Annotated in this window: 41 protein-coding genes (1 of these 41 running past the window's edge); 19 read left to right on the top strand and 22 right to left on the bottom strand. The window is 45.4% G+C overall.

The annotated features are described in order from the left end of the window. Positions 1-3: 3 nt before the first annotated feature. A complete protein-coding gene (locus tag JUB14_RS28175; protein WP_207508533.1) occupies positions 4-147 on the top strand; it encodes an SDR family oxidoreductase in 144 nt (47 codons plus the stop codon). A gap of 45 nt (positions 148-192) precedes the next feature. On the opposite strand, the gene JUB14_RS19580 is transcribed toward JUB14_RS28175, so the two are convergent. The 3 genes from JUB14_RS19580 to JUB14_RS28245 form a co-directional block, all read right to left on the bottom strand. Further along, entirely contained in the window at positions 193-783 is a 591-nt protein-coding gene (locus tag JUB14_RS19580) for an OmpA family protein (RefSeq protein WP_207508504.1), read from the bottom strand. A gap of 210 nt (positions 784-993) precedes the next feature. After that, on the bottom strand, positions 994-1329 hold the full coding sequence (locus tag JUB14_RS19575) for a hypothetical protein (protein WP_207508503.1): 336 nt from the start codon (positions 1327-1329) through the stop codon (positions 994-996). A 144-nt stretch (positions 1330-1473) separates the two neighbouring features. Then, positions 1474-1638: a phage tail-like protein gene (locus JUB14_RS28245; RefSeq protein ID WP_510187065.1), complete on the bottom strand. Its 165-nt coding sequence runs from the start codon at positions 1636-1638 to the stop codon at positions 1474-1476. Positions 1639-2096: 458 nt separating this feature from the next. Here JUB14_RS28245 and JUB14_RS19570 point away from each other — a divergent pair, with 458 nt between their 5' ends. Beyond that, positions 2097-3464 (top strand): SBBP repeat-containing protein, encoded by a 1368-nt coding sequence (locus tag JUB14_RS19570; RefSeq protein ID WP_207508502.1) that lies wholly within the window; start codon positions 2097-2099, stop codon positions 3462-3464. 296 nt (positions 3465-3760) lie between these two features. On the opposite strand, the gene JUB14_RS19565 is transcribed toward JUB14_RS19570, so the two are convergent. Beyond that, complete coding sequence (locus JUB14_RS19565) at positions 3761-6454, bottom strand: ABC transporter permease (protein ID WP_207508501.1); 2694 nt, start codon at positions 6452-6454, stop codon at positions 3761-3763. A gap of 6 nt (positions 6455-6460) precedes the next feature. Beyond that, the gene (locus tag JUB14_RS19560; protein WP_207508500.1) at positions 6461-6793 is read right to left on the bottom strand and encodes a PadR family transcriptional regulator; all 333 of its coding nucleotides are present in this window, start codon (positions 6791-6793) and stop codon (positions 6461-6463) included. A gap of 924 nt (positions 6794-7717) precedes the next feature. Here JUB14_RS19560 and JUB14_RS19555 point away from each other — a divergent pair. The 4 genes from JUB14_RS19555 (at position 7718) to JUB14_RS19540 (ending at position 14428) form a co-directional block, all read left to right on the top strand. Next, positions 7718-10051, top strand: a complete 2334-nt coding sequence (locus tag JUB14_RS19555; protein ID WP_207508499.1) for an ABC transporter permease — start codon at positions 7718-7720, stop codon at positions 10049-10051. A 322-nt stretch (positions 10052-10373) separates the two neighbouring features. Continuing rightward, a complete protein-coding gene (locus JUB14_RS19550; protein ID WP_207508498.1) occupies positions 10374-11465 on the top strand; it encodes an ATP-grasp domain-containing protein in 1092 nt (363 codons plus the stop codon). 325 nt (positions 11466-11790) lie between these two features. After that, positions 11791-12624, top strand: a complete 834-nt coding sequence (locus JUB14_RS19545; protein WP_207508497.1) for a helix-turn-helix domain-containing protein — start codon at positions 11791-11793, stop codon at positions 12622-12624. Between the two features lie 55 nt (positions 12625-12679). Further along, entirely contained in the window at positions 12680-14428 is a 1749-nt protein-coding gene (locus JUB14_RS19540) for an erythromycin esterase family protein (RefSeq protein WP_207508496.1), read from the top strand. A gap of 692 nt (positions 14429-15120) precedes the next feature. Here JUB14_RS19540 and JUB14_RS19535 read toward each other — a convergent pair. Beyond that, on the bottom strand, positions 15121-15729 hold the full coding sequence (locus JUB14_RS19535; protein WP_207508495.1) for a tetratricopeptide repeat protein: 609 nt from the start codon (positions 15727-15729) through the stop codon (positions 15121-15123). A gap of 1003 nt (positions 15730-16732) precedes the next feature. Between JUB14_RS19535 and JUB14_RS19530 the strand changes: the two genes are divergently transcribed. Beyond that, entirely contained in the window at positions 16733-17191 is a 459-nt protein-coding gene (locus JUB14_RS19530; protein WP_207508494.1) for a response regulator, read from the top strand. Between the two features lie 389 nt (positions 17192-17580). Then, positions 17581-17712 carry a twin-arginine translocase TatA/TatE family subunit gene (locus JUB14_RS28170; protein WP_374757825.1) on the top strand — a complete coding sequence of 44 codons (132 nt, stop codon included), beginning with the start codon at positions 17581-17583 and terminating at the stop codon, positions 17710-17712. Positions 17713-18109: 397 nt separating this feature from the next. Here JUB14_RS28170 and JUB14_RS19520 read toward each other — a convergent pair whose 3' ends face one another. The 6 genes from JUB14_RS19520 to glgP form a co-directional block, all read right to left on the bottom strand. Beyond that, positions 18110-18523 (bottom strand): response regulator, encoded by a 414-nt coding sequence (locus JUB14_RS19520; RefSeq protein WP_207508492.1) that lies wholly within the window; start codon positions 18521-18523, stop codon positions 18110-18112. 178 nt (positions 18524-18701) lie between these two features. Then, positions 18702-19451: an SDR family NAD(P)-dependent oxidoreductase gene (locus JUB14_RS19515; protein ID WP_207508491.1), complete on the bottom strand. Its 750-nt coding sequence runs from the start codon at positions 19449-19451 to the stop codon at positions 18702-18704. Between the two features lie 384 nt (positions 19452-19835). Next, positions 19836-20663: a PAS domain-containing protein gene (locus JUB14_RS19510; protein ID WP_207508490.1), complete on the bottom strand. Its 828-nt coding sequence runs from the start codon at positions 20661-20663 to the stop codon at positions 19836-19838. Further along, positions 20626-21024, bottom strand: a complete 399-nt coding sequence (locus JUB14_RS19505; protein ID WP_310586169.1) for a PAS domain-containing protein — start codon at positions 21022-21024, stop codon at positions 20626-20628. The genes JUB14_RS19510 and JUB14_RS19505 overlap by 38 nt, the downstream gene beginning before the upstream one ends. A 262-nt stretch (positions 21025-21286) precedes the next feature. After that, on the bottom strand, positions 21287-21733 hold the full coding sequence (locus JUB14_RS19500) for a PAS domain-containing protein (RefSeq protein WP_207508488.1): 447 nt from the start codon (positions 21731-21733) through the stop codon (positions 21287-21289). A 784-nt stretch (positions 21734-22517) separates the two neighbouring features. After that, complete coding sequence (gene glgP / locus JUB14_RS19495) at positions 22518-24203, bottom strand: alpha-glucan family phosphorylase (RefSeq protein WP_207508487.1); 1686 nt, start codon at positions 24201-24203, stop codon at positions 22518-22520. Positions 24204-24485: 282 nt separating this feature from the next. Here glgP and JUB14_RS19490 point away from each other — a divergent pair, with 282 nt between their 5' ends. From JUB14_RS19490 to JUB14_RS19480, 3 genes are all read left to right on the top strand, one after another. After that, positions 24486-25316 (top strand): universal stress protein, encoded by an 831-nt coding sequence (locus JUB14_RS19490; RefSeq protein WP_207508486.1) that lies wholly within the window; start codon positions 24486-24488, stop codon positions 25314-25316. A gap of 132 nt (positions 25317-25448) precedes the next feature. Further along, on the top strand, positions 25449-26363 hold the full coding sequence (locus JUB14_RS19485) for a universal stress protein (RefSeq protein WP_207508485.1): 915 nt from the start codon (positions 25449-25451) through the stop codon (positions 26361-26363). Positions 26364-26637: 274 nt separating this feature from the next. Beyond that, positions 26638-28824, top strand: a complete 2187-nt coding sequence (locus JUB14_RS19480; protein ID WP_207508484.1) for an LruC domain-containing protein — start codon at positions 26638-26640, stop codon at positions 28822-28824. A 511-nt stretch (positions 28825-29335) separates the two neighbouring features. On the opposite strand, the gene JUB14_RS19475 is transcribed toward JUB14_RS19480, so the two are convergent. From JUB14_RS19475 to JUB14_RS28235, 6 genes are all read right to left on the bottom strand, one after another. Continuing rightward, positions 29336-29746, bottom strand: coding sequence for a response regulator (locus JUB14_RS19475; RefSeq protein WP_207508483.1), 411 nt, complete (start codon positions 29744-29746; stop codon positions 29336-29338). Positions 29747-30243: 497 nt separating this feature from the next. Further along, positions 30244-31866 (bottom strand): capsule assembly Wzi family protein, encoded by a 1623-nt coding sequence (locus JUB14_RS19470; RefSeq protein ID WP_207508482.1) that lies wholly within the window; start codon positions 31864-31866, stop codon positions 30244-30246. A 1140-nt stretch (positions 31867-33006) separates the two neighbouring features. Continuing rightward, positions 33007-36486, bottom strand: coding sequence for an ABC transporter permease/M1 family aminopeptidase (locus JUB14_RS19465; RefSeq protein WP_207508481.1), 3480 nt, complete (start codon positions 36484-36486; stop codon positions 33007-33009). 95 nt (positions 36487-36581) lie between these two features. Then, positions 36582-37481, bottom strand: coding sequence for an ABC transporter ATP-binding protein (locus tag JUB14_RS19460; protein ID WP_207508480.1), 900 nt, complete (start codon positions 37479-37481; stop codon positions 36582-36584). Between the two features lie 873 nt (positions 37482-38354). Next, positions 38355-38663 (bottom strand): hypothetical protein, encoded by a 309-nt coding sequence (locus JUB14_RS19455; RefSeq protein WP_207508479.1) that lies wholly within the window; start codon positions 38661-38663, stop codon positions 38355-38357. A 323-nt stretch (positions 38664-38986) separates the two neighbouring features. Next, positions 38987-39247, bottom strand: a complete 261-nt coding sequence (locus JUB14_RS28235) for a CBU_0592 family membrane protein (RefSeq protein WP_207508478.1) — start codon at positions 39245-39247, stop codon at positions 38987-38989. Between the two features lie 90 nt (positions 39248-39337). On the opposite strand from JUB14_RS28235, the gene JUB14_RS19445 reads away from it, so the two are divergent. From JUB14_RS19445 to JUB14_RS19430, 4 genes are all read left to right on the top strand, one after another. Further along, positions 39338-40225: a LysR family transcriptional regulator gene (locus JUB14_RS19445; RefSeq protein WP_207508477.1), complete on the top strand. Its 888-nt coding sequence runs from the start codon at positions 39338-39340 to the stop codon at positions 40223-40225. 135 nt (positions 40226-40360) lie between these two features. Then, entirely contained in the window at positions 40361-40927 is a 567-nt protein-coding gene (locus tag JUB14_RS19440; RefSeq protein WP_310586168.1) for a nitrilase-related carbon-nitrogen hydrolase, read from the top strand. Positions 40928-41380: 453 nt separating this feature from the next. After that, positions 41381-42463, top strand: coding sequence for a spore photoproduct lyase family protein (locus JUB14_RS19435; protein WP_229368031.1), 1083 nt, complete (start codon positions 41381-41383; stop codon positions 42461-42463). A 156-nt stretch (positions 42464-42619) separates the two neighbouring features. Next, on the top strand, positions 42620-43690 hold the full coding sequence (locus JUB14_RS19430) for an NADH:flavin oxidoreductase/NADH oxidase (protein WP_207508476.1): 1071 nt from the start codon (positions 42620-42622) through the stop codon (positions 43688-43690). Positions 43691-44040: 350 nt separating this feature from the next. On the opposite strand, the gene JUB14_RS19425 is transcribed toward JUB14_RS19430, so the two are convergent. Further along, positions 44041-45543 (bottom strand): choice-of-anchor I family protein, encoded by a 1503-nt coding sequence (locus tag JUB14_RS19425; RefSeq protein ID WP_207508475.1) that lies wholly within the window; start codon positions 45541-45543, stop codon positions 44041-44043. Positions 45544-45750: 207 nt separating this feature from the next. Between JUB14_RS19425 and JUB14_RS19420 the strand changes: the two genes are divergently transcribed. From JUB14_RS19420 to JUB14_RS19405, 4 genes are all read left to right on the top strand, one after another. Next, positions 45751-47007: an alkaline phosphatase family protein gene (locus JUB14_RS19420; RefSeq protein ID WP_207508474.1), complete on the top strand. Its 1257-nt coding sequence runs from the start codon at positions 45751-45753 to the stop codon at positions 47005-47007. A gap of 213 nt (positions 47008-47220) precedes the next feature. After that, positions 47221-49878 (top strand): S41 family peptidase, encoded by a 2658-nt coding sequence (locus JUB14_RS19415; protein ID WP_207508473.1) that lies wholly within the window; start codon positions 47221-47223, stop codon positions 49876-49878. A 211-nt stretch (positions 49879-50089) separates the two neighbouring features. After that, positions 50090-51517, top strand: coding sequence for an aldehyde dehydrogenase family protein (locus JUB14_RS19410; protein WP_207508472.1), 1428 nt, complete (start codon positions 50090-50092; stop codon positions 51515-51517). A 69-nt stretch (positions 51518-51586) separates the two neighbouring features. Next, on the top strand, positions 51587-52396 hold the full coding sequence (locus tag JUB14_RS19405; protein WP_207508471.1) for a helix-turn-helix domain-containing protein: 810 nt from the start codon (positions 51587-51589) through the stop codon (positions 52394-52396). A gap of 82 nt (positions 52397-52478) precedes the next feature. Here the strand turns inward: JUB14_RS19405 and JUB14_RS19400 are convergent, their stop codons facing one another. The 3 genes in view from JUB14_RS19400 to JUB14_RS19390 are tightly spaced (at most 55 nt apart) and all read right to left on the bottom strand, a layout consistent with a single transcriptional unit that may run on beyond the window. Then, positions 52479-54758 carry an FAD-dependent oxidoreductase gene (locus tag JUB14_RS19400; protein WP_207508470.1) on the bottom strand — a complete coding sequence of 760 codons (2280 nt, stop codon included), beginning with the start codon at positions 54756-54758 and terminating at the stop codon, positions 52479-52481. A 55-nt stretch (positions 54759-54813) separates the two neighbouring features. Further along, entirely contained in the window at positions 54814-56835 is a 2022-nt protein-coding gene (locus JUB14_RS19395) for a glycoside hydrolase family 2 protein (protein WP_207508469.1), read from the bottom strand. 11 nt (positions 56836-56846) lie between these two features. After that, positions 56847-57671 carry the 3' end of a sodium:solute symporter family protein gene (locus JUB14_RS19390; protein WP_207508468.1) on the bottom strand. The gene runs 918 nt beyond the window's last position, so 825 of the gene's 1743 nt are visible here — the last part of the coding sequence; its start codon lies beyond the right edge, outside the window; its stop codon occupies positions 56847-56849.

Raw genomic sequence — 57671 nt, 5'->3', positions numbered from 1 at the left:
AAAATCCGAAATCGAAGAAGTAGACCAAGCCAACGTCGGGAACCGGCAGATGTAGCCGCCACCATTGCTTACCTGGCCTCCGATGATGCGGCCTTTGTGCAAGGCGCGATGATCCAAGTAGATGGCGGACGGTCAGACCAACTATAATTTTAAACTAAATATTTAAGATAAACCAAATAAACCGAAGTAAAATTAGCTTTTAACGACTACAATTTCTACCCGCCGGTTTTGTTGACGTCCCGCTGCGGTTTCATTTGTCGCTTCCGGTAATTTCTCACCCAGAGAAATAACTTGAATGCGGCTGGCATCAAACCCTGCCTGGCTGGATAACCAAGCTTCCACAGCCTTGGCACGCTCCTTACCGAGTTCCAGGTTAAATTCCTTACCCGCCCGGGAATCAGTGAAACCATATACCCTTATCATAGCCTTACTATCGCCGATACGTTTGCGGATACTATCGGCTATCTTCTGTAGCTTTTCTTCCCCCGCCGGTAGTATTTGGGCTTTAGCAGTATTAAACATGATATCCTGTTCCAAAGAGTAGATGCTTAGTGTATCTGTACCCCGCAGCGTAATATCTGTATCTTGTAGGTCTGGTTCAACTATTACAGGAACATCAAAATCAATATTCGCCCAAACAGCATCGTTTTGGAAAGCCACTGCTGTATCCTCCGTGGCCACTTCCGAAACCGAATCAGCATCCTCAATCCGGTTACCAGTATTGTTACAAGCACTTATAATTAGTGCCAATATGCAAATAGTTAATCCTAGTAATTTTTTCATAGTAGTTACATAAAGGTTACCAAATATTGTACGCTTTCCGAAACCTTATGTTTATCAACACAAAATTAGGACAATGACCCTGGACGGAATTCTGATTAATTTATAAAGGGTTAAACCTACCTTATAAAAATAACAGTTGTTATTTTTACAACAATGCAACAATGATAAAGGTTTTATATCCAGCTTCTTTGGTAGTTATAACAGCCCTAATCATTTGTATATATGGAGTGCATCAAAAGGTATGACGGTCCGCCGTTCCGAGGCAATTGATTCTTCGATGCACTCCAAATCGCTACTCGCCCCTCCTGCTTTCTGCGCCCACTGAACGATACAGCTGCTGTTATACTTGACTACAAACATATCTGCCCCACCACTGGTGGTAAGGGTCGTACTGCCAAAGGTAATGCTGCCCCCAAAGTAGCCGATTACATACACACTGCCACTACCGTCCACAGCAATGTTTTCCCCTAGATCAGTACTTGTTCCGCCTGCTTTCCACGCGGTGGCATCGGGAGAAGGATCACCCGCAGGTTTGTTGCTGCACACCCACTTGCTGCCATAATAAAGGCGCAGGCAATGAAAAGTCGTGTCGCTTGCTAGATCTCCAGTCTGTGTAGAAGGCAAAGCCAGAATCTGATCATAAGTCAGGCGAGGCGGATAGACTGACGGGCTGCTGCTTCCCAGACAGCCCTAGCTACCCGAGCTGTACAGTTGCAGGCAGTTCATCGTCGTGTTAAAGATGACTATGCCGCTGGCAGGGTTAGCGATGGAATCGCGCTGGGCCGAGCTCATGCGCGGGGGCAAAAATGCCTTGTTGGTGCTTTCCAGCTCCAGCACGGCCGAAGGATTGGGCATCCCGGCTCCATCGCGTATCTTGATCTGAGCCCGGGCTACCTCAAAACGGTCATTATTCTTAAGCTAGGACATACTTGTACTTTCTAAATCTCTCTAATCTAAAAAAGCTGACATAGAGGTACTGAGAGAACAAAGTCACCATAGTACCCTTAGATAAAATACTATAAAGTTGTTATACATCTTTTGTTATTGAAAGTATAAGTCACCTTATTTACAGCTTATTAGCTAGACACACATGTGAAATATGTAAAGAAATATTCAGCTCTCCTTACGCCCCTCCTCTCTTACATCATTGATCTTAAAGCAGAGCAGACTGTTTTGATGCAGCCACAGGCTGTTTTGAAAGGAGTGTCTATGCCAGAAAGCATGAACCGGACTTTCTCCTCAAAATGATAATTGCATACAAGCCGTACTAGCAGCAGGAACATAATTAACTATTCACACATAATTACTACATCATGAAAAAAGTAGCCATTCTACTGACCTCACTACTTATGGCCTTTGTATCAGGCTGTCAGGATCATAATCTGGAACCTCACCCTAATGAGGATGTCGCGGCCTGGCGGGCAGGCGGTCCTGCCGGGGATGTAGGCAGAAGTATCGCCGTGGATCAGAGCGGCAACCTATATGTCACAGGAGCCTTCGCCGGTACTGCTACTTTCGGCTCTACTACCCTTACCTCTAGCGGCGAATTAGATATATTCATTGTCAAATACAACGACAAGGGGGATGTCATGTGGGCTAAACAAGCCGGAGGACTTCTCTCTGACCAGGGGTCTTCTATTGCGTTGGATGAACAGGGTAACTTCTTCGTCACAGGGTACTTCTCAGGTACAGCCACTTTTGGTACCCAATCGCTTACCTCCAATGGAAACTTGGACATATTCATGAGTAAGTACAATACCAACGGAGAGGTACAATGGGTAAGGGGCGCAGGAGGTACTGGTGGTGATGGAGGATCTGGCATTGCCGTTGACAAGAGCGGGAACCCGTATATCACAGGCAGCTTTCGGGAAACCACTACTTTTGGCTCCACCTCCTTTACCTCCCGAGGTGAGAATGATGTATTTGTAGCCAAGTACAGTAGCAATGGGGAGGTACTATGGGCCCAGCAGGCTGGAGGAGCAAGTTATGATGGAGGAAATAGTATTGCCATAGATGATAGCGGAAACGCCTATATCATAGGTGACTATGACTTGGATGCCATATTTGGTACTTTTACCCTCACTAGTGTGATATCGAGAATAAGTATTGATCAATTCATTGCTAAATACAGCAGCACCGGTGAGGTGCTTTGGGCCCGTAGAGGTAGTATCGGATACGGAACCGGTATTGCAGTAGATAGGAGTGGAAATATCTATGCTACTGGATCTGTATATATAGGTGCGTTCAATCCAGAGATAGACCTGGTTAAATACAATACAAACGGAGATGTGCAGTGGTCAAGATTCTTAGGCGCAATGGGTTTAAATGAAACTGGAGCAGATATAGCCGTAGATAATAGTGGAAATGTATATGTGATAGGTAAAACAGAGAGTTCACAAATCGGTATCGTCGAAAGAACGAGTACAGGATTGGTGGGTGTAACCATCAACCAGGTTCATTATGGTGGTGACGATATCTTTGTGGCGAAGCTTGATGGCAATGGAGATGTCCAATGGACCCGAAGTGCCGGTGGGGCTGGTAATGACTATGGACTAGGTATTGCCGTAGATGAACACGGTACGGCGTACTCAACAGGAAGCTTCGAAGGCACCGCTACGTTTGGTACCACTACCCTTACATCTGGTGGGGAAGGCGATATTTTTTTAGCAAAATTTAAGTAGCAATAAAAGTCCGGCAGCTATTTTAACCAGTAGCTGCCGGGCCATGTTTATGTTACCCGATTGGGCATACTTTATCATCCAGATATGATAAATGAATTTTGAAAGGTGTATATATCTTGCTTCTTGTTCTATCTTGAAATCCTACTTCCGATAAATCCATTTTAGCGTAAGATAGGATAATAAGGATCCGTCGGTTCTCTGGCTTTGGTTACCCCTTATCATCAATATTGAGCAGGTACGAAAGATCTTGTACCCTCTTAATGTTATATATACTTTATCTACCTTTTAAAGTCCTTTTACTGCGACTTGAGAGTCTTCACTGGAGTTACCATTGCGGCCTTGATGGCTTGGTAACTCACCGTGAGCAGGGCAATACCGGTTGCTATCACGCCAGCCAGTGCAAAGATCCACCACTCCACGTTGATGTGATAAGCATAGTCCTGAAGCCACCAGTTAGCGCCAAACCACGCAATAGGGAATGCAAAGCAGCAGGCGATTAAAACCAGTTTTACAAAATCCTTAGAGAGCAACGCCATAATGCTTACCAAGTTGGCACCCAAAACTTTTCTCACACCGATTTCCTTTAACCTTTGTTCGGCCGAATAGGTGGCCAGTCCGAAGAGGCCCAGGCATGCAATGACCACGCTGGCCAGGGCGACCCAACCCAAGATCGTTTGGCTGCGCTGATCTTCAATGTAAAACCGCGCCAGCTGCTCGTCGAGGAAGTGGTATTCGAAAGGCTCGCGTTCATCGTTTGCCACCATTACTGCTTTAAGCTTTTCGAGGGTAGTCTGAATGTTCTGCGGCTGAATCTTTACTGAGTAATAATCGATAGGATAAATCGGGTTGTCATGGTAGGCAATGACTAATGGCTCTATCTTCGCCCGTAGGGATTGAAAATGGAAATCCTTCACGATGCCTACCACACGCGGTTTAAACGAAGCGTTGATATCATCATATATCGGATTAAAAAAGGATCCACGGGCACTTTGCGGAATCTCAACACCTTCATTGGAAATTTGGGTAATACCGAGAATTTTCGCGGCCGCTTCGTTGATCAGGATGGCGGAGGTGTCATTCGCATTTCTGAAGTTCCTGCCTTTGAGCAACTCGATCCCATAGGTGGTCAGAAAATCCTTATCCGCACCAATCACATAGGCCGTGCGCAGCTGATCGCCACCGCCCTCCTTTTTGAGTTTGACTCTCACTAAAGTTTTCCATTCCCCAGGCACATGCGATGATACAGAAACTTGCTCTACAGCAGGAATCTTCGACATCTCGTTCTTCACCCAGTCAAAGTTGGAGCGGGCCTTGATCACATTCACGTCGATGACCACCATCAGGTCTTTGTTGAAGCCCAGGTTACTCTCGTTTAAAAAACGTACCTGCCTGAAGAGCACAATCGTTCCAATGATCATTACAGTCGAAATTGTAAACTGTAGGACGACCAACGCTTTGCGCACGGAGAAATCACTACCACTTTTGAGCGCCAGGCCTTTTAGTAATGAAACTGGTTTGAAACGGGAAAGCAACAGGGCTGCGTAGCCACCAGAAAGCAAAACCATCGCCAGGATCAGGCCTGCCGCAGCGGCCCAGAAACCTAAGCCCACAGAGGAGAAAAGCGAAAACTTTTTATTAACAAACTCATTGAATGAAGGCAGTAAAATCGCAACGATGAGCACAGCAACCCCGAAAGCGATCACAGTTGTGATGAGGGATTCAACCAGAAACTGCCCTATCAGATTGCTACGCACCGCTCCGATTACTTTCCGGACACCTATTTCCTTAAGTCGGCTTGAGGCCCGGGCAGTGGTCAGGTTCGAGTAGTTTATTCCTGCGATCAGCAAGACAAGAATGGCCGTAAATAGGAACACTGTTACGTATACAGGGTTTCCCTGCGGAATGGGATCAACATTTGAATTTTTTCCGCCATCGGTAATTCCGTCAGATTTCAAATGCACGTCCTTCAATGGCTGAAGACTATAGGAAAGTGTGGTGCCTGGTTCAAGCTGAACATTGGTGTGAGTCAGATGAGTGATTTTACCGGAAACAGAATCAGGATTCGCCCCAGCCCGTAATAAGGCGTAAACCGTAAAGTTAGCTGAAGTCCAATCAATCTCTGCTTCCCGTTTGGACTGCTCGTCGGTAAAGGTTGACTCCGACATGACACTCGTAAAATTAAAACTCGAATTCTGCGGATGATTTTTCAGGATCCCGGTGATCTTCAACGGCTTCTGCATTCGGTCGAACTGTAGATTTTTGTCGATTACGTCAGTTCTGCCAAAGATCCGCATGGCAAGATCTTCGGTGATAACAATCGTGTTAGGTTCCTTCAAAGCGCTACGTCTGTCGCCTTCAATGAATGGGAAATCAAATACCTGGAGGAAATACTCATCGGCGATGGTCATCGTTTCCTGCACGTTGACAGGATTCTGTGGATCGACAAGGTTTGCACGCCCAACGCGTTGCATGCGTGTTGTCTGTTCTACTTCCGGAAACGAGTGCCTGGGTTCTTCAGCGACCATATACCCGGCTGCGGCGACCGTTGTAGCTTCCTGGCTGGGACTTTTTTGGTGCATGATCACCCGATAGATTCTTTCCCCTTGCGTATGCTGGGTATCGAAGTTAAGTTCCTCATACACGTATAGGCCGATCAACAGGAAACAAACCATGCCGAATGTAAGGCCCAATACATTGATCGTCGTGTAGAGTTTATTTTTCCGGAGGTTTCTCCACCCCATAATAAAATAATTTTTGATCATACCGTTGGATGTTATAGGTTGGTGAATTTTAGCTGACCGGATAATTCCAGGTCTAAATAGTAACAGAACGTCTTTGGACAAACGTAAATTAGCCTTGAATTTCCCTTGGTCTGCTACTCTTCTATCGTAGAGTTCAAGCAGGTCTCCTTCGATGTCGGCATGATATTCCGGCTTGCAAAACCATTGCAGGAAACGCAAGATGAAACGAGGTGGCTCGGCGCTTTTCATAAAATGTTATTTAAGATTTAGCACCAGTTTGGGCAGTGCCTTCCAAAGCTCATCGCGAGATTCTTTGCAATAGTCCAGGGCTTTTTTTCCGTAAGCTGTGATTTCGAAGAAAAGCTTTGGTCGTCCACGCCGGCTTTCGGTTGAATCCCCGGGCGTTGACTTTAAGAAGCCTTTGGATTCCAGTCTCCGCAGTGTAATCTGCAAGGCTCCGATGGTTACTTCACGGCCAAGGCGTTGTTCGATCTCATCCTTGATAGTTACTCCGTATGCATTGCCGTGTAACACGCCTACCGTAAGAAGGACAATCTCCTCAAATTCACCGAGTTGAAGATGTTTCATAACTGAATAATACTATTATGTAGTAATAATAACTAAGTTTTTGTATAAATACTATTTTGTAGTAATAATTAATTCGGATGGGTGACTGAACTGAGTCCCGGTATAAAATCTCTCCTTAAATTTTGGTGGTATCTACTGCTTCACTATTGAGTGGGGAACCCCTAGCTTATCAACCACTTCAAAAGAGATCGCAGTCAGTAATCCTGTGATCAAGCTTGCATTACGATGAAACTCACGCTCAAAATAGGTATATCTAGTTGTATGGTATGATACACTAAACTGCGGCCTGGTCACTAGTTCTCAAATCCACTTCATGAACAATGTGCTTGTTCAACAACATTCCATACTAAGTGGCGAACCAACTTTTGATAGTAGTACTCGCTCCTGAACAGAAAACGAAACTCTCAGTGGGTGGTAGTGGATTTCAGTACTTCCTTGTTCAGGAGAATGCTTATATTTCTTAATACCGTTCATCAGTGTTTGATGCCATTTATATAAATTTATTGCCGCTTAAATTAATCTATACCTAGTACTATGTAATACATGGTACGTTTTTATAGATTTACTATCTTAGCCATTCGGAGATTTATTCCTCATAGCTCGCTTGAAGGGTTTTAAAACAAAACCTGGTAATTAAAGATCAGTAACATATCAGGATCCTAACCCAACGGAGTGGCTTTCATAAGGTATGAAACACTATATATTCCTAAGAAAAGGTATGGTCTGCCTAGGCTCAACTGGGCGGGCAAAACTACCCTGATGATGATCCTGGCAAAGCTGTAGCTCCCAGGAAGTGTACTGTGTACCAGGATGAGATTTAGAGGCTTAATAATAAGGTTGAAGTAGGAAAAACTCGGCTACCAGCGCAAGGGATTCCCCTTAGTATTTGATTTATTTTTCATAAAAAAAATAACACTTTAAGTTATGATAAAGAACAATCTGATAATCGCTATACGGGTACTCTGGAAAAACAAACTTTTTTCATTAGTCAATATCATGAGCTTGTCATTAAGTATGGCGGTTGGCGTTATTCTTTTTACAGGTCTAAAAGCCACTTTTGATACAGACCATTTTCATCCAGAACTCAATAAAATAGTAAGGGTACTCACGCAGGAAACAAAGGAGGGGGGGCAAACCAAATGGGCAACTGCTCCATTGCCATTGGTGTCTCAAATGGACAGTATCTCCTTTGTTGAAAATACGGTAAAAGTACGTCAGGCAGGAAAGTATAACTTACAAACTGACAAAGGTGATGTACCTATTGACATAAAGTTTTCTGAGCCTTCTTTTTTTAATGTTTTTGGATTTAAGTTGTTGTCTGGCAATGCACAAAGCCTTATACATAACTCCACTTCCCTTTTTTTAACTGAAAAAACAGCAGAAAAAATATTTGGCAACACCAATGCTTTAGGGCAAACTGTTCAATTTGAAAACTTAGGTTCTTACACCGTTGAAGGCATTATCCAGGACCCGCCTTTAGAAACCCATCTACCCATTGAGGCACTATTATCTTTTAGTTCTACTGAAATGCTTGAAAAAAAAGGTGCAATTAGTGATATTTCACAAGACTGGGGAAACTTCAAGAGTTCGGCCATTTACGTAAGTTTAAAATCAGAAGATAATGTAAAGCAGCTCAATAAAACGCTCCAGAATTATAATCGTAAAATAGATAAGAGTAGTCTTCAATTTCTGGCACAACCCATAGAAGATATTACTCCTCGAAACAATGACATTATAAATGACCGTAATGCGGGCGGAGATTGGACGAGTATACAAGTGCAGCTATTTATAATTCTAGCCTTAACCCTTTTAGCTGCTTTTAACTATATCAGTTTGGCATTGGCGCGTGCCTTCTCACGAGCTCAGGAAGTAGGGGTTCGCAAATCGGTAGGCGCAACAAGAGGGCAGGTTATGGGTCAATTTTTAGTAGAATCAACCATCGTTGCCCTATTTGCTTTGTTATTCACAGTTCCTTGTGTTACTGTTTTAGCCCACTATATACCCGATATGGATGATGTGACATTTTCCTGGGATATAATCTTAATTTTAAGCTTGTTAACTTACGCAGTTATCACGGGATTAGTCGCAGGAGCATTCCCGTCATGGCTACTGTCATCGTTTCAGCCCATACAGATTTTGCGTAAAATGAAGAATATAAAGCTGTTCCAGGGTGTTGCTGTTTACAAAGCTTTGATCGTTGTACAATTCTCAGTGACCATCATGTTTATGATACTGGTTGTCATAATAGCCGATTATGATAGAAAAAATAGGTCAATCATTAGCTCAACCGTGCCATCCAATGTTCTGACCCTTGATTTAAAAGGTGAACAGTATGAAGATCTACAAAATGAAATAAGCCAGTTAAGTCAGGTCGAAACGACCTTGGCGACTAACTGGTATCATGAACCTATCAAAATAGGCAATGATACAGTAATATTAAACAATAAAACGCTGGAAATAAACTACGTAAGTATTGATCCAAGAACAATTGAAATAGAAGGTATTAGGTTAAAATCAGGGCAAAATTTTCCTACAAATATGCCACAAAGTACTGAGCAGTATGTGTTGGTGAATGAAGCTGCCGCAAAACTACTGGAAATTAAATCGCAGACCATAGTAGGGCAAAATCTATTACTGGACTCTGCCTATGTTCAAGTCATTGGCATCATGCCCAATGAGGTTATTGGCCAGGCAGTCCCTTTAATCTATCGGTATCTGCCAAATGAAATAGCCTCATTGACTATAAAAATAAAGCCAAATACTGAATTGGAAGTAACCAAGGCCATTCAGTCCTTATGGAAAAACCATTTTCCTGAAAAAACTGCAAATCTCTATAACTTAAAAGAGTACCGTTATTCGGATGAAATCAGTGGAGAAATGGAGTTTTTTGGCGGCTCTGCCCTAATTGTCCTGATCATCGCTGCTTTAGGCATTTTAGGCATAGCAAGTTACTCCGTAGAAACAAGGACTAAAGAACTGGGTGTAAGAAAAGTAATGGGAGCAAGCAACGCAGAATTGGTGTGGACAGTTACCAAAAATTTCGGCTTTCTTATCTTGATTGCTGGCATTATTGGTGTTCCTGCAGGCTTGTTTGGCGGTGATTTACTAAAAAAGGAAATGGGTAACCATCTTGATTTAAGTTTTATAAATTTAAGCATAGGCTTTGGTTTGGTTGCTATACTCGGGCTACTGACTGTCTTATCCCAAACCATTCGAGCTGGTCAAGTTGAACCAGAAAAAGTTTTGAAAGCAGAGTAAAAAGGAAAAATCATTCATTAGCAGGTTATGACGATAGCGAGACAAAAGATTCTATTCCGCGACACTACGACCATAATATAACAACCAACTACATGGAGCAAGATGATGGGCATTTGTTGCTACCACCACATTCGGGTCTTTGACAATTTTGTGGTCATATATACTGTGCAAATCCACGTAGTCTGAGATGCTCGAAGTTGAGCAGACCTTAGCTGATTTGCTTAATATAATGAATGACATGAATGATAACCAAAATTGCCCTGTTGGGTCGGTACGTTATACATATCTTTATTGTAAAGCCCTACCAATGATTAAAAAGGCCATGTATCGACTCACACACTGGGAAGTCTGGGATTATCGTGTAAAATTAATTCCGTTGATTCCTATCTGGCTTTGGCACTGTGGTCGGTCGCGGTCGTGGTGGTTTTTCACGACTGCCAACCCAACGCTTACCTTTGGGGGATTCGAGGGAGAAACCAAACGGGAAATGTATGAGCAGCTACCGCCGGATCTATGTCCAAAGAGTATCTATATAGCGCCGACTATTTTGGCCGATGAGGCAGAGCAATTGGTTGCGACTCATTTTGATGCTTATCCAGTTGCGGTGAAACCTAATGTAGGCATGATGGGGCTGTTATTTCGGGTTATTTACACGGCGAATGAGTTACGCCTATACCACCAGCAGATGCCTGTAGAATACATCGTTCAGGATCTGATCACCTATCCCATAGAGGTAAGCGTATTCTACTACCGGTTTCCCGGCGACTCAACCGGCACGATCACTGGGTTTGTTAGAAAAGATTTCCTGGAGGTAATCGGCGACGGACACTCCACACTTTGGGAGCTGCTCCAACAATATCCGCCGGCCCGCTTCCGACTGGATGAGTTGCGGGCAAAACACGCCAACCGCCTGGATTACGTAGTACCCAACGGCGAAAGGTATCGCCTGAGTAATGCTCTCAACCAAACCAGGGGTGGCCGGTTAGTAAGTCTTGCCCACGAAAAAGACCAACGGCTGCTGAGCGTCTTTGATGCTCTGAGCCATTTTGCTGGGCACTTTTATTTCGGACGATATGACATCAAATGTGCGTCTATAGACGACCTCAAAGCGGGCCGTAATTTTTCAATTCTTGAATTTAACGGCGCGGGAGCAGCCCCGCACCACGTCTATGGAAACGGAAACTCACTTTGGCAGGCTTACCGAATCGTAATACACCACTGGTCTGTGCTGGCGCGCATTGCCCGGCAGAACCACGCGAGGGGGGTGCCCTACTGGTCGTTTCAGCGCGGCTGGAATCAATTAAAATCGGCACAGATTCACCTTCAACTCCTAAAAAAACTGGACAGAGCTTTTCTTCATAACGTGGAAAATGACCTGTCATCAACAGTAGCCCGGCAAGCCACCAGAGCATAAAGGGGGGGCTTTTGGTATTAGAGCAAAGAATAGCTTAAAGGAATTTTAATCTTCTTTGAAATTGATAATGTTACCTTTCAACTTCTCGCTGCTACCACAACCCACTCTGAGCTTGCTGCTATTGTCCTGTAGTTGTAGTAGATACTCTGGCTAGTTGGGTATTGAAATACGATTATTGTTGGTTCTCCTTCATTAGGCACCGGAGGGCGTATAGTGTAACCTCCTTACAAAATAGAGCTATAAATAGGAGGGTATGTTGTCTGAGAAATCAATATATTAAACATGTATTTTGTAGTTTGCCTATTCAAATCAGATTTATCTAAATATGGAGCGGCAGAGTGGCCAGTACTTTGGACAAGTAGATTTAAAAAAGCAAGTTGATAACTTCTATATAACGACTTCACAACATGCCCCTCAGACAATAATTCCCAATCATCATCATGTTAATCCCTACTTCACTCTAGTTTTAGAAGGTATATATAAAGAACGAGTAGGCTCAAAGGTCTATACTTTCCGGAAGGGTGACGTTGTCTTTCATCCAGCAGAGGCTGAACATAGCAACCAGTTTGATCAATCGCCAGCTCTTTGTTTTAATGTTGAAGTACCGCTAGCAACGACTAACCAATACGCTGATTTGTATCTACTACCAGTTGATGGGTATCAGGCTATTGACCTGCCTTCTGTTAAAAGTTATATGGTGTGCCTGCTGGAAGAAGTACAGCGCACTGATGCCTTCTCAGAGCTTATCATTGGTGGAATCGTGCGTCAGTTAATTGGCTTATTTCTACGCCAAAGCCAACTGGATCGGCGTGCTTCCAGATGGGTTGATCAAGTCAAAGCTTTTATAAATGAGACTCCTCAACAGAATCTCACGTTAGAACAACTAAGCCAGCTTACTGGTTTATCGGCCGATTATTTATGCAGGCACTTCAGCCGGACCCAAGGCATGACTTTAGGGCAATATATGCGTCAACAAAAGGTGGCTCGTGCTTGTAACTTACTTGAAGGAACCAGGATGACGACAGAAGAAATCGCTTTTGAACTAGGTTTTTCGGATGCCAGCCACTTTAACAAAGTATTCAAAAGAATAATGAGTTTGTCGCCTTCAACTTACCGACATACTATTTGCCGACAATCCCATACCATCATCCCAAGATAGTACAAGGACATTTGCAACAGGATGCCTTTTCTTTGCCAAAAATTGGCATCTAACAATGAAAGCTACAAGTGAAGATAAACCTCATTGGGTCCTGATACTAATCAGTAAATGGATGATTATTATTGGACTTATACTATGGTCCAGTAGACTACAGGCACAAAACTTCCTTAATCTGAGTTTTGAATATGCCTCTCCCCGCGGCTTTCCTCTTGCCTGGGAGGTTAATGAAGGAAAGGGAGCACCATCATCAATCAGAGTGGATTCAACTCAATCCTTTGATGGTCGTAAGAGTCTGATTTTCACAGCCCAGCAAGCTCCCATGTTGTTGGCTGGCCTTTTTTTTAGTGTTGAGCGTCTAAAAGGCCATACGCTGACTCTGACTGGTCAGATAAAGATTGATAGTTTACAAGATGGAGAAGCCCGTTGGTTTCATTATGATTATGGTCGTCGCTCGTTTGGGTTTTCTGACCAAGCTGTAACGAAAACAACCAATTGGCAACCTTTCCGGTATTCTTTTAACGTACCAGAGGATGCCCAAGGTGAAGGTATTGTGCCAGGCCTCAAGGTAAATGGCACCGGTAAAGTGTATCTGGATGCGGTTCGCGTTGAATTAGATGGTCAAGAGTTATTAGACACACCTCCCTCCTTAAAGCCCTTATCTACTAAACAACAAGCCTGGTTAAACCGAACAGTTGTGCCCTTACGTTCACTAGATCCGAATGATCCGGTAGATGACTTAACTGTTTTAAAACGGCATATCGGCCCAAGCCGATTGGTTGGCCTGGGAGAAAACTCCCATGGTTCAGGCTCTCTCTTTCAGGTAAAACACCGGTTGATTCAGTACCTGGTGGAAAAGATGGGTTTTACAGTTATTGCCATGGAAGCACCTGCGCCAGAAGCCGATCTGATCAATCGTTACGTGCAGGGAGGCGAAGGAAGTCCGGCCCAGGTGACGCAACTCCTTGGCTTTAAGAGCTGGCAAACCAAGGAAGTACTATCTATGATTGAATGGATGCGAGCTTACAATCAGAGCCATCCCGATAGCCCAGTTGAATTTCGGGGATTTGATTTACAAAGTCAGGAAATACCGCTGCAAAACCTGGCTCGTTATGGCGAAAAGAATGATTCTACCTTACTGGAGCTTGTAAATAAAGTAACCGCGACATTGAGGTCAAAGCCCTTGAATGACTCTTTGCGAACTGTAGCCTATCAACAGGTCCAGGTGATTATTGCACATTTGAAAGACCAAAAACAAAGTAGTGAAAATAAAGGTATATTGGAGCAGCTGCAACATGATGCCGATATACTCGCCCAATCAATAGCTTTACCCTTTCTCAAAAATCGCCGAGAATGGATGGCACAAAATATCCGTTGGCTGGTGGATCAGCATCCGAAGAATGTAAGGATGGTCATCTGGGCGGCAAATGGACACATTTCCAAACAGGGAGTCAATATGGGGCACTACCTCCATGATTGGTATGGGAAGGAATACTTCGCCATTGGCTCTACATTTAACCAAGGCACCTACTCAATATATGGCTCACCAGGATTTTTTGCTGTCGAAACGCCCTACCCCGGCACCTATGAGTATTTATTAAACCAGTGCCAGTATCCTGATTTTATACTAAATCTATCAGCCATACAAAAGCAGGATGAGGGGCATTGGATAAAGCAGCAATTAGGATTTCGCTTTTTAGAAACAGAGACCCAGCTTAATCAATTTAGATCCATGTCTATAACCGAACATTTTGATGCTCTTATTCATCTGAGAACAAGTATTCGCTCAACATACATTAATCCATAAGAGAGCTGAGGCCAGGGTAAACTGAGCCTTAATTATATTTATCCAGCTTACTGTATCTTATGAATTTTCAAAGTATCGGTTTGAACAAGTACCAACATTTTCGTCGCTTAGTACCTTCAACTACATCATCTTGAATTGTAAACTTCTTTAATAAAACTGATGACTTCCGAAAAGAATTGAGGTGGATGAGTTTACCAGGGATCATGACAACTGCTTGGTATTATTAATAATTCAGCCCGCGGAAGTACCTGAGCAAACTTTCTTCCCTAGTCGAAATCATATTTTGGTTCACTGGCAAATACAAGGGCAGGAATATTGATTTTGCTGAGGCTGTCTATCACGGGGAAATGACCTGATACTTGCTTTTGTTTCGGACAAGAGGTCGCCCGAGCTAAGCTCTATTTCATTTGTTACTAAGCTTGTACTAACTTGTCCTTCGGCTGTTGTGTCTATTTGAAGCCGAAATTCATCTTTTGCTTATGAGAAGGATTATGTATAAACCTGGACCGAAGGCTCTCCATGCAGTACGATAACAATAGGCTCCTTTTCTCCCACCTTCCAGGGGCAAGTGAAGGGCTGCCATTTAAATAATCATCCTACCCGTAGCTGAAAGGTGAAAACTTAATCAGGAGTACAAGAAGAGCCAGCCCTTCAAATCACATGACTGGTTCTAGTAGATCATACTGCGCTGTTTATTTACAATATTCTTCAATGATTGGATGGGCTTTTATTTCCCCCATTCTTGCGGCTACGCTGAGATCGCCGCATCCGTCACTAGTATTGCCCATGTGCATTCTGGCTATCCCTCTGTTCAAAAAAGCTTCTCCGGTAGAACTTCCTCGAACAATAGCCCTGGTTAAGTCTAAATCTGCACCACGGTAATCTTGAAGCATAATCTTTGAAATGCCCCGCCTTAAATACCCTACTGATTCACCATCTGAAGTTCTTGAAAGAAATTCGTTATAATCCTCAAGTGAGCCCATATAGTCTTCTTGTGCAGACCGTGAGAGCCCCCTAAGATACCATGCAATAAAGGAGCGGCTATCCAGCGTCAGAGCTTTGGTGCAGTCCTCAATGGCTCCTTTATAATCTTTAATCGCAACTCGTGAAGTTGCCCGGGCTATATAGGCATCTAGAAAGCCGGGGTCCACATCCAAAGCTTTGGTATAGAAGGCAATGGCTGATTTTTCATCGCCAAGCAAGGACTTTGATTCGGCGATACGATAATAATTGCTTGCCGTTTGTCCAAGTGCAGGAAGGGCCGAAACCAGTAGCAGCAAGCTGTATAGCAGTCTGATCATAGTGGTAGAAAGCTTAATGGGTATTACCCAAATTACTTATTCTACTATCCATCTCCAAAGCAATTTTATGTAACGGTCTATTAATTATAGGGTTCAGTCACCATAGGGGCTTGTCCTAGCGGCTTCTTAATATCATACTTCTGATAACATTCAATTATCAGAAGTAATAAATGATGTGATAAAAATAGAGCCGAACATAGAACAGTATATTAAAATCTTACAAACTCGAATAAAACAGCTTATTACACCTGCCTTTCTGGCTAAATGGACTGACACCCGATGGACCTAAGTTTGGACCTCCCGGCTACGAGATAAACCTATTGTACGTAGCAGGTTTAGTATAGTTACTGATAACGGGAGCGGGTAAGTATTCGATCGACTACCTGATAAAAAGCAGAAAACAAATAGATAGAAAAAGTTTGGTTGTACCGGCAAAGGTTAATTAGTACTGAAAAGGCTGTGGTGGGAAAAGCTATCGTGAAGCAATACCTGTTTATACATGTTGTAGTAAGCATCTGCTTTGTTAGCCTGGAGGTACTGCAGCCTTTTTAATATTGCTTTTAACGATTGTAGAGTACGGGTAGCTAAGCTACTGGTATGTAACATACAAGGCTTTATGTTTCACCCGCAATTTTGCCACAACATGACTCAGAAGGATAGGTATATATTTCGGTGAAGTGAAAGTACATATCAAAGGGCGACATTTGTAGCTTTAGTTAAAATCACTAATGCTACAAAAGGTAAAAATATAGGTGTGTATGTGTGAGCACTAAGCTAACAGATGCGGAACAAGTGGATATACGATTGTCGGAATGCCTACGCAAAAGTAGAGGATAGGTAGTACATGTGTCAATACTGTATTTACAGTATTTATGAGACTTTGATTGTGAATTTTACTAAATCATCATAATACCGGTTGAAAACTTATTTATTGTATTTAATGGCTATTTGGTATCGTTATTGCTAGTGGTAACGGAGTGTCTGTTTACCCACTTATATATATATGTTAAAGAAGGTTCTTATTATTGATGATGATGACCTAGCTCACCACCTACTTACGGTTACCTTGACAGATAGTAAATTTGTAGAACAGGTAGTGGTACTAACAAATGGCAGGGATGGATTAAACTATTTCGAAAAGTTAAGTATCAGCGGAGGTGCCGAAGCACCTGAACTTGTCTTGCTGGATCTGAAGCTGCCCACTATAAGTGGTTGGGAATTTCTGGATGAATTTGGCAGTAAGTACCAGCAGATGTATCCCACTACCCAATTTTGTATTCTTTCTAATTCAGTAAATCCAAAGGACCAATTTAAGTCCATGGACTACTCAAATGTCATTACCTTCCTGGACAAACCTCTTGTTCCGCAGGACCTGGATCGATTAAAAAATAGGGATGAACTAAAAATGTACTTTAGTGCGCCCTATCATTCAGATCAGAAAGAGTTGGTAGAGGTATCTTAGTCCTCTGCATTCCATATAAAATATATCAGTACCCCGATTCGTCGCTCGCCTTACGGAAGCGACTTCCTCCTTTTCAGAAACTTACCTACTAATCCTGATTAATAATTCAGGAGCCATAAGTACTATCTAAGGCGCCCGCCCAGTTTGCACCCAAATAAGATCGTAGCTTTGCTGACTCTTCGTTAAGGTCAACTACACACAATTCCTCGCCTCTTTTTCCTTCCTCTACTTAATTAGCAAGGCATTCACCGACACTGTTGGGCTGTTTATCTATATCCTCCGTTTTTCCTGCACATTCAACCCGTTTTGCAACGTTAGCAACATAAACAATCTATTTATAAAATGTAATACAGATAGGTTTGGGATTGAAGTAAAATTTTACTGGTCATGTGCTTTGTTCTGCTTTTTTGGTAATCCATAATCTTCCAGACACGGCACGTGCTCTTGGACATTGGGTACATGAATTTAAGAAGGCCACCGAGGACATAAAAGATGCTTTAAACGATGCTGTGCCATATTAGAAAACGAAAAATTGATTATGAGCAGGTTACATTTTCGATCCCACCAATAATATTTTATTAGTGCGCCAGGGCCTATAAGTAGGTGAGCATAATCAATGAATACCAGCGAAATAGCTGCCGCTTTGCCATGCCCTGGTATAAAAAAATGTAATCTGCTTCCTGTCAACTTGGGAGTAGAATCTAATAAGCAAAATGAATATTAATTGATTTGAAGAAAGGCTAAGCAGAAAGCTGGAAAGTATACAGCCTCAGTATCAGACAGAGGATTGGGAGAGAAGGCAGCAGTACATGATCCACCACACGTCACTTTTAGTCTTAAAGCTTCCTGAGTGGTGGTATGAGTTGCATCGGCAAATGAGCCAGCAGCAAAGCATTATCTGCAATCAAAATCTGATCTCTACTTAAAATAGTATCTTAACTTAGGGTGGCTTCTAAGCATAGCCATATTGTCCAATACAAATGGTTTACTCAGGAAAGCTATAACGCTGGGATAGTGGGAGGCTCTTTCCTGATCCTGTGGATCAAGAGAGGAGGTTAGCATGCAAATGCTGGTCTGTGGAAAGTACTTTTCAAACCGCTGGGTGTACTCTTCCAGAAATTCCCATCCATCCATTACGGGCATATTTATATCCAGAAATATCAGGGTTGGAGGGACTTTCTCTTTCAGGAGCACCTCATCCAGATAGCCAATACCCTCTTTACCATTCTTCAGAATGCTAATGCACTCCGCAAAATGATAACGTTTGACGGTAAGTGTTACAATTTTTAATGAGATATCATCATCATCTATCATTAATAAATTGTGGATCATCCGGTATAGGGGGAGTAGTTGTCGTTGCTATATAAATATATTTTAGTACACAAGTTAGATTCCTCTTATTAAAAATATGTAAAAATGCAGTTAAGACTTAGTGAATGGTAAAAAAATCCCACTCAGCGCAACTTCATCCTACTATAAGTAACACTGAGTGGGATTCTGGAAGTGACTTTTACTGGGCGAGGTATCCGCCATCTACCGGATAGTAGGAGCCATTGATAAAAGAAGCTTTATCAGAACTTAAAAATAGTACTAACTCGGCTACCTCTTCGGGTTGGCCCAGGCGGCCAATGGGGTGTTTTGACTCGAGCCATTTAAATGTGTCTTCATCAAAATCTTTCAGTAGAGGAGTCAGGATGAAGGCGGGACCTACCGCATTGGCGCGTATGTTTTGGGCGGCGTACTCAAGGGCTATGTTTTTAGTCATTCCCACTACTCCGTGTTTAGCGGCTACGTAGGCAGGACTCATCGCAAACCCTACGCTTCCCAGTATTGAAGCCATGTTTACGATGGCTCCACCTCCACTATTCAGCATAGCGGGGATCTGATATCGCATCCCAAAAAAAACACCCGAAAGATTTACGGCAATAACCTTATCCCAACCTTCTATGGGGTACTCTCCGGTAGGAGCTGCGGGGCCTCCTATGCCGGCGTTGTTACAGGCTATATGCAAGCCTCCGTACCTTTCTATTGTGGCTGCAACCAGCGCCTCGTTATCTTCTGGGCTGGAAGAATCTGCTTTAACAAAAAAAGCTTCCCCACCTGCCTCACGAATCAATTTTACAGTTTCCTCACCTTCCTGCACGTTGATATCAGAGACGGTAACATTGGCACCCTCGGATGCATAAAGCAGAGCGACACTTCTACCTATTCCTGATCCGGCACCGGTTACTATGGCTGTTTTTCCTTTAAGGCTATACATGCTATGACTATTAGTAGGGTTAATACTCTTTTCCTGGGCTTTGATCAAACACAAAAGTCCGGCTCATAGTCTGTTAAATGAATGACGCAGATCACTCTGATTTATGATTTGGATATACCAGCTGTGTGTCTATGGCTGGCAATTCTACAGCGGTAGAGTTTGTACATACGTACAGGTATATACGATTAAGCTTGATTAATTATATAAGAGTATGGTTCGGGCAGTATCGGCAGGTATATATTAAGCTATCAAAATGTAATGCTGAAGGTAGTCCCCACCTCTACCTGGCTCTCTACCTGGATCATACCACCCAGCGATTCGATCTGTGACTTGATCAGGTAAAGTCCTAACCCTTTGCTGTCTGGGCGATCATGGAAGCGTTGGTTAAGGCCAAAGAGATGATTGCAGTAGCGCTTCAGGTCCAACCCTATTCTTATCCTGAAAATGGAGCCATACTTTGTCCTCCTGCCTCTGGCTTATTATTGTTATCTGTAGCTTTCGGGAAGCGGAGCGGAATTTAAGCGAATTAGTCAACAGGTTCATAAATATACTCACTATGTACGTCCTATCCAATAGGACAAGAGGAGCCTCCTGATCGTTAAAATGTGTCCTGGCATCTGCCTCCTCGATAGGTATCCTGATCTGGTTGTAAACCTTGTTGAATACATCCCGCAGCTTTACATTCTCCCTGGTAATTGAAGGATTACCCTTAATGATCAGGATGTTGATAAGGTCATTGATCGTATCATTCAATGCAAGGGTGGATGTCCTGAATCCCTCAATGATTTCGATCAGAATGGGGTCGTTAAATGTATACCCATTCATCATGTTCAATAAGCCTATCAGGTTCGACAGAGGAGCACGGAAGTTATGGGTAGTTATGTAGGAAAATTGCCGTAGATCGTGGTTAGTTTTTGTCAGTTCACTGATTAGTTGTTCACTCTCCTCTTCCCTCGGTTTTTGCAGAGTAATATCCTGCATGGCACCAATCATTCGGATAGGTGATCCTTCCTGATTCCGAATTATAAAACCGCGACCAAGCACCGTGGCGTAGGTATCATCTGCTTTGAGGAAACGATATACAGCCTTCCACTGTTCTTCTTCCGGCGAATCGATCGCTTGTCTGATACTGAGGGTCAATGCCTCTTTATCTTCGGGATGTATTCGTACACAGTCATACCCGCCACTCATTATCGAGAATAAAGAAACCATCTGTTATACTTTCCAGGCTGTTAATGATCTTTTGGCTGTAAGCCAGTACCTGTTCTTCCGCTTGTTTCTTTTCGGTGGCATCGCGGGCTAAGCAAAACATAACGTTTTCATCCGGGTCCCATCTGGCTGACCACAGTATAGGTACCACACTACCATCTTTACACCTGTACCGGTTTTCGAAGTTCCGCATGGCTTCCCCGCTCATGATCCGTGAAGCAGCCTCTAAGGTCAGATCTTTATCATCTTCGTGAACCAGATCAATATACCTGGTTCCTGCTAATTCTTTGCGGTCATAGCCCCAAACATCCCGGCAGGCTCTGCTTACCTGGATAAACCTTCCCTCTACATCCAAAGCACAGATTATATCTAAGTATTTTCTGTTTCTCGCGCAGTGCCTTCTGTACTATTTTTTCGGCTATTTTCCGATTAGTGATGTCCAGATGAGTGACTACTACTTCCGTTATTTTTCCCTGTACATACACCGGGTTGACGTAAGCCCTGAACCAACGCTCTTCGGAAGGAGAGTGACATGGATAATCCATTCGGAACTCAGTGATGTGTCCGGCCAGGACCTCCTCGATACCATCGGCCAGCCGCAGAGCTTCTATTTCATAGGACTGACATCACACGTCCAGGTAGTTGGCACCGATATAACCGGTAATGGCTCCATTGTTTCCCAGACTAAAAGATAGCCATCGCTCATTACCTGAAATAATCTCTCCCTTTTTATCCAGGATAGCTATGTTGGCAGGCAGGCTGTCCAGTATCATTCTGTACCTTTGGTTGATGGCCTGTACGTTCTGGCTGCTTTCTGCGGTAAGGTTTATTTGTGTACTTTGTGTTAATTCAGTAAAGGTCACCACTACACCGGTAGCTATACCGTACTCATCATAGACTGGACTGTAGTTGAACATCCACCGTTGATGAGGTAGCGGTTGGTCAGACCATAGCGGTAGTACTACGTCGGTACTACTGGTAGCTTCACCACTAGCTAGTACCTGGTCAAGTAATGCTTTGAGCTGAGGCCATTCGTCGGGCCAACTAGATGCGGCTGAGGTACCTAGGGACACAGGTGAACGCTCATTTCCATCTGAGAAGGAATAGTACGAATCGTTATAGTATACTCTGTAGTTCTCCCCCAAAATAAAAGGGAGGGTACTTTGGAGTTCAAGAGATTAGAAAGTGCAATCAGCAGCCCCAGAGTCCAGGTATCATTACTACCCAGTGGCATTACCGATCAGTCAGATTCACGAATACTGGCACCTGATTTCCCACCGCCCTGCAGGAAATTAGTATGTAATGTTTTCAAAAAAGGAGGTAATGAAATATATCAAATTATAATATAATCTTGCAAAACAGGATTTCTGAAAATATGACTTTTGTCATAACTGGTAACTGACTGTCTATAAAGTTGCAGTTTAACGCAATGAATCAGCTTCTAAATATACCTGGATATGTCAGTTCAAAAGTAATGCTTTTGACTAAGTTGTAAGCTGTATATATTGAAGCGGATTGTCGCATACTATACACTTTATTGGCAAATGTTATATTTACGCAATGAAAGCATCTTTGGAGTACCCGGCACAGCAGATTGTTCCTAAGCAGTAATGATTATATGAATTTAAAAAAGTATTTACTGTTTCAGTTGGTACTGGGGGTAATGTGCTACCTGACCAGTTGCAGGTATATGTCTTATACCTCCAGTAAGGCCGGGGTATGGGGTGGAATAGTTATGCTGGTCGTTGTCATTATCATTACGGTGTACATAGTAGCCAAAACCCTGACTAAACGGGAGTAAGTCAGGGCTTTGAATATCAGGTTGTTTCTTCGCTCGTTTATTTATTTACATTCAGTTTATACGGATCGATGCTGCAAAGGCGGGTTCTGGACAACTTCCTGGTGGTACATTCGGTCGTAATAATCAGCTACCATACGCTCCGAATCAAAATAGGGAAGTACGTCATCCAGGCTGTTTCTCATCATGGTTGCCCACTTATCTGGTGTCTGGTAGTACATGGGTAGTACTATGTTTTCCAGCAGGTCATACAGATGAGTCGCATCGGCGGCATCCTGTTCAACGTAAGGGGACTGGTAGTTAGTTGTCGGAATGACAAACCCATTGATACCATTCCGAGCAAACTCAGGGAACCACCCATCCAGTGTCGACAAATTGATAGCTCCGTTCATAGCGGCCGTCATTCCACTGGTACCAGATGCTTCGCGGGTGACCCGTGGAGTATTAAGCCATACATCAGCACCCTGTTTGAGTTGCCTGGATAACCGCAGTTCGTATCCGGTCAGAATCGCACAGTTGGAGTACTGCTTACTGATTTCAACAATCCGGTCAAACGTTCCGATAGCGGTATAGTCGGTTGGATAGGGTTTACCGGCCCAGATAATCTGAATCGGAAACTGTATATTGGTAACCAGTCGGTGGAATCGTTCCATATCGTGCAGGAGCAACTCCGGACGCTTATACCCTGCAAACCGCCGCGCCCACACCAGCGTTAGTACATTGGGACTAAATATCTTACCGGTCTGATCGGAAACTTCTTCCAGCATGGGCTGTTTCATAGCCTGCTTGCGTTCCGCCAGCAGTGGTATCTGATGTTGTAACAGGTGCCGGTACAGCTCCTTATCTGCCCAGTAATGGTGGTCCTGAGCATTGGTAATAGCAATGGTAGGACAGAGCCCAGAATGTTGTTTGTAGGTACGTCTGACGGTTTCTACGTGCATTCTGGATACCCCATTGGCCATAGAAGCAAGCCTGAATGCAGCCAGGGTATGATCAAATACTGGCCCGGTTTGCTGGGTTACACGTAATACATCTTCAATAGGTACCTGCCCAAAAAAGCTCATTCGATCCAGTACATGGAGGTCTGTTTTCTGATTGCCTGCCTCCTCCGGTGTATGATTGGTAAATACAAGTTTACGCCGGACTACCTCCCAGTCGTTATGCTTTTCATAGAGGGCAAAGGCGGCTGGTAAGGCGTGGGATTCGTTAAGGTGGTATATTTCAGGAGTCAGCCCCAGTTCATCCAGTAGTTTTACACCCCCAATTCCTAGCAGCATTTGCTGGGCCAGCTTTGTTTCAGGATTAGCATCGTAGAGCCGGTGTGTGATGGTGCGCGCCAAATAATCATTTTCAGGAAGATCAGTAGATAACAGAAAGAGCGGTGTGGTACCGAAATGTTTTGGATCAAGGTAGTAGGCCGTAACCTGTACGGGAGCCCCGTGGACTATAATCTGAAATGTTACGTTGGTAGGTTCCAGAAACTCATAGTGTTTCTCTACAAACGAAGATCCCATGTGTTGATCCTGCTGGCGTGTCTGATCGTAGTAGCCATACTTCCATAGTATTCCAATTCCAATGGTGTTCTGAAGCAGGTGCGCTGCACTGCGCAAATGTGAACCAGCCAGGTACCCCAGTCCTCCTGCGTAAATCTTGAGAGGCTGATGTATCGCATACTCCATACTGAAATAGGCGACCCGCGTAGTATATTTAGGATCGGGTATATAGGGGTGTGCATAGTTCGTCATGGGGAAATGCTGCTTAAGAAGTGATTGTTTATATGTTGAATACCAAAATACTACGTAGTGCCTGCCAAAACTATCTGTTACCGGCTGGATCCGTTGGCAAAACTGCCCCTTTACGTGCAGAAGCAAACTGATCCCTATCAGTTCCAAAACTGACAGTTGTCCCTGCAATACAGTACTTACTGCTGTTTCATTTTGAATGACTAAGCTCATGTATTGGACCAAACGACCATCATAATTAGTCTTGGAGGGCACTACTACCTTTGCCTGAAACCAACTACTCCCATGGCACAAACAATTCTCGTAACTACTGATCTCTCTGCTAATTCAAGGGCAGGTATACGGTTTGCCATTCAGCTGGCATCGCAGACAGGAAGTCCACTGATATTTCTGAATATTATAGAAGAGCTGAAAAATCCGTGGCCCCCTCAGAGTTTTACCAGTAAAGCGGTACAAAAGCACCAGGAAAAGCTCAGCCAATTTGTGGAAAAGGTATACCAACAAGCTGGTGTTACACCAGGTCATTATGAGTGCGTGGTAAGAGGAGGGGCTCCTATCGACCGGTGTATAATAAATTATGCTCTGGAAGAAAAAGTAGATTTTATTTGCATGAGTACCCATGGAGCCGGTATAGTAAAGAGACTGATGGGTACTTTCACCTCTTCCATCCTGGCCAATTCACCCATTCCCGTCATTGTGGTTCCTGCCAGATACAGGAGAGTACCGGTATCTCGTCTGCTGTATGCAAGTGACCTTGAAGATCTTGGGCATGAACTGGATGCCGTAATAGGATTTGCTAATTCATTCAATGCAACCGTTTCAACGGTGTACTTTGATTACAGCCACCAATACGAGGCAGCTGAGCAACTGATCAGCCAAGTCAATATGAATGAAAAAGTGGGTTCTACTACTTTCTCGCTGAAAAAAGCTACGCTGGAAAAATCGTTACCGCAGCACCTTAATGATGAGATAAGCAAAAGGAAGCCTTCAATGGTCGTACTTTTTACGAAGCCTAACCGTGGCTGGTTTGATCGCCTGTTCTGGCCTAGTAACTCAGCGGAGTTGTCGTTTGATACACAGGTACCACTGCTGGCATTCCGAAAGAGAAAACTGTAAAAATGGTACTAATGGGTTAGCGATATGCTAGTCATTGTCAGTGGATGTATTGGATGCTCCCTATTAATATGTTATCAGCAGGCAAATCAGCTTAAATATGCTTCACCGTCTCACCTTAAACTCTTACTACCCATGAAAGCATTAAAGACAATACTCGTTCCGACAGACTTTTCATCGGCTGCCCTGAATGGGATTCGATATGCTGTGCAACTAGCTACGCTACTGGATGCTTCCATCATATTGTACCACACGTATTCTCCAATCAAAAGTAGCTTTTCCCCCGAGGCCACTCAGGACGAAGAGAATAGAGAACTGGAAAGAACCCTGTTTAACAGCCTGAACTCCATCCGTGATGAGATCGTACAGAATGGTAGTCGTGTGCCGGTAAGTATATGTCTGGATAGAGGTCATGAGAGGAATCAAATCACGAAGTACTGTAGCGGCAACGCTGTTGACCTCATCATCATGGGTACCACCGGAGCTACCGGGGCCAAAGAAGTATTGATAGGTAGCTTTACATCGCATGTAATAAGTACAGCAGCCTGCCCGGTACTGGCTATTCCACCTGCTTTCGAATTCAAAGCTCCCAAGACACTACTTTACGCCAGTGATTATAAGAGTACCGATTTTCCAGGTATTCAGTATACAATTAAGCTTAAAGACCAGCTGCAGGCGGAACTGATTATGGTTCATGTGGTGTATAGTCTGCTTTTTGCGGCTCAGGAAGATGAGCTTTTCGAAGCGTATCAGGCCAAACTTGCTAAGCTACTGCATCTGAATGTGGCAGAGTTACCTTATCACCTGGTTCAGGGGGAGGATACAGCCGGTACATTGCTGCAGTATGCCGTGAAAGAAGGGGCGGATATGCTGGTGATTTCCCAGTCAAAGCACACCAACCTGTGGGATTGGCTGTTTCACAGAAGTATAACCAAAGCAGTAGTACATCATGCACTTGTTCCTATTCTGGCATTCCCTACGGATTTTCTGGATTTACTGCCTGTACCTGAGCATACTACGGAACTTGACAAAACTGTAGCAGGTCTATGACACACCATTAAATGTAGTTTAATTACAACATGGGTCTGGCAGCTATACATGCTGGCCCTACTTCATACCAGACCTGAGGCGGATAGATCTACCAATCGATCTATCCGCCTCAGGTTTTTCTTTTGATTGATTAGTAGTAAAGCAGGTTTTAGGCTAATCACGAACTACCAGTAACGCTAGCTAAAGAACAATTAATGGCTTGAAATTTGCTCTGCAAATAGCATTCAAAACGTTCAATCCACCTCTATCTGTTCATTTTTCAACCACATCTTTTATGCGCACTATCTTTACCCAAGCCTTATTATGTTTGCTGGTATTGGTGTATTACGGTTGTATACCCCGACACCTTGATCCTACCCGCACCGAAACTCCGGTACCTATTCAGGATCTGATAGTAAATGAGAATTTTGATTTTAAGTCTACCCGGGATATCCAGCTGAATATCAAGGTAAGTAATCCATCCCTTGCCGGCGAGCGTTTCCGGATCAATGTGTACAACGACCTGCCTACAGTAGGTGAGGTACTGGCTTCGGGTATTACAGCCTCTGACCAGACCCTTAGGCTTGAGTTTAGAGTACCGGCCCCCCTGACTGAACTATATATTCAGAAAATCAACGGCTACGGTGCCTCAGAGATAAAGAAGGTAAAAACCGAAGCCTATATTTCTGCTGATTTTAAGACTAGTACTCCAACCGTGGCTTTACGGATGCAGGCTAACTCTGGCCGCGACTGTACTACGGGCGTAACCCGAACTGTTGCCAACTCTAAAAACAACCTTACTATTAATGGCGGTGAAGTAGTTAGTGTAACAGGTACCTACACCGGGACCATCACTGTAAATGGCGGTGAATTACGTATATGTGGCACCGCAACGGGATTAAAGATCAACTTAAATAATAACAACGGGAAAATCTATTTTCTGGAAGGCTCAGTAGTAGACTTACTGGACATCGTAGGTAATACACCCAGTACCAAAGTGTATAACTACTCACAATCCCTTACACTAGCGAATAAGATCTCTATGGGGGGATCTTTTGAAAACCATGGTAAGATGGTTGTCAACGGCAACTTCACGGTTAGTAACAACAATAGCAATACTTTCATCAACAATGGAGATCTGCACGTAAAAGGTACCTTTAGCAACAACCGTCATTTTGTAAACAACAGCATCATGACCGTTGATGATAAATACCAGGCAGAGGGTAGCTCGGTCAACGAAAACAACTGTACCCTTTTTGTGGGCGAAGAACTCAAAACAAACAATAACTTTATTAACCGTGGCTACATCAAGGTAGATGGTGAAACTACTATTACCGGCAACAGCAGTATGACCCTTGCCGATGGGGCTATGGTCTACACCCGCGATATCAATCTAAACGGTACGATCACCGGTAGTGGCTCCGGTTCAGTCGTGAAAGTATCCGGCCAATCCAAACTGACCGGCAGTGCTGCTCTGACTGGTAAGGTCACTCTTTGCGATGCAAATGGTCTGGATCAGAATAGCTCCCGGATCGCCAGTAGTTATTTCAGCTGTTCCAATACTTTTCTACCCAAGTCAGGTTGTAATCCGGAAGGTTTTGGTACTCCTACTGTTGTAGATACCGACAAAGATGGAATTGCCGATCCACAGGACGATTATCCTACTGACCCCAACCGCGTTTACCTGAGTTATTACCCATCGGCTACGGAGTGGGCTACCTATGGATTTGAGGATCTATGGCCTGCGCAGGGCGACTATGACTTTAACGACCTGGTCATAAACTCCCGCATCACACGTGTATTTAATGCTGATAACAAGATCGTAGAGCTTCGCAACCAGATCGTTATTCGTGCCATTGGCGCTGCTTTTGAAAATGGCTTTGGGTTCCAGCTCGATGGTGTTAGCAGCAATGAGATAGCTAGTGTGAGTGGGTATAGCCACACCAAAGGGTACGTGCAGCTGGCTCCCAACAAAACTGAAGCGGGGCAGCCCAAAGCGGTCATTGTAGCTTACGACTCGCCGGAGCCACTGATCAAACGGGCAGGAGGTTCTATGTTCAATACCGTAAAGACTAATCCCGCAGGAACACCAGGTCAACTTGATATTGTGGTGCGCTTTGCAACCCCACTGGATCCGTCCAAGGCCAGTCAGGAGAAGATTAACCCTTTCATCATAGTAGACGGTAAGCGTGACCTAGAGGTACATCTGGCTAATTATGCGCCGACGGCTAAGGCCAATACCAGTCTGCTGGGTACGCTCAAAGACACCTCAAAACCCGACATAGGTCGCTACTACCGCACTGCCAATGGGCTCCCCTGGGCGATAGAACTGCCGGTAGAGTTTAACTATCCTATAGAGCAGGTACCTATTACATCAGCGTATTTATTTTTCTCCGAATGGGCTCAAAGCGGTGGTGCACAGAAGAGAGACTGGTACGAAGACAAGCCCGGTTATAAAGGACAGTCAAAAACGTTCAGATAAGATTTTAATGACTGCTGTTTAAGGGAAGCGGCAGATCCAACGCAATAGCCCTACTATCCTCAGTTGTAATTTTAATCAATAGCAGCTGAGGATATTTTTTTTAGCACCCTTATCTGGCTGATATACAGATCCAATAAATATCCTTGGAACAGATTTTTACGGTTTTAAGGAGGAAGCATGCTAAAGCATGTTTTCTTGTGGTAGAATATAGGGAGCCAGTAGCCTTTGGTTGCGGGTTCCCTTTTTACCAAGAGAGTACACTTGATCCCCTAAGACAAACCATCTATACTTAACGGTTATTGGTAGTGAGTCACCAAGGCAAATTTATAGATATAATTGTGCAGGTGCCGTTGAATACTTATTGTAAGATATTCGTCTGCTATTGAGCTTGGTAGGGGGGAAGAGTGTAGCTGGAGGGACAGAATGTCTTGGTTAACCAACACATTCAACTAACGTTTAGAGGCATGTGCTGGTTAATCTGGCTGCATTCGATATAGCTATGTATATCGGCTTATTTTACTAATTGCTTTTGATGAATCTGCTTATGCAGCGACTGTACAAAAGGGGTATATTCTAAAAGAGTCTCTGGTTTGGGTACAAAATCTGCTGCACCTTTCGCAAAGCACCGGTTTACCGTGGTATTAAGGGTTGAGCAGGAAGTAACAATTACAGGTACTTTGGAATAGACAGGGCTAGCATTGATGTAATCAAGTATATCATATCCATTTTTTCCGGGCATGTTAAGGTCCGACAGGATTACATCTGGTAAAGAAGTACTGTTTGTTTCAAGCCACTCAAGTAGATCATCTCCATTGGTAGCCTGCCAAACCAGCTCAAACAGACCGGAGCCTTCAAATCCTTGCTTCATAAAATAGCGTTCATCCTCATCATTTTCAACAATTACAATTTTAATCTTCTTCATAATACAAGAGGGTGATGGTTATTATTTTTCTATGGCTAAGCGTGTGATATATTCAAAGACTAGAGGTAGGACAAAGATAAGTATAATAAAGTAAACAAAACTGATCTGCCATGGACGAGTAATGAGGCTCATTACAATTACCGTTGTAACGGTATATTTATATACGCTATGCACATGAATGGGAGTCGCAGACTATACATTATAAAGTCAATAACCGATGGTAAGGCCACTAATCATATACTTCCTTTTATGTCGATTGGGCTATCAACAATGTAGTAGAGTGATTACTCCAATATCAACAGGAGGTGCATGAACTATTTAGAAGGCGAACTATACCATCAATGGAATAAAGTACTAACATGGTTGCAGAAAATAAGGTGTCTCAGCCTCCACTCGTTGAGTTGGGGACAAGACACCTATATGAGATACTATTTTTACCGCGCTATTTGTATAGATACATAGCTGTTGTAGTTTCAATAATCAATATAAACATGTGATTAATCACGCTTATAGCGGTCAGTCCAGGTCTTTCTGATGCGTAGGTGTAAACCCAGTGCATCGTCAAGTAGCTGCCCTCTGTCCCAGGCTACCGCACCACTCACATTTACCCCATCCAGAAAAGCTAGATCTGCTCCAACGCTCATATATGCCGATAATTGGGGTAGTAATGGCTGAAAAGCAGCATCGTATGTACCTGCATTGCGCGAGTAAGACACCTTTCCTAAAAAATTCACAGCTTGTGACAAACGGCCTGCTGCCCCTATGTGCACGGCCTGAACCCGATTATTACTGGTAAAAGCCCCGCCAGCAGCTGGTAAACCTTGTCGCAGCTCCTCATTGGCTGTTATAAAGGGAGTACCAATGGTACGCCCGTAGTAAGACCAGCCGTCACGGTACTGAGCATGGTTAAAGTAGTTGTCCCGTCCGCGTAGCTTAGCCGGGTAATCCTGAAATACAGCTCCTCCCTGGCTCATAGTATGCAGGTACTCCACTGTCAGTTTTTGTAGTACGAAGCCCTGCCGATAACGGCGGCGATTTTGCCAGCTGAGGCCGTTAAGTCCATCGATAACGCTAGTCATCAGAAACAGAGAACCATCTTCATACACGCTTTGTCGGTAAAGCATCAGAGAAGAACTAGGCAGCTGTATTTCCAGGGCGCCATCCAGCGTCCCCAGATGATTACCTACTCTGTTCCCCCCGTCAAAGCTGTTGCCAAACTTTAGAGAGTCACCCCTCACGCTTTTGGCTGATACGACATATAGATAGGCAAGCATACTTCCCGGTAGTTCTCCGTCCGTAGAAAAGAAGGGTGAGCGTCCTCCCCACTGTACCTGGTGGTTGACACCCCCGTAAAGCCTTATCCGGCTATTGGCCTTTCCCAGTCTCACGTACAGTGATTTTTGGTGCAATCGAGCCCCGTCAACAAATGGTCGGGAGCTTTCGAAGAAGCCGTGAGAGTAACTTCCCTTAACACCTATGAATGAGCGGGCGGGCCAGTAATCAGGCAGACTCAGTTCCAGCTTAGGCAGAGGCAGGGCATTGCCAGACCAGATATAGGAACCCGAAGAAAGCAGCGTATCCATCAGACCTACCACTTCACGTCGGCGTCCCCCGTACAACTCCAGAGGGCCCACTCGCATCTTGGCGTAAGCCTGGGGCAGTAACACTTGGGTATGACTACTTGATGTGTTAAGTAGTACTTCAACTCCGTAACCAAAGTCAGGCTTGCCCCAGGTTGTAGTTACAGGCCTGGAACGATAACCAGTATGGACACTTCCATGCAAAACTGCCGCAACGGGACCTTTCGGGGCTGTACCTTGCTGATTGGCTCTGAACCAGAAGGGTAAGTTACTGCCGGTTGTGTGAGCGAGGTAGGTGCCGGTTTCAACCTGAAAGCGGGTGGTGCGCCAGCCAGCCTCCGGAGCCTGAGTCTCTTCTTTGTCTTCTGGGGCCGCCTTAGTTAGAACAGGCTTAGTAGTAGTAGAAAGCGTATAGCTGGGAGAAGCGGATTTTTGGACTCCGGTAAAGTTGAAGTCCTGCTCTTTAGGCTCCTTTTGAAGCTCCTGTGCCTGTGTTGTCAACGACAGCATACTCACAATCAGCAGTACATATCTATTCATATTTTTCTTGATAAATATGGTATGGGGAATTCCATAGGAATTCCTGGATAATGACAAGAACTGGTTATACCGGCTAACAGATGAGAATGGACGAGGAAGAGAACAGCTAGAGGGAGCTTTAGAGCCAGATTAATAGCAACAAACCTTCTCCTTTACATTGGCAGTTGATCGCCCTTATACTGAAATAGTTGTTTATCAACAGTATACTTTATAGCGTATGGCTAAAGGACGTTGTTTGGCCTTGACTAAGTGAATGCCAGATATAGGGAGAGCTTGTTCCGGTAGTAGTCTGCTTGGTGGGTTGGAGCAGTCAGTTATTGTCATTGGTATGGATATGTCGAAGTGAATGAATGGTGCTTAACATTCTATCTTCTTTAATTAGTGTGCCAACATGAATTATGATTCAAAACAGCTTCTTTGCTATACCTTCATTAAAGATATGATTCTAATGTGTGTAATATTGAGATACATAATGAGTAAAACATTACCCAGCAATTACTTAATTTACAGGTTGGCACAGAATTTGTATTGACGCGCTTTTTCTTCTTGTAACACATCTAATGTATTAGTATATAACAACTTCTGCTTCTTGAGCACACATATATAGTTCTGGTTTTGTCCACAATTTCTCTATCTATAAATACTTATTTAAAGAAAATTTTGGGCTATACACTAATTAATAGGGTACCTGATACCACTTACCTGGCATTCCATCACCAGGTACCCTGTTTATGGATAATTAGAGATGTCAAAAGAGGTTGTAATGGCTTATGAAATTCCCTCAATAGTAGTCTAAAAATAGTAACTCAACTACTTATACGTCATTAGATTTATAGTGATAGGAAAGTAGTACTACTTGTATGCTTAAATAAGGTCTATAGTATAAAGCGCTTAGAGATATCATTATTGAGAAGATAGAGTCCGAAAAGCTATAGCCAAGAGATCAGATTCCGTCTGAAAATAAATTGAACAAGAACTACAGCGTGAACAATGAACAAAGTTAAATCCGCCTGAATAGAATAAAACATCCATCCAGGCAGATTTACATGCAAGCAATCAAAGGCTTAGTTTATCAATTATTTTTTCTTATTCGGGAATTTCCGGTAAGGCCTGTCAGGGGCAATCCTTTTCCCCATCCTGTTAATTCATATTATCATCACGTCTGAGGTCAATCATCAGGTGGTTAGGATCAACTCCACCACGATCAGGTTTTCGCGGCACTCTCACGGTTATGGTCTGCTTACCGGAATGGATACGGTGCATCTTGAGGTAGAGTGGTTTATTTAATTCTTTACCTTCCTCGTAAATCCCAACTTCCAGCCAATCATTCATCGGCACTTCCTTTTCCTGCCCCGTACTATCTACTATTACCTTTTGAGCCTGTACCTGCATCGTTACCAGCCAACTTCCTGCTTTCGTTTGCGCTGCGGTAAACTGCTCTGTTTTAAGACGCCAGTACGTGTTCTCTTTAAACAGGTCATGTAACAGGTAATTCAATGAGTCAGGGGTTACATTCTGTATCTGCTGATAGAGGTCCAAGGTAGTCGGTAGGGGGAGCTCTCCGGAGGTACGTTTCTGGAGGAGACGCCGGAGCGCATCGTTTACCTTTTCCTTACCGATGTACTTACTCAAAGCATGCATAGCGAGTCCACCCTTTCGATAGTACAGAAACGCCTCATTGGCCCTGAGTAGGGAAGCTGATGCAAGTGAGCGTGGCATTTCATAGGTGGAATGCAGATAGTTTACGTATTTCCCCAAATGGTTATCACCATACCCCTTTTCCAGTACCTGCATACCAGAATAAACGGCAAGACCCTCAATCAGAACACCGGCTCCTTCTACGTAGGCTGGTGTTAACCTGGCTACTCCCCACCACTGGTGTCCCACTTCATGCGCCAATATATAATAGGGAAGGTCAAATCCATCCGGACTGTCATCGGGATTCATTAGAGCATACTGTTCTCCATAGTAGATGATACCCGCATCCGCAGTTGCTCCCCCTCCGGGACCAGCTCGCTCTACTAAATTCATATTGCCATAGGGATAAGGGCCAAACTGCTCCGAATAGTACGCCAGAGAAGATTTTACGCTCTCGAGCATTCGAGCTATATTTAGATTATGTTCCGGATGATAGTAAATCGTGATCGCGACATCCTTCCATTTGCTTTCCTGAACCGCGTAACTCCCTGATAAGATAGTGTACTCGCTTCCGATCGAAGCACTTGTTTTGTAGTGGAAGTAGTGTCGGTCGCCTTTTGTCCAGGTTTGCTGTAAAGCACCCGGCGCAACGGCAACTTCATTTTTTGCTGTGCCTACAATAGTTTCAAGGGTAGTCTGAGCTGAACTAAATGGCTTTTTACGCGCCTCCCGATCACAAAGTGAAGGTAGCGCAGGACGCGCAGCAAGCTTATGCCTTTTTCGAAGTACCGCATCATCGATTTCCCGATGGTGTTGGTAGCCAATGGTTGGGAGCAGGTCGTAATTCGTGAAGTTGGTACCGTTCTCCATCACCAGTGCGTTGGTGCCGCTATTACTGAAGCCGTGCTGATTATAGTGCACTACGAAGTTAAGTTGTAGCGAATCTCCTGGCTGTAGTGGTTGCTTTAAGGCATATATGTGGTGGTTGAGTACTTTGTCTATCAGTACCGCGGCAGCTGGACGATTAAATACCACTCCGTGAAACTCGATGCCTGAAACACTTCCTACATGTATGGAGTCTATGGGTTCTGTTTCCTTGTTGACAAGTGTGTAAGTACCCTGTATCCGGGCTTCCTGCTGTTCAGGATAAAGCTCGACGTGCAGCTTTGTAGCCGTCAGCTGAGGTTGCAGGGTGTTTCTGTACTGGCCGTAGCGCAGTTCGTATGCAGCCTTTCGTTCCATTATGTCGGAAACAGTCAGGTAATCATTGAGCACATTCGTATTGTAGAAAACAAAGCTCCCCAAAGTAAGCAGAAGTCCTGCACCTAGCATGGCCACCCAGGTGGTGGATCGTGTGAAACGGCGCTGTACCAACCAAATACGATATTTCAGACTTTGTTCTCTTCCCCGTACCCAAAACAATCTTGCTCCCACTGCTAGCAGCAAAGCCCAGGCTGCCCAATAGAGCTTAAACCACAGCCACGGTCCAAGTGAAGGTCCAAAGCCACGCATATCGGTGTACCACCAGCCCGGGTCTGCTCCGAAAACGAGCATAGTGTGCTCCACCCTGAAATAGGAAGGAAAGGCCATAAAGCTGAAAACAAAAAGCACCACCAGATACCCTATATATTTTTGATTTATCACGACGTGTATCACCAGGGCAAGCAGGGCAAAGAGCAGGTAGTCTGCTAGCTGTATCCCAAAGAGAGTCTGCACGTACAGGCCTATCTCCGGTTTATCGTAGCCCAGGACCAACTGCATCCCTATACCACCTGCCAACAGCAGTGCCATCCATACAACAAGGATGAGGCCTAGCCCCAGTAATTTACCTGTTAGGAGTACCCATTCCGGTACCGGTGCGGCGTCAGCAACATCACTCAAGCCTCCTTCCCGTTCATGCCAGATAAGCTCGCCTACGAAGTACATGATGAGTAGCGGAATCACTACCCATGCGGTACCGACGTTACTTACAGGAGCGGTCAGGTAGTCAACTACCTGCTGGGTAGTGGGGAGCAGCGGAATCCCAAACTGAGTCATGATTTGGTCGCTGAACGCAACTGAGGCCAGGGCAATTGCTCCAACCAGTGTGAGCCCTGCTGGGTGTCTGGCTATTTTCTTAAAAGATGCCCATGCAATCGTAAGCACCTGCTGGAACCAGGTTGCAAAGCCAAAACTTCGCTCCACCTGCGGAAAGGTAATGGCGGTTTGTCTGACTAGTGGATTTTGGACATACGTGTTAGTCTGTACATTTGATCGCCGTTTAAAGCGACTCCACCAACTGCTGGTTAAGGGGTTAGTAAAACTGAAGCGGAGGTAGGTAAGCCACAACAACCCTATAGCCACACTGACCCATAAGACCCGATTCCAAAGAAACATCCCTTCCAGTGTGATTAGTCGCGTATTTTTCTCTGTGGGCGTCCACGTTCCCAGTTCATTTACTACAATACCGGCAACACCTACCGGATCCAGTAATTTAACCAGGTCCCAATTTCCGAATAGGTTTGCCGCCGACACCGCGATTAGCTGAGGGAAAATGGCTAAGAGCAGGCTGGCCATATAACTTACCATCACCTGTCGGCTAAGCACTGCAAAGGTGAATTGAAGGGCTGTTGCTACAAAAGCATTCGGTAAGGCTATTATGAGGAAGACACTCAGATAAGCCCATGGCCTGAAAGGTAATAATGCATCCTGCTCCATACCTGGCAGGTAAAATGAAAGCAGCAAACCTACCGGCAAAGCAAGTACTAGCAGCGCGTTCACACCAAAAGCAGCCAGAAATCGACCGCCCAGGTAGTTGAGCTTAGAAACTGGGGTAGTGTAGATAAGAGGATGCATACGCATCTGTACGTCACGTGCTGCAGCTTCGCCACAAATGGAAGCACCCATCAGGAGCCAGATAAGCCCGCCAATAACAGTCATAGCCGTAATGTGGAGGGTATTGTTTGGATATACTCCGTCGTTAGTAGATATGAGTTGACCCATTCCTATTGTAAATGCAAGAAGGACAGCTAAACAGAGCCAAGTGGAGATTCGCCCTGCCTGATAGGCGAACTCATAGCGAAAAATATTCCAGAGCTTCATAGTGCAACCTCCGGTTTAATGTTTCCAATATGTCCTGCCATGGTGGTGAAATAGACATCTTCCAGATCGGGTGCTACCTCTTCAAAGCCATTGCCTGGATCTACTTCGCTGTAGACATGAACTACTGTTCGTCCGCTTAGCAGTTTAGTAGAAATTACCTTATGGTCCTGCTCTAATTGGGGCAACACTCTTTTCTCAACTATACGGCGCCAGATCCTTCCCTGCAGTCCCGCTACTGCTTTTAGCGGCTCCGCTTCCTGCAGTATTTGCCCTTTATTGATAATTGCCATTCGGGTACATAGTTCGCTCACATCTTCTACTATATGAGTAGATAGAATCACGACGCTATTCTCACCCAATTCACTGAGAAGATTTAAGAACCGCACCCGTTCTGCCGGGTCCAGCCCCGCCGTAGGCTCATCCACGATCATGAGCTTTGGGTTTCCCAGCAAGGCCACTGCCACTCCAAAACGCTGCTTCATACCACCTGAAAAGCCACCCAATTTTTGCCTGCGCACGTCCCACAAGTTGGTTTGTTTCAATAATGCTTCTACCACTTCTCTTCTGGAAGCCCGATTAGTGATGCCTTTAAGCACAGCGAAGTAATCAAGCAAATCTTCCGCTCTCGCCTTGGGGTAGATGCCAAACTCCTGGGGCAGGTACCCCAGTGTCTGGCGCACCTCCTCTTTCTGGTTCAACACGTCTATTCCATCAAGGTAAATACTTCCCATATCCGGTTCCTGCAAGGTTGCCAGCGTCCGCATCAGCGTCGATTTGCCTGCTCCGTTCGGTCCCAGCAGGCCGTACATGCCATTTGGAATAGTGAGTGTAACATCCCGGAGTGCCTGAACCCCATTGGGATACCTTTTAGTGATGTTGGTAATTTGTAGTGTCATAGGTATGTTTTGTTAGTAATAGTTTTGCACGGGTTTTCAAAGTGAAGTGCAAAGACTGACAAAGGTTAAGAATGGCAACACCTTAAAAAGTAGCTACTCAAATTGATGAATACCCTGATATAAGTGATACCCTTCCCAGCACCAGTAAGAATACTGACGATACTAAGGTAGTGCACAGTACTATGTTTTACAAGCTACTATATATAATATTTTTCATAATGAAGATTTTTGCCTATCAACCTTTGAAAAGATGTAAGTACAAGTGTGCCTTAGCCTGAGATAGCTTCTCAGAATATATCAGCAAATGAGAACTGGTGCAAGATTACATTCGCAACCAATCAAGCAGCTGTAAGTACAATGAGCATCCCGGGGAGAGATCTGTTTTAGAGTACTTTAACGGAGAAGAGAACGCCAATCAGGGCATGGCTGACCTGATTATCCAAAGCACCTGAATCCTGAGAAATCAAGTAATATTGTATCAACTAAAGAGGCAGACTGGTAAAATAACTTTATCTGCTATAGATAAAATGCTAAAGCAGATTTTTGTAGCTCCCATGCAGCGAAGAGAGGTGTTGGAGCAAACTCTTCAGCAAGGTTAATTTGTCGTGACTGGTTCTCAATTTAATGATCGAAATTTGTCTTTTGAATTGGCTTGGGGAGGGCAAAAATTGATTCAAAGTTAACCCGATGCCCCGGCCAGATCGAGAAGGTCAGTATATAGTTTGGATATGTGAGCAAGTAGACTATAACAACTGCACAAGCTTTTAATAAACCTGTGCAGTATAGTCGTTTGTTGAGAGCTTAAAAGAAAAAGCCCAGCAAACAATCCAGAAGCTTGCTATCCAATAGATCGGGACAGAACGATTGTAACTTTTAGCTATTCTCATTCTGTTGTGGTGCTTCTCCCAGCCTCCTTTTTAATTCTTCATTCTCCAGGATGTATCGGTTAAGTTGTCCTTTTAGATAGGCATTCTCCGATAGCAATGCAGAAATCATCTTATCCGTTTCGTCGTAGGGAATGGCTTCCTCCGAATGTTTGGCCTGGTTGGCATAACCTCTACAGGTAGATGAGCAGTACTTGGCAGTAGAACGGCTGGCGAAGTAAAGAGTGCCGCACCATAAACAGGTTTTCTCGAATACTTTGGCGTTGTATTTGAATTCTGAGCGGTCTAGTTTGGGCATAGCTGTATATAGTTTGATACTGGTAAATATATAAGCCTTTTTATAATTATCAAAATAATAACGCGCTCATCACGTTTTAATATTATTTAATTTATTAGCCATTCTTAGCGTTGTACATATGTACTTCTTCTTTATCTATAAAAAGCTTACACTAAAAGTATTCGTATCCCTTTAACTAATCATCGACAATATCATCAAGATATCCATCATAAAGTATAACTGAAGCGGCAGAAAGAATAACTTGATTCCAGTCTACTTTCTCAGCTTCTAAATGAGTAGTTGATCATAAAATATAGAGAAGTAATACTAACGTCCCTCCCCTATCAGGGCTTGGAGACAAAGAATACCTTCGCCAGCGCTACCGCTGTCATCAGGAGCCAGATGGAATTAAGTACCCAGCTGGCATGCGCTTTCTTGGAAACTGCATAGATAATCAGAAAGCAACACCCTAACATATTCATCACAAGGTATTCAATAGACTGACTACGTATCAGGTTAAGACTGTTGAGACTATAAGCTGAAAGTGAAAATACAGCTCCTGCCCAGCCGATTGCTTCTACTAGATATCTTCGTACTGTTAACATCGTTTGATTACTTTTATGCAAAAGAAGATATAAAATATCGCCCTAAAAATGCTATTTTAGGATTGACTGATGCATAAAACAGATTAGTGAATGGATTTGCAACAGATACGTAACTTTCTTACGCTAGCCCAGGAACTCCATTTCTGGAATACAGCCGAAAAGGTATACATCACTCAATCTGCCCTGAGCAGGCAGATAAAGTCATTGGAAGATGAGCTTGGGGTGACGCTTTTTGAAAGGAATAAGCGAAGGGTAAAGCTAACAGAAGCCGGTGCCTTCCTAAGAGATAAATGGCTGCCCCTGATGGATGAGATCAGCCGGATACATCGACAGGCACAGCGTATCCACGAAGGTGCCTACGGCTCTATAAGTATAGGCTATCCCGGATCGGTTACCTATGGTATCCTGCAGGAACTTATTGCCAGTATTGATCATCTATTCCCCGATCTGCGGGTGGAGCTATTTGAACCTACCGATATTAGCTTTGAACAATTACTGCTAAACTACCAGATGGATCTGGCGTTACGACGCGATCCGGCCGAAAACCCTGCACTGCAGTCTATATGGCTCTATTCTGAACAGTTCGCTCTGATTGTTCCGGATGGTCACGCCGTGAATCAGGAAAACTTTACTGGCCTACTGGATGTAAAAGATGAGAAGTTTATTATCTCCGGCCTGCACCATAAAACATTTTACGTATCCAATCTCCGGATGATCTTTGACCACTACGGCATTGACCCTAATATTCATATAGAGTCAGATTTCGGAGGAGTTATCTTAAGTCTGGTAGCCAGAGGCCTGGGAGTATCCATTCTTCCCAGTTCCTATTCGTTCAGTGCTCCCCCCAATGTCCGTTTTATAAATCTCCCCTTTCAGGTAGACCTTCACGTGATATGGCGTAAGGAAGACAATCGTCCTGTACTTCATAATATACTTAAAGAAATACAGCAGTTGGCTAATAAATTCAAGACTTCCTGATCCCCTGACTATTTTTTAAAACATTATAGCATTTAGTAACACATGATCAATCTTAAGACAGTAAAGGTTGGGGTTGTACAGGCTACTCCCGCTCTATTTGATCTGGATAAGACCGTAGACATTGTTTGCTAGGGAATAGAAACAGGCGCACAACAGGGTTGTGAGCTTTTGCTGTTCCCGGAATCTTTTATTCCGTGCTACCCCAGAGGCCTGGACTTTAAAGCCGTGGTCGGTAAGCGTACGGATAGAGGCCGTGACATGTGGCTAGACTACTGGTCAAATAGTCCTGAAATTACATCTGAACATATTAAGCATATCAGTGATGCCGTCCGCAGTGCCGGCTTGATGGTAGCCCTGGGTATCACCGAAAAAGAGAGCTTAGGTGGTACCTTGCACTGTTCCCTACTCTACTTTGGGAAAGATGGCTCCATCGTAGGCAAACATCGTAAACTAAAACTAACCGGACTGGCGCGCTTTATCTGGGGGGAGAGTGACGACAGTACCCTAACTAGTCTGGTTACTCCTTTGGGTAAGGTACTGGCGGGGCCGCTTTGGAATGATGAGGGACTACTAACTGCCGAGCTTGACTTCGCTCTACAGGCTAAAAGTAAACTAGACTTTGACTGTATTCGACACTATGCCCGACCAGATGTATTTGAGTACAGGGTGAACAAACAGCCTGCCACCATCAAAATTGATTGAATAGAGCTTAATTTCAGATCTGCTTAGAAGTTTTTCACATGCAGATTAAACTAATTTTCAGGAGGTTACGTTTAATAAACAACTCCCTCATCCGTAAGTGTACAGCCGTAAATTATTAAGAAGGACAGGTTATATAGTGAATATGTTGTTGACTGTCCAATTAAGCAGAAAACCACAAAGCAGGTCTTTGTGGTTTTTTTGTGTCTATACTTTTCCCCTGCTACTTCGCAGCTCCCAGCCTACTTCCACGGTTTGCAAAATCCATAGTTGTATTTAATTTCGATCCCTTCACAACTGCTAAACTTGCTGACTACCTGCCTCTTATTTATTAAATATATCCTGTTTAAGCAGAATTAAACAGTACTAATATATGTTTAATTTATAAGGCTCGTTAGCCTTTTTAAGCTTTTTATCAGGATAAGCATCCTTCCATCCAACTATAAAAAATACTATATGGAACTCGTTCAGGAGAAAGTACCGGTACAAGTAGACAAACGTTCTACCAGGGTTTGGATACCCAAACAAGTACTGTTTACTCCAGCCGCCCTGGAGGAGCCGTGGGGTCAGCAGATATACGAGAGAGTAGAGTCCATGGATATACCTATACAGGTACTTAAGCATAATCGACTCGTAGGGCTGAGGGGTGAAGATGAACGGGAAACCTACCGTAAGTCTAAGAGTACCCTGGCTGTCGTAACCGCTCCTGCGAGTGCTTTTAAATTACAGCCCATTCCCCCCTCGGCAGACTGGCAGTTCCACCTGGCCGAAGGCTGTCCGGCGCATTGCCAGTACTGCTACCTGGCAGGTAGTCTGCAGGGGCCGCCTGTTATCAGAACATTTGCTAATCTGCCTGCTATACTTAATAGCCTACCCAATTATAAAAACCAAGGCCGAGTAACTACCTACGAAGCCAGTTGCTATACAGATCCGCTGGGGATAGAGCACCTGACGGGAAGTCTGGCTGAGACAATCCAATTTTTTGGAGAGCAGGAGGGTATGAATCTGCGCTGGGTATCCAAGTATGATCAGGTTGATGACCTGCTTGATCTACCGCACCATGGACATACCCAACCCCGGATCAGCATTAATGCGGAGTTCGTAGCCCGACGCATGGAAGGAGGTACCGCATCGATTCAGGCCCGACTGGAGGCTATTCGCAAGCTGGCACTACCCAGAGCCGCTGGCGGAGGTGGCTATAAGGTAGGATTGGTTATTGCTCCGATCATGCCCGTCCCGGATTGGGAAGAGCAGTATACGGATTTGCTTGACCGGCTGGAACTGGCGCTTGATTTCCCCTGTGAAATAACCTTTGAATTGATCAGTCACCGGTTTACTCCGGGCTCTAAGGCGCTACTTCAGCAGTGGTATCCAAATACCATCATCGACTTTGATGAGAATAATCGGTCAGCCAAGTACACCAAGTTTGGGGGTAAAAAGTATGTATATACTCCCGCTACCATGCGTATGCTCCGTAGTTTCTTTCAGAGCGAACTTACCAGACGTTTTCCCGAGGCACCGGTGCTGTACTGGACCTGATCTGGATAAGCGGATATAAGATATTTAGCCGGCCCCTCACTATAAATAGTGAGGGGCCGGCTGTTATATAACCTGACATAAAAGGAACAAATAAACAGAGAACAAGCTTTTCTAATCAGTTAAAGAACATTCACCAATGATTGAAATAGATTAACAATGTCAGATACTTTATTTTCTCCTTTAAAAATCAGAAGCATTGAGTTTAGAAACCGAATAGGTGTTTCGCCCATGTGTATGTACAGCAGCAAAGACGGCTTCGCCAGTGACTGGCATCTGGTACACCTGGGTAGTCGTGCTGTGGGAGGTGCCGGCCTGGTACTAACCGAGGCTACCGCCGTAAGTCCCGAAGGTAGGATTACTCCCGGCGATTTGGGCATCTGGAAAGATGAACATATTGAGTTCCTGAAAAGAATCACCACATTTATTCATGAGCAGGGATCTGTGGCGGGTATACAGTTGGCACACGCGGGGCGTAAGGCCAGTCACCAGCGCCCCTGGGAAGGGGGACAGGCTCTTTCACCCGAACATCCCGAAGCCTGGCAGACCTTGGGCCCCAGTGAGCTCTCTTTCTCTGGATCTACCCCATCTCCCCTCGCTCTGGATGAAGCCGGTATCCTTAAAGTAAAACAAGATTTTCAGGATGCGGCCGTACGTGCCCTGCAGGCGGGCTTTAAAGTAGTGGAGATTCACGCCGCTCATGGCTACCTGCTGCACGAGTTTTTGTCTCCTCTCAGCAACCAGCGCAACGACCAGTACGGAGGAAGTTTTGAAAACCGTATTCGCCTGGTTAAAGAAGTAGCCGAAGATATCCGAAAGGTGTGGCCCGAGGAACTACCCCTTTTTATTCGCATTTCGGCCTCTGACTGGACAGATGGCGGCTGGACGATCGAAGAGTCGGTTGCCCTGGCCAAAGAACTGAAGCTTTATGGTGTAGATCTGGTCGATTGCTCTTCGGGAGGAAATGTCGCTCAGGTACGGATTCCAGTTGGGCCTAACTACCAGCTACCTTTTGCGGAACAGATTAAAAAAAAGGCGGACATCAGAACGGCCGCTGTTGGTATGATTACCCAAACAGATCAGGCGGATGAGATTATAGCTAGTGGTAAAGCCGATATGGTATTCCTGGCCAGGGAGTTTTTGAGAGATCCCTATTTCCCATTGCATGCCGCCCGTGAACAGGGAGTAGATGTGAAGTGGCCCGTACAGTACGAAAGGGCTAAAAATTAACCTGAATCGGTATTGTATATACGTTATACATCCGGTTACTTTTTAATCCTTTTTAAGTATTATTTAGAATAATATAAAATTCGTAAAAAATTACCATTGGAGTATTGTTTTGTATGGGATACAATTTTAGCTTTACAGCAAATTAAATGGTGTGGATATATGTCGGACAGCCTATGGATAATTATCTGTAGGTTGTTTTTGTTTATACCAACTCTGTAAAGGCTTTATCATATTAGTACAAATTTTTGCTCCTGTTGACAAATCAAATAAATACAATATTTGCATAAAGAAGGGCCAGCCTGATATCAGGCTGGCCCTTTCAAAAGTTAAGGGTAGATATAGGTATAGTCTTAGTTACTTTGGTAGAACTTTACGGTTCCATCCCCTTCGTTGCTCGTCACCAGCATACTTTTACCATTAGGACTTTTGTCCGATGGTACAAAGAGTACTCCTTCCGGAGCATCACCGGTTTTGAGCATCTGCATAAACCTGGGAGCAGCCGGATTACTCAAATCATATACCGCAATGGCATCTGAGCGTTCCAGCGCAACAAACGCAACGGGTTTTTTATTGATCAGACCTACCGTTACTCCCTCCGGCTCAACGCCCTTATCGTCTGAGCGATCGTCGTCATAAAGGCCTGCGTTGATTACCTCTTTCTCCAGGCTATTACCCGACTCAAACACCATCTGCCCGGTAGTAGCATTGTAGATACTAAACCCACGACCACCAAAGGCATACAGTACATCATAATCACCGTCCTTATCAATATCACCCATTGTATTGGTCACTCGTAGTCGCCCCAGATTGGCAGGAAGCTTGATAGTAGTTGCATCAGGAAAAGCAGCCGCATCAAGCTTAAGAGAACTCACTCTAGCCTGCTCATCGAAAGAATCATATTCGCGGGCATCCCCCTCGTTGGCTGTAATCAGGTACGACCCACCACCCACTGTGAAGTACGACATAGCGTCTGGCAGATACAGTGATCTGATGGGTAGAGTTCTGTGTTCAACCTTGCTGTCCCGGTCACTGGGATCGAACGAATTCATTGCCTGGCTGATATCTTTGGACCCGAGGGGATATAGTTTCAGGATAGTGCCACTTACCAAATCAACTTCGGCTATACCATTGTTTTCCTGCAGAGTAACATAGGCTTTTTTAGAATCATCGGAGATGGCTACGTACTCGGGTTCTATATCCTGAGCAAAGCTGGCATTAGGTCCAAATACTCGGAAACCTTCCTGTGCCAGTTGGGGGTACGAGCTGGCAAAGCCATCAAAGTAAAGGGTTTTGACGCTGTAGTTATCACCTACATTGATAACAGACACGGAACCCTTAGGATCAACGGTATAGTCGGCGTTGGGTTCTCCTTCATCGGCAGTAACAATGTACTTCCCATCCGGGCTGAACGTAACCATATCGGGTAGCGCCCCAACGGGTACCTGTTTCATGATGGTAAGGGTAGCCGTATTGACAACGATTACACTTCCATTGGCCTGCTTGTTGAGGGCCTCCAGCGCTATTGCTAACTTGCCACCCGATACAGCGACACTGTTGGCTACGCCACCCATAGCCGATACATCAATGGGTTGTAGTTTGGTTACGGTCGGGAAAGCAGATAAGTCCAGTACCTCTACCAGTGCATTTGATTCGTTATTGACCGTAAAAAGACGACGGGTAGCCGGATCATAAGCGGATATTTCGGATGAAGCAGTTCCCCCCAGATCAATAGCTGCCACTTCACTAAAAGAAGAAGGATCTTCGACAACAGGATCAATCGGAGCATGGTCTGTACAACCATTTGTTAATACCGCTAAAAAGGCCAGTCTGATAAGTAACTTGTGTGAGATCATAGGATTATGAGTAAATTGAGGCAACCAAATTACTCATACTAAAAAATCATAATGAACTGGGAGCTGAACCTTAACAATTATATAAACAGAGCAGGCTATCCTTAATAATTTTATAAAATTACGGCAATCTTAAATGACGGTTACTTTGCAAATAGAGTCAGAAATTTGCGGTTTTTCCATCACTTTAATGAAGTACACCTTTTATTTATGTACAAAACGATTACATGCATCCTGGCTGTTTGCAGCACCCTCTTCTTTAGCCCTGAAAGCTACGCACAACCCTCACCCAGAAAGGCACTATTCATAATAGTCGATGGCATATCGGCCGATGCTATTGAAAAAGTAGAAACACCCAATCTGGATGCGATTGCTGAAGTAGGCGGATATACCCGTGCTTACGTAGGTGGAGGTAAAGGTACCTACTCCCAAACCCCAACCATCTCGGCCGTGGGCTACAATAGCCTGCTGACGGGTACGTGGGTGAATAAGCACAACGTGTGGGACAACCGGATCAAGGAGCCCAACTACCACTACTGGACCCTGTTCCGATTTATGGAAGAGCAGTACCCGGAGAAGAAAACGGCCGTATTCTCCACCTGGCTTGACAACCGCACCAAGCTCATAGGCGAAAGCCTGCCGCAGACCAATAACCTGCGCCTTGATTACGCCTTTGATGGCTTTGAGTTGGACACTATCCAGTTCCCCCATGATAAAGACGCTCATTATATACATCTGATCGATGAAAAGGTAGCCACCGAAGCGGCACGCTACATCCGGGAGCAGAGTCCTGACCTGTCGTGGGTGTATCTGGAGTATACCGACGACATGGGCCACCGCTACGGGGATGGGGAGCGCTTTGATGAATCCATCCGGATCATGGATAAGCAGATAGGACGTATATGGGAAGCAGTACAAGTACGGCAAAAACAATACGGAGAGGACTGGAAGGTATTCATCACCACTGATCACGGTCGTAGTGCCGATACCGGCAAAAACCACGGAGGCCAGTCAGACCGTGAACGCAGTACCTGGATTACGACCAACGCCTTGGGATTGAACAGGTACTTCCGTGGTACCACCGGTATTGCAGTTGTGCCGGCCATCGTGGATATCATGCCTACCCTGGTCCGGCACCTGGGACTCACCATTCCCCGTGATCAGGCCCTTGAACTAGATGGTATCCCTCTGACGGGAAAGCTGTCACTTATTAATCCTGCGGTACATAAAGAGGAAGGCAAACTAACCACCACCTGGAAAGCCATTGATAAAGAAGGTACCGTTAAAGTATGGTTAGCTACTACCAATCAGTTTGAGGAAGGGGGTAAGGATAGTTATTCCCTCCTGGCCGAAGTACCGGTTAGCCAGGAACAGGCTCAGGTGGATATATCAAAGTTACCCAAGGGCTACTATAAGATTGTATTGGAAGGAAAATACAATTCTGTAAATCGCTGGGTAGTGGAGTAACCGAAATTTTTTCTCATTTGCCAGCTATTGCATTACCTGTTCTGATGCTATTCATTATGTCAGAACAGGTACTCTTCTCATACGTTAATGCCATAAGATTAAAGGATCTCTTCCTTTAACACTTTTTAACATACTGGTTTACAACGCTTCCATTCCAGAACCTATCTTTATGGGTACCGCTCTATAAATCCAAAACCCAGGCGGGTACTTACCATGAAGCTACTCCCCTACTTTATCCTACTACTGGTACCCCTTTGGATCAATGCCCAAAATGCTATTTCATTATTGGGAAAAGTAACTGATAAGGCCTCAGGAGAGGCTATTCCTTATGCAACTATCCAACTGTTAGGTACCAGTATCGGTACCACCACCAATCAGGCCGGCGATTTTGTATTCAGGATACCGGCTACCCTTCCTACCCCGGTAGTAGTCTTTTCGTGTTTAGGATACCGGTCAATAAAGCTGGATTTTATAAAAGGGGATCAACCCCTGCTCGCTATAGCCCTTGAACCCGAGCCGGTGCAATTGAAAGAAGTAGTAGTCAAGCCGGTTGACCCGCTGCAGGTCATTGCTACAAGCCTTGAAAGAGTAGCTCATAACTACGCTACTGCGCCCTACAAGGCCGAGGGCTTCCAACGGGAGTATGTAAAGGCCGATAGTAGTGTTATTCAGTTACTGGAAGTTGCTTTCCGGACTGTAGGGACGGCTCAATCACAAGCGACTACCGTACTTGATGCCTGGTATCTGGAAGATAAAAGAGCGAAAGCACCTTTCTGGAATCCGTCCCGAGGTGGCTTCTATACTTTTGGCGGGACCTCCATTTCGGGAATTGAGTTACCTGGACCGACAGCCTTTCTGGGCATAGAGCTAAAAAAGAGAAGCGATTTATCCCGGTACTACACGTTCGAATTCAGGGGCATGAGCCATCTGGATGGGAAAGAGGTATTTGTCATTGACTTCGACCAGAAGAAACAGGTACGCAAGCCTTTCCTGAAAGGTACCCTGTACATAGATGCCGGGTCATACGCGATCATCAGGCTGGAGCACCTGGTAAGCCCGAACGGGCTACGCCACCTCAAAACCCACCAGACCTGGGGTGGTATGACGATCAGTACCGCTCCCAAGCGACTTACGGTTCAGCAGGATCGTTGGGTAACTACCTACAAACAGTATGGTGAGAAGTGGTACCTCAGCAGTGTAGTCATTGACACTGAATTCTCGGCAGCTCTGGCTTTTATGGGGCTGGTACAAGCCCGTCAAGACCAGTTACGGCTCCATTCTGAACGCATTGTTACCCACCTGGACACCACACACATACCCGATGACAGTGCTGGCACCTATATAGCCGATGTGGGTAAGCTACCTACCCTGCAGAACTTCATTAAAAAGAATTATGAGAATAAGGTAGCTACCTGGGAGCATCTGAACTACCTCAAACCTGACACGGCTCTGGCTGGCCTGGCCCACCAAATCAGGCGCAACAACGAGCGGTGGGAAGTAGAGTTAAGGAAGAGAACCGCCGAAAAGTACCTGACGAGCCGTGCCCTCACTGCCCGCCAGCTAACGGACGACCTGGATTATCTGCGGGAAAGCCTGGAGGGGATTCATCCGGGCCTCTACTGGTACACCGACAAAGCCAGCCTCGACCGGGCCTTCGAGCAGTTACTAAGTAAACTACCTAAAACTGCATCCGAAGCAGAGTTCTTTCGGCTACTGAGCCCAGTGATCGAACAGATCCATTGCGGGCATACTACCTTACATCCCTCTACTACGACCGAAGAGTACCAGGCCCAGTTTACGAAGCGTTTCCCGCTGGAGCTACGGCTCCTGGGCGACAGTACTGTGATTAGCCAGGACTATGAAGGTATTCCGAGAGGTTCAACTGTACTCGCCATCAATGGCCATGACCAGGCCGAGGTCATCCGGCGGATTCAGGCTACCATTCCTTCCGATGGCTTTAACCAAACGTACAAGCAGTTTCGCCTCCAGCACGATTTCCCCTCCCTGTTTGTCCGCTATATACAACCGGCTGATACGTTTGAAGTAAAAATCAGGGATAAGGACCAGCAGATCCGTACAATACGTCTTGCAGGAAGTGACCGCAGCACGACTACCACGAGTGATCACGCAACCACCCAACTCCACGACTCGCTACAAACCCTTGTCCTGAAGATTCCCTCCTTCGCCACCAGTCAGGACTTCCCCGATTTTGTGGATGAAACATTCCTTAAAATAAGGGAGCAACAAATTACCTCTCTGGTAATAGACCTGAGAGACAATCAGGGAGGCAGAGATGACTACGGTGCCTTACTGTATAGTTATTTAGCCCAAGAGCCTTTCAAGTACTACCGCCAGATTTCAGTCGCCACCACGGACAGCTCCCTGCTTAACCGGCTATCGGTGGATGATGTTCCCCTTCTGAAGGCACTGCCTAAGTACCCTACCCACATCCAGAAAACCGACCAGGGGTACAGCTACACCCACCACCCCAACCTGGCTTTTCAGCAGCCACGGCAAAATGCGTACAGCGGTACTGTATACTTCCTCATCAACGGAGGTACTTTCTCCTCAGCAGCTGAATTCGTCGCCATAGCCCGGTCTCACAAACGAGGCACGTTCATAGGGCAGGAGACGGGTGGAGGCTACTATGGGAACAGTAGCCTGGCCACGTCAATGCTGACCCTGCCCAACAGCAAGCTCCGCCTGACTATGCCTCTCGGACGGTATGCATTAGCCGTGTCGACCGATGGAGCAGGCGGCCGTGGAGTACTACCTGACCACTCTATGACTTACTACCTGGAGGACGTTATCAATAACAGGGACAAAGAACTGGAGTACTGTCTAGATCTGATCAATAAAATCAAAAAGTAGTCCAGGTACTACATTAGTAGTGGTTCTACAGATAGTCATACCGTTTGGTATACCCTTCATTCTGAACTATATAGTGTTGAGGTACCATTTATAGTACTACATCTAACTTACCTACTGAATGAGCCACTCAACAAAAATCATTGAGCTATACAGCAAAGTTGCCCCATAAGGTTAGAATTACTTTTGTGCTATCACTAAAACAAAAGTAATCATGCAGATAATCAATCACATGTATATTGACGGTGAGTTTGTCTCCCCACACGGTACTGCTACATTAGATATTACAAGTCCCGTATCGCAGGAACTGCTGGGGAAGGTAAGCTTAGGGGATGAAGTAGATACCCAACGTGCCATCGCCGCGGCCAAAGCGGCATTCACAACCTTTTCCAGAACCACCAGAGATGAACGGATACAGTACCTTAGACAAATGCTGGAGGCGGTTACCAAAAGAAAAGAAGATTTGATCGATGTGATGGTACTTGAATATGGCGCTCCCATTCAGTTTGCCTGTGCCAGCGCCCAAAATGCACTGGATGCCATCCGTACAAATGTTGATATTCTAGAGGTATATGCTTTTGAACAACGAGTGGGACGATCTACTGTCCAGCAGACACCAGTAGGTGTAGTAGGTATCATTACTCCCTGGAATGCCAGTAATGGATTTATCTGCAGCAAACTATCAACTGCCCTTGCGGCCGGTTGTACGGCGGTGATCAAACCCAGTGAACTGAGTGCCCTTCAGACCCAGCTCATTAGTGAGTGTCTGCACGAAGCGGGACTTCCTAAAGGGATATTCAATATTGTAAACGGATTGGGACATGTCGTGGGTGCAGAAATAGTACGTCATCCTGATGTTGCAAAAATTTCGTTCACCGGTTCCACCGTCACCGGCAAAACCATAATCCGTGAAGGAGCGGCAACCATGAAGAGAGTTACACTAGAATTAGGTGGCAAATCACCCAATATACTACTGGACGATGCAGACTTATCGAAAGCCATTCCGCTTTCGGTCGCAGGGGCTTTCATGAACAGTGGTCAAGCCTGTATTGCAGCTACCCGACTGTTGGTACCGCAGCACAAACTTGAAGAGATCAAACCTCTGTTGATCGAAGCGGAATCCGGTATAAAAGTAGGTAATCCACAGGAGGAAGATACAAACATTGGACCTATGGTGAGCCAGAAGCAATTTCAGCGCGTACAGGACTACATCCTGAAAGGAATAGCAGAAGGAGCGGAGATCCTAATCGGCGGCCTGGAAAAACCAGAAGGGCTGGAAGCCGGAAACTTTGTAAAGCCAACCGTATTCATACATGTGAATAACAGTATGCGCATTGCGCAGGAAGAAATATTTGGGCCGGTACTCTCGGTTATTACGTATCGTACCGAAGAGGAGGCCATCCAGCTAGCTAATGATTCCAGTTATGGCCTGGCGGCTTATGTACAAAGCAGTAACCAGGAAAGAGCCCTTCAGATTGCCACCCGACTGGATGCAGGACGCGTTTCTCTGAATGCACTTACGCACGATCCCATGGCTCCCTTTGGTGGATTTAAACAATCGGGCCTCGGCCGGGAGTATGGTGTGTTCGACCTGGAAGCTTACCTGGAACCTAAGGCCATTCTGGAAGTAGAAAACGCATAATCTAAAACTAATTCCTAGTTTTAGATTGCTCAGCCACTGGTTGAGCAATCTCTCTAATTTAGTCTTTGTATGGAACAGCGACAGCAGTCCAAAATCCTTTACTCCTGCTACTTTACCACCAGTAAGGATGGAGAACAATTCATACCCGAGCATGTATTTAGTCTGCAGATAGCAGGAACATTGACAATCTATGACAGCCAGAGTACCCACATCTACCGCGAAGGCAACTTTCGACTGAGCCGACGTAACAGGCTTGCAAGATTTGTTAAACATCCTCCGGAGGGAGGAGAATTTAAGTCACTTTCGGTCTTTCTAAACCAGGAAACCCTGCGAAAGCTGAGTGAAGAATGGGAGATGCAGGCCGAACCAGATCATCTTTCAAAGTCATCGGTTATTAAGTTAAAAGATGACCCTTTGTACCAGAGCTACATGAATTCCCTGTGTGTGTACCTGCAGCTTCCGGAAAAGGAGCAGGCAACCATGCTGCCCCTGAAAGTACGGGAAGCGGTGATGCTTCTACTAAAAGTAAACCCGGAGCTGAAAAACATCCTGTTTGATTTCAGTGAACCCGGAAAAATAGATCTGGAGTCATTCATGCAGCAAAACTTCTCTTTTAATATATCTCTGGATCGATTTGCTTACCTAACCGGCCGCAGCCTGGCCACCTTCAAACGTGATTTTCAAAAAGTCTTTAACCGGTCACCGCGTCTGTGGTTGCAGCAGCGCCGACTGCAGGAGGCATTCTATCTATTACATGAGAAAAAGAAATCGGTATCGGAGGTGTATCTGGATGTAGGTTTCGAAAATCTCTCTCACTTTTCCTACGCGTTCAAAAAAGAATTTGGCCGCACGCCCAATGAAGCCCGTCAGGCTTTCTGATCCATTTATAATTGAACGGTTTACAAAAACAAAGCGGCGAAAAATATCGCCGCTTTGTACCAAAATCCAATCAACCAATTATTTATGCATAACATCTTATCTCAAATACAGCCGCGGGTGACGTGGCAGATGGGTGCTCTACCCGGAGTCGCAGACGTGAGGTAGTGAGGGGTTCATCAAAGTGAATAGTATTGCGCGTCTGGTGGTTGTCGCGCTTCTCATACACCACTCTCCCCTGATCATCCAGGAGCTGGTACTTCTGCACGCAAAAAGGGGCAACTGGTTCCGGATGAATCATGAGTACGTTCTCCGACGGATGATCGTAATCCGTATCGAAGAAGAGCTCCACCCGCCGGATGCTCTGCTGTTCGGACCAGCTAAGGGTCAAGGATGGATCGGGATCAGCAAAATCGGCCACCCAGGCATTAGGCTGATTCGTAGGTCGCTGCACACCATTTCGAATGTTTTCGGCACCAAAGCTTCGGAGACTTTCTTCTATTTTTACGGCTACATTCTTGCCTTTGGGCCGACGCTGAGGACACCAGAATTCAAACGCGTCTACGCCAATATCTTCCGTCGGCTCCTGCTTTCCGTAGTTAGATACGGCAGGATTGATGGAATTAAAAACAGATAGCAGACCAGTAACCCGCTGACTGGACATTTTCAGAGAAATCTCCGGATTATTCCCGATCATCAGGAAGGCATAGGTAGGTTCACTGATTACCGCATCGAAAGAAAGATGTACACAGTTCCTACCCTTCTGCAGCGGTATCACCTTTTTCTCTAACGTCACATCCGGAGTATGGCTTCCTTTCCGGCTACATATCCTGAGCTCCACTTCCAGTTCTGTAGGTACATCCGTATACGGGTGGATCACTACGCCAGGCATCTTTCCGGCCTGCACCGGAAGCATTTGCGCAGTAGCGAACTCCATGGGTTGCGGGTCATCGTCTTCTACCAGTTCAGTCAGCACCAGTTCGCTGGATGCTTTAACCTGCGCCTTACGAACCAGGTCTAATTCATCCTGTAGGTTCAGTCCCGGAATATGTTGCCCGATTCGTTGCAGCTCGGTATGTAGCTCTTTCATACGGGATTGCTCTAACAGCTGACGCGGTTGTAAACCCTTTTTAGCGCATAGGGCCGCTGCCATTCCAACGGCTTGCCCACCGTGCGCCGAAGTAGCCATCACCCGGGTCGAGCCAAAGGCTACGTGTGAAGCTGATATGATACGGCCCGCCAGGAACAGGTTACTGATATTGCGGGAGTAGTAACAGCGGTACGGTATCCCGTAGATGCCTTTGCTATGCCATTGGTTACAGCCCGGCTTTTCGCTGAACACACCGTCCGCCGGATGCAGGTCAATGCTCCAGCCACCAAAGGCAACTGAGTCCTGGTGAGAGCGTTGCTCGACTATATCCTGCTGAATCAGCATGTAGTCGCCTTCAAAGCGACGGCTCTCCCGCTTTCCGGGTATGGTACCTACCCACTCTAGTGTAAGGTTTTCTGCCTCGGGAAACTGCCCTGAGTTCTTGATATGGTTCCAGACGCCATAGATAACTTTCCATAACTCCCACTTGATGGCCTCAGTATCATGTACCGTATCCAGACGTCCTCCGTACTCTACCCACCATAGCCGGCAGCCAAAGTCCTGGGCATTGAAACTCTTAAAGCGAGGGATCTTTGTGATATCCTTTAGAGCAAAGCTGGGGGGTACAAAGCGAACGGGACGACCGACATCTTTGCTGTAGAAGTAGAGGGAGTGCCCTAGTAGTTCTCCGTACTCTTTGGAGGGGGCAAACTTCTCACCAAATTCCTCGGAGGATTCAGCTCCCATCCGGAAGGCGGCGCCCGATAGAAACCCGACAATACCGTCACCCGATGCATCACAGAACAAAGGAGCAGCCAGCTCGTATTGGCTGGAGTTCTGACTACAGAAGCCGATGACTTTGGTAATTGTATCCGGCCCCTCCTTCTCTACTTCATAAATAGCCGTATTGAGGAGCAGGGTGATGTTAGGTTCCTCCACTACTTTTTCCAGGAGTATCGTATCGAATATAAGCGGATTGCTATCGGGATTTCGGTACAGGTTTTCGACCAGGATCTCATCAATGACTCCCCCCTCACGGGCCCAGCGGTTGTTGTTACCCATGTGCGAGGTAGCCCCCAGGACCCATAGCCGCACCTCCGAAGAAGCATTCCCCCCTAGTACCGGTCGATCCTGCACAATAATTACTTTGATACCTGCTCGGGCAGCGGTAATGGCGCAGCAGGTACCCGACAATCCCCCTCCTACTACGACCAGGTCAGCAGACAGGGACAAGGTACGGGCTGTTCTTTTATCAGTAGCATCTAAATGCATCATAATTCTTTGATGTGTAGTGTGAATAGTCCACCGTGGCTTTATCCACCGTTTCGTATTATTTTAAATCTATGTTTTCTTCAACAGCCACGAAGCCAGTAGGTTTCATCACTTTTATCCGTACGGACTTTTCAAAACCTCTAACGGGTACTACTATGTCTGTACTACCTCCGGGTTGCAGATCCGGAATGGGAAACGCTTTATCATCAACCCTCAGGGTATAGTTGATTACGGGATAATAAGGAAAATCGTTACGTGACATAATCCTAACTACCAGTTGATGGACTCCCTGGTCACCGGGGGTATAGCGTACCTTCTCGACCGTGACGGGCGACATCTCCTGCTGGTAAACGGGGTAAATGGGTCGAGGGGACCGATCCGGTCCGACTATACCCCATGGGCGGTAGCCATTGGCGTTGGTACCATGGAAGCGGCTCTGATAGTCGTTGTAGGTCCACCAGGAGGCTCCTACTACGTAGGGACGGCTGCGGACTTCTTTCATAATATCGCGCAGGTGGTCTATTTGCCCGGCCTCGCCGGTTTCGGTGTCGGCGCGGCGGCCCCACTCACTGATAAAGATGGGCTTGCCGGGGTAGAGCTGGTGAATGTGGTCGAGTACCTTGGCGTGATTGCCGTAGGTATTGGTCGACACAAAATCCACGTACTGACTCGCCTCGTCCTCCGGTTTCTTGGGTAGTATATTCAATCGCATGGAAGCAAAAGTATACAGGCGCGTAGGGTCCAGTTCGCGTGCGTAGGCGATCATGTCTTTGGTCCAGCGCTGCCCGGCTGGCTGCTCCGACAGGTATTCATTTCCCACGCTATATGCAATGACACTAGGATGATTCCAGTCACGCTCCACCATCTCGCGAAACTGGTTCTTAAAGTTTTTGCGGATAGAGTCGGTATCCATCTGATTAGGGGTAAGCTGCCAGTTACCGGCTTCGGTGATGATCAGCATCCCGTAGCGGTCGGCCAGGTCATAGAACAGCTCACTGGGCGTGTAGTGCGTCAGGCGCTGGAGCTCCATGCCTGCTTCCTTCATCATTTTAAAATCCTTCTCGATCAGCCAGTCCGGCTCCATAGCACCCAGTCCGGGAGAATCAACAACACGATTCCCCCCACCAACTCTTATAGGTTGTCCGTTGAGAAGCAGTTGAGCATTACGTACCTCTACTTTACGAATACCGAAGTTTGTAGTAAGAGTATCACCCGGAATGGTAGCCTGTATACGATATAGATTAGGCATGTCCAGGCTCCACAATTGAACCTGTGCCCTTGGGATAGTAGCTTCGGCTTCCAGAACAGCGGTCTGACCGGAAGCAACACGAACTGCGTTCTCTTTCCAATTCAGGGTCAATGGCTTGTCCTGGTAGTATACCTGGTAGTTTGCTTTGGGAGAAGCTGCCTGGCCCGTCATGTTTCTGACCCGCAACTTTACCCGAATAGTCGCCGTGCCCTTTGCCAGATCAGGAGTAGCTTCTACTTTAAGATTCTCCGCGTACACGTCTGGCTCTACGGTCAGGTACACCGGACGGTTAAGCCCACCGTAGTTCATCCAGCCCATAAAAGAGTCGTTGGGCTGGTTGTTGTCCTTGCCACCGGGAATGGTACCCGGCTGCCAGGTGTCATTGTTGACAGAGACAGCCAATAGGTTTTCGCCCGCTTTAAGGTACTCAGTTATGTCAAAATGAAAAGGCGTGTAGCCGCCTTCGTGCCGTCCTACCCTCTGGTTGTTAAGCCATACATCGGTCATGTAATAGGCTGCATCAAAGTGTAGTATTACCCGTTTCCCTTTTTCAAGCTGCCAGGGGAATGTCTTGCGGTACCAGACAGTACCTGTATAAAAGCCATAGCGAGGATCAATTGAGAAGCTATGGGGCACGGTTACTTTATCAAATCGACTAGTATGTACTTTGTCACTATACCAGGCTCCCTTCTGACCCATACTAGCCGGGTCAAGGGTAAAAGACCACTCGCCATGCAGAGGTATAGCATTGGACTCCCGGATGGAATATTGTCCGTAGGTGGGTACGCAAATAGAAAAGCAGATTACAAGAAGGTACGCGAGTTTTCTCATTAGTGGTAGGTTTAGCTCCGGGTAATTGGTTCTTTATTCGTTATTTCGTTATCAACAGCTACTTCTTTCTGCCCGGCCCCCTGCTTCATGCTTGCACGCCATATGATACCGGCAATGGCTACAATTGCCAAACCAATACCGGCAATCAGTCCCACATCTTCACCCGCATTGATACCCAAACCCGCAATACCGAGTCCGGTCAGGACAAAGCTGATGGCGATGGCACGTATGGCAAAAGTATTTTGTGCCAATGAGTCAGAAGGAGCCGATGGTTCAGGCACCTTAGCCTTAGCCAGACTACGTCCTGCCAGCCACTCCTGATACTGAGTATACTGACGGTCTTCCTCTTTATCTCTGTAAACTACCCACTCAAAAAAGGCTAGTAGTATAAAGGGGAATCCCATACCCAGTGACATTTCGGCCGCTCGACTCAACGAATAGTCAAAGAAGGCGGGGGTAATAAACTTGAAAAACAATCCGGCGGCCAGACTGATCATCGAAACAGTCAGGATGGAGCGGGCATTCTGTCTCCGGGAGAATAAGGTCCAGACGACGGGTAGTAGTAATGATCCGCCTGATATAGCCCCCACACTTAGGACCAGATTTACCAGACCGCCAATATGCGGTACCGCCAGGGCGATACCAATCGTGATAAAGCCAAAGACTACGGTCATTAATCTACCTACGCTAACGAGAGTCTTATCGGTAGCATCAGGATTGATCAGCTTGTTATAAACATCATTAGTAAATACGGCCGCCAGCATATTCAACAGGGTATTAGCGGTACTGGCCGTTGCAGAGACCATTGCCGCCAGCATCAGACCTACCAGTCCGGC

The sequence above is a fragment of the Telluribacter humicola genome, from assembly GCF_017355935.1.
Classification (GTDB): Bacteria; Bacteroidota; Bacteroidia; order Cytophagales; family Spirosomataceae; genus Telluribacter; species Telluribacter humicola.
The sequence above is the reverse complement of the archived record's forward strand: the minus strand, read 5'-3'. Positions and strand labels throughout refer to the sequence as shown.

Coding starts and splice junctions, on each gene's coding strand:
- JUB14_RS19460 (WP_207508480.1), bottom strand. CDS start 37,481: ATGACACTACAAATTACCAACATCACTAAAAGGTATCCCAATGGGGTT.
- JUB14_RS19420 (WP_207508474.1), top strand. CDS start 45,751: ATGTACAAAACGATTACATGCATCCTGGCTGTTTGCAGCACCCTCTTC.
- JUB14_RS19560 (WP_207508500.1), bottom strand. CDS start 6,793: ATGAAACATCTTCAACTCGGTGAATTTGAGGAGATTGTCCTTCTTACG.
- JUB14_RS19470 (WP_207508482.1), bottom strand. CDS start 31,866: ATGAATAGATATGTACTGCTGATTGTGAGTATGCTGTCGTTGACAACA.
- JUB14_RS19410 (WP_207508472.1), top strand. CDS start 50,090: ATGCAGATAATCAATCACATGTATATTGACGGTGAGTTTGTCTCCCCA.
- JUB14_RS19565 (WP_207508501.1), bottom strand. CDS start 6,454: ATGAAAAGCGCCGAGCCACCTCGTTTCATCTTGCGTTTCCTGCAATGG.
- JUB14_RS19530 (WP_207508494.1), top strand. CDS start 16,733: ATGTTAAAGAAGGTTCTTATTATTGATGATGATGACCTAGCTCACCAC.
- JUB14_RS19510 (WP_207508490.1), bottom strand. CDS start 20,663: ATGGTTTCTTTATTCTCGATAATGAGTGGCGGGTATGACTGTGTACGA.
- glgP (WP_207508487.1), bottom strand. CDS start 24,203: ATGACGAACTATGCACACCCCTATATACCCGATCCTAAATATACTACG.
- JUB14_RS19465 (WP_207508481.1), bottom strand. CDS start 36,486: ATGGGTCAACTCATATCTACTAACGACGGAGTATATCCAAACAATACC.
- JUB14_RS19475 (WP_207508483.1), bottom strand. CDS start 29,746: ATGAAGAAGATTAAAATTGTAATTGTTGAAAATGATGAGGATGAACGC.
- JUB14_RS19580 (WP_207508504.1), bottom strand. CDS start 783: ATGAAAAAATTACTAGGATTAACTATTTGCATATTGGCACTAATTATA.
- JUB14_RS19425 (WP_207508475.1), bottom strand. CDS start 45,543: ATGATCTCACACAAGTTACTTATCAGACTGGCCTTTTTAGCGGTATTA.
- JUB14_RS19395 (WP_207508469.1), bottom strand. CDS start 56,835: ATGAGAAAACTCGCGTACCTTCTTGTAATCTGCTTTTCTATTTGCGTA.
- JUB14_RS28245 (WP_510187065.1), bottom strand. CDS start 1,638: ATGCCCAATCCTTCGGCCGTGCTGGAGCTGGAAAGCACCAACAAGGCA.
- JUB14_RS19535 (WP_207508495.1), bottom strand. CDS start 15,729: ATGATCAGACTGCTATACAGCTTGCTGCTACTGGTTTCGGCCCTTCCT.
- JUB14_RS19545 (WP_207508497.1), top strand. CDS start 11,791: ATGGAGCGGCAGAGTGGCCAGTACTTTGGACAAGTAGATTTAAAAAAG.
- JUB14_RS19480 (WP_207508484.1), top strand. CDS start 26,638: ATGCGCACTATCTTTACCCAAGCCTTATTATGTTTGCTGGTATTGGTG.
- JUB14_RS19400 (WP_207508470.1), bottom strand. CDS start 54,758: ATGATGCATTTAGATGCTACTGATAAAAGAACAGCCCGTACCTTGTCC.
- JUB14_RS19540 (WP_207508496.1), top strand. CDS start 12,680: ATGAAAGCTACAAGTGAAGATAAACCTCATTGGGTCCTGATACTAATC.
- JUB14_RS19515 (WP_207508491.1), bottom strand. CDS start 19,451: ATGTATAGCCTTAAAGGAAAAACAGCCATAGTAACCGGTGCCGGATCA.
- JUB14_RS19520 (WP_207508492.1), bottom strand. CDS start 18,523: ATGATCCACAATTTATTAATGATAGATGATGATGATATCTCATTAAAA.
- JUB14_RS19430 (WP_207508476.1), top strand. CDS start 42,620: ATGTCAGATACTTTATTTTCTCCTTTAAAAATCAGAAGCATTGAGTTT.
- JUB14_RS19455 (WP_207508479.1), bottom strand. CDS start 38,663: ATGCCCAAACTAGACCGCTCAGAATTCAAATACAACGCCAAAGTATTC.
- JUB14_RS19415 (WP_207508473.1), top strand. CDS start 47,221: ATGAAGCTACTCCCCTACTTTATCCTACTACTGGTACCCCTTTGGATC.
- JUB14_RS19555 (WP_207508499.1), top strand. CDS start 7,718: ATGATAAAGAACAATCTGATAATCGCTATACGGGTACTCTGGAAAAAC.
- JUB14_RS19550 (WP_207508498.1), top strand. CDS start 10,374: ATGTATCGACTCACACACTGGGAAGTCTGGGATTATCGTGTAAAATTA.
- JUB14_RS19435 (WP_229368031.1), top strand. CDS start 41,381: ATGGAACTCGTTCAGGAGAAAGTACCGGTACAAGTAGACAAACGTTCT.
- JUB14_RS19570 (WP_207508502.1), top strand. CDS start 2,097: ATGAAAAAAGTAGCCATTCTACTGACCTCACTACTTATGGCCTTTGTA.
- JUB14_RS19490 (WP_207508486.1), top strand. CDS start 24,486: ATGGCACAAACAATTCTCGTAACTACTGATCTCTCTGCTAATTCAAGG.
- JUB14_RS19405 (WP_207508471.1), top strand. CDS start 51,587: ATGGAACAGCGACAGCAGTCCAAAATCCTTTACTCCTGCTACTTTACC.
- JUB14_RS19445 (WP_207508477.1), top strand. CDS start 39,338: ATGGATTTGCAACAGATACGTAACTTTCTTACGCTAGCCCAGGAACTC.
- JUB14_RS28235 (WP_207508478.1), bottom strand. CDS start 39,247: ATGTTAACAGTACGAAGATATCTAGTAGAAGCAATCGGCTGGGCAGGA.
- JUB14_RS19485 (WP_207508485.1), top strand. CDS start 25,449: ATGAAAGCATTAAAGACAATACTCGTTCCGACAGACTTTTCATCGGCT.